This is a genomic window from Roseateles depolymerans (assembly GCF_003387155.1).
Lineage (GTDB): Bacteria > Pseudomonadota > Gammaproteobacteria > Burkholderiales > Burkholderiaceae_C > Roseateles > Roseateles depolymerans.
In genome coordinates this window covers 628,098-685,162 of record NZ_QUMT01000001.1, presented here as the reverse complement: position 1 = coordinate 685,162, position 57,065 = coordinate 628,098, and the positions used below count along the sequence as shown (strand labels likewise).

Genomic DNA, 57,065 nt, shown 5'->3' with positions numbered 1-57,065 from the left:
ATGGACAAAGGCGGTCATGGGGTCGTTGTAGCTCATGGGGAATGCTCGGAAAGAGGAGAGGCCGGCGCAGGGCCGGGGGACGGGACGGCAGCGCGCTCGCTGGCGCTTTCCGTCGGAAGGGGGGCGCTCTCGACGCTATCGGCGCTGGGGGGCGCCAGCGGGACGGATTGCAGGGCAGTGCTCAGCGCCTGCAGGTTGGCGTGGAAGTCGGCCCGCACGGTGCCGGCGGAATGCGACAGCACGCAGGCGCCGCGCGGCAGTGAGGGATCAGGGACCAGGGTCCAGGGGAGGTCGGGGCGCAGCGGTGCAATGAGCGGCAGGTCTGCCGGATGCAGCTGCACGGTGGCCTCTTCTTTCAGCGACAGGGCCGACCATTCCGCCAGCACCAGTTGCACGCTGGACTGGGCCGGCCAGGCGTCGGGCAGTTCCACCATCAGGCGCTGCAGCGCATCGCGGGCCACCTGGGCCACCAGCGTGGCGGCCGTGTCCCGCACGCCGCGGCGCTCGTCCTGCAACTGCTGGGACAGCTGGGCCGCGCGCGCCAGCACCATCGATTCGCAGGCCGCGCGCTGGCGGGCCAGCAGGTCCTGCTGACGTCGTCGGGAGCGGCGCAACTGCGCTGCACAGCGCGAACGCACGGCGCGGACCAGGTCCGACGCCTGCGTGACCACGCCGAGATCGGCCGCGGACAGCACGCCGTCCGCATCTGCCAGCAGATGCGGAGTGTGGGCAAGCGTCAGGCGGCGGGCAATCGGAAACGGCTTCATGGTCTTGGGTAGTTGCCGGCAACGCACGCGCGGTTCTGCCGGCTCGGGCCCCGACATTGACCAAGCGCAGGGTGCGTCCACGCACCCGGAACCCATTTGTCATGTGACCCCTACTGACCTGACGTTTTTTTGCAAACGCCTTGTCCCTCCCTCCCTTGTCCAGGCAGTCGCCCCTGCCCGATTCATCATGAATGCCCCCACTTCAGGCCGCGCAGCGCCGTCTGCACGGCCTCTCTCCTTGCGCCGGGTGACCGGCCTTCAGGCTCGCTTGTCCCGTCAGTTGTCGGCGGGGCTGGTGTGGCCGCTCGACGATCCGGATCTGTCGCTGCGCAGCGCCGAGCTGCTGCTGTTGCCGGCCCCCGTCTCCGACCTCCAGGCCCAGCCCTTTCTGCATCTGCAGGGTCGCCATGGCCCGCTGCAGCTGATGGACGCCAGCCTGCTGACGCTGCTCACCGGCGTGCAGTACCCGCCAGACACCCCCACGACGGTGGTGCATGAATTGCACCGCCTCTCCCTGGCTCGGATTCCCCCCGCCTTGATGGAATGCCTGGGCGGTCCATTTCACCTCCTTGAGACAGATCAAGCACACGCCGCGACCGATGCCGGTGATTCACCTTTCCTGCCTTGTCTATTGACCTTGACCGGCATCAATGACGAATGCCACACCTTTCTCCTGCACGCGCAGGCCCACACGCTCTGTGAATGGACCGCGCATGCGGGTTGGCAGAGACATGCACTTGATCTGCACGCGGCCACTGCACTTCCCGAAGCCGTTCGACGCCTGAGTTTCTCGGGGGGACTGCACCTGGGCCGACGCCCCATTTCCGCCGCACGACTCGCTGCCATCGGGGTGGGCGACGCGCTGCTGATCCCGCTGGACGGACCGGCACTCAAGCCCCCTGCCCACATGCTTTTGGGATCGGCACTAGTCAATGTTTGTCAGCTCGCCGATGACTCCTATGTATTCCAAGGATGGGTCGTCGACGCCCCTGCCCTTTCCAATCCTTCCCATGTCAAGGCAATTGAAAAGGTCCCCACCATCATGGATGCATTGAAAGTCGATCTCGATTTCATCGTCGGCCGACTGTCGATGACAGTCGCTGAACTCACCGCGCTCAACAGCGGTCGAATTCTTCCCCTCGAATTGGCCACGCCGCCGCATGTGCGCATCGTTGCGCACGGCACGGAACTGGGCAGCGGTGAATTGATCGAGCTGGACGGCCGTCTGGCGGTCGAGATCACCGACTGGGGTAGCCGGCCATGAATATCGCCGCCTACGACCCGGTCTCGCTGGTGCTGCTGCTGGCCGGCATCGCCCTGCTGCCGCTGCTGATGGTCTGCACCACCGCGTTCCTGAAGATCTCGATGGTGCTGATGATCGTGCGCAACGCCCTGGGCGTGCAGCAGGTGCCGCCCGGCATCGCCGTCAATGCGGTGGCGCTGGCCGCGACGCTGTTCGTGATGGCGCCCATCTTCAACGAGATGGCGGGCCGGCTGCAGCTGACCTCGCCTTCGCAGGACCGGTCGGGGCGGCCCTCCAGCAGCACGACGCCCGCCGGCAGCAATGCAACTGGCGATGCAGGTGCGCCGCCCAGCCGCGGCGGCCTGGGCCACATCGCCTATGCCGCCGAGCCGCTGCGCGAGTTCATGTTGGCCAACACCCTGCCCGAGCGTCGTCAGCGCTTCGTGGAACTGGCCCAGCGCCAGTGGAAGCGCAGTGCGCTGGGCACCCCCCATGAGCGCGACTACGTGGTGCTCATCCCCTGCTTCGTCGTCTCCGAGATGGAGATGGCGCTCAAGGCCGGTTTCGTTCTTTATGTCCCGTTTGTGGTCATCGACCTGCTGCTGTCCAACCTGCTGCTCGCCCTGGGCATGCAGATGGTCTCGCCGATGGTCGTGTCCCTGCCGCTGAAGCTGCTGCTCTTTGTGGTGCTGGACGGATGGACCCGCCTGTTCGAAGGCCTCGTGGCCTCTTACGCCTGAAGGAGCGCGCCATGGTCGAGACCATCGCCTTTTTCCAGAAGGGCCTGCTGGCCGTGATCTGGCTGTCCATGCCCAGCCTGATCGTGGCGGTCATCACCGGCGTGGTGGTGTCCCTGCTGCAAGCCGTGCTGTCCATGCAGGACCAGAGCATTCCCTTCGCCGTCAAGTTGCTCGCCGTGGGGGTCACGCTGGCCGCCACCGGGCGCTGGGTGGCGCTCCAGATCCTTTCACTCGGCGAGCAAGCCCTTGCGGCCCTGGCCACCTTCGGAGGCCGACCATGAGCCGCGTCCCCTGTCTGTCCCCGGCGTCTGCCGCGGGGAACATTTCCGCCCATGAAGACCTGTCCGCCGTCACCGGTCGTGAGCCAGGTCCGGGCGCTTCACCAGCCCTCAACGATATGACCGAACAAGAACATGAAGCGCGGAATCGTCAGCAGCAGGTCTTGACGCACATCGTCCGCATCGCCCGTGAATCCCGCAACGACTCCAGCAAGCTCAAGCGCTTCCTGCGCCGGTATGAGCGCTCTCCCGGCGAGCTGGACGACATCATCCAGGACGCGCTGCTGGAGGCCACCCGCTGCAGCGACCGGTTCATGGCCAAGTCGTCGGTGGAGACCTGGTTCTTCGGCATTGCCGCCAACGTCGCCCGCAACCATGTGGCCCGCAGCGCCAAGCGCAGCAGCCAGCTGGAAAGCCTGGACGCCACGCCGCACATGGTCGATGGGGAACTGGCCCAGCGCAATGGCGAAGCCGTGATGGATGTGAGCCAGTGCGTGTCCTACCGTCAACTGGCGAAGGTGGTGGACGACACGCTGGCCGGGCTCTCGCCCGACCTGCGCGGCACCTTCCACCTGGCCTGCCTGGAGGAGGAGTCCTACCGGGATGTGGCGGAGATCCAGTCGATTCCCATCGGCACGGTCCGCTCGCGGGTCAACCGGGTGCGCACCCTGCTGCGCTCGAAGCTGCAGCAAGGCTTCGCCGACTTTGCGACGCCGGGCTGAGCCGGGCTGATCGCGTTTAAAGCGGGGTCTAAAGCGGCGCTTAGATCGGCGCTTAGATCGTCGTTTAGATCGGCATCCAGCGCAGCACCACCTGGCTGACCACCAGTGCCACCATGAAGCCGGCCACGCCCCACACCAGGCCCTGCAGCAGGTGATTGGTGCGGCGCTGTTCCGCCAGCAACTGGCGGGTCAGCTCATCACGGCGGCTGTCGCCCTGCTGCTTGAGCGCCTCGTGCATCAAGCGGGGGAACTCGGGCAGCATCTGGGCGAAACGCGGCGCCTCCTTCTTCAGATGGTGCAGGAAGGAGCGCCACCCCACCTGCTCGTCCATCCAGCGTTCCAGGAAGGGCTTGGCCGTGGCCCAGAGGTCCAGCTCCGGATCCAGCTGCCGGCCCAGACCTTCAATATTGAGCAGCGTTTTTTGCAGCAAAACCAGCTGCGGTTGAATCTCGACGTTAAATCGTCGTGAAATCTGAAACAGGCGCATCAGCACCTGGCCCAGCGAAATGTCCTTCAGCGGCTTGTCGAAGTGCGGTTCGCAGACGGTGCGCACCGCCCCTTCCAGTTCATCCACCCGCGTTTGCGGGGGGACCCAGCCCGATTCGATGTGCAGTTCCGCCACACGTTTGTAGTCGCGGCGGAAAAAAGCGATGAAGTTCTGCGCCAGGTAGTCCTTGTCGACCTCGGTCAGCGTGCCGATGATGCCGAAATCCAGCGCCACATAGCGCCCAAAGGTCTGCGGCTCCAGGCTCACCTGGATGTTGCCCGGGTGCATGTCGGCATGAAAGAAGCCGTCGCGGAAGACCTGGGTGAAGAAAATCGTGACGCCGTCGCGGGCCAGCTTCGGAATATCCACCCCCGCTTCGCGCAGGCGGTCCAGCTGGGAGATGGGCACGCCCCGCATCCGCTCCATCACGATGACCTCGCTGGCGCACAGCTCCCAGATCATCTCGGGCACCAGCACCAGTTGCAGGTCCTGCATGTTGCGACGCAACTGGGCGGCATTGGCGGCTTCACGCACCAGGTCCAGCTCGTCGTGCAGGTAGGTGTTGAACTCGGCCACCACCTCGCGGGGCTTGAGCCGCCGGCCGTCCGCCGAGAAGCGTTCAATCCAGCCCGCCAGGGTGCGCATCAGGGCCAGATCGTCCTCGATGACGTCCAGCATGCCGGGCCGCAACACCTTGACCGCCACCTCGCGACCGTCCGGCAGCACCGCGAAGTGCACCTGGGCGATGGACGCACTGGCGACGGGTTCGGCGTCGAAGCTGGCGAAGATGTCCTCGATGCGGCGGCCGAAGGCCCGCTCGATCAAGGCGCGGGACTGCTCGGCCGGGAACGGCGGCACGTTGTCCTGCAGGCGGGACAGCTCGGCCACCATGTCCGCCGGCACCAGGTCCCGGCGGGTGGACAGCAGCTGACCGAATTTGACGAAGATCGGGCCCAGGCGCTCCAGCGCCATGCGCAGGCGCACGCCGCGGGGCTCGTCCCAGGCGCGGCCCACCGAGATCAGGCGGCGCAGGAAACGGAAACGACGCTGCTTGAGCGTGGAGAGCGCCAGCTCATCCAGGCCGAAGCGGTACAGGGTCCAGACAATGACCAGCAGGCGGGAGAGATATCTCATGAACACCCGCCGGTCAGGCCCGTCCCTGTCCGTCCGGCATGAAGCGGCCGGCCTGACGGGCCAGCAGCGCCATGCCCTGGGCGGCGGCACGGCCGACGCGTCCCAGTTGATGCGCCACGGCCGGGCCGGTGATGGCCGCCAGGTCGTCCTCAATATCCCATCGCAGGTTGTCGATCAACCAGTTGATGTCGCCTGCCAGTTGCGCGTCCCCCAGCACCCGCACCTCCGGACGCTCGCCGGAGAGCACGCCAAAGGCGGCTGCCGCCGGATTGGATGCTTCCAGTTGTATTTCCAGGTCCGGTTCTTGCTCTTGGGTTTCCCCGTCATTCAACCGTTCCAGAAGACCGGCGGGCGTGATGCGCAGACGCAGGTCGGGCGCGGCAGGCAACAGGCGGGGCCACCCCGCCAGATGCAGCCGCACCGTCTTGCCAGCCTGCGGCGCCAACCGTGTCGTCACGACCGGCTCGCGCGACATGACATGGTTGAGCAACAGCGTGATGCGATCCTGCACAGCAGGGGCCAGGAGCTTGGACCATTCTTGAAGCATGGGGCGGATTGTAGGCAGACCCAGCCCGAAGGTAGGGGGTCGCTGGTTACGAGTGGGGTGAAGGATTTGAGAGAGAATTTCCGGCTCCGGCCGGGACAAGGGGGTAACCCGGCCAGTCATGCCCCAGGCATGGCCGGAACGGGACAGGTGCGGAAAGCGCCGCCAGAACCGGCCAACCACAAGCCGGATGGGCAGCGCGGCTCAGCAGAGCCGGCCATCGGCCGGGCTGCGGAGCATGGCCGGAAGGCCAGTCCGTGGCATGAGGGAAGCAACCAAGGACCACAGGGTGATGTTTGAGGATCGGAACTACAAGAGAACGTTCTACAGTGCGCCGCAATCGGTCCAGTCCTTCATCGCGGCGTTTCTCGAGCCCAGCCTGATCGTCCTGGTCTATCTCGCGGTGCTGGCCTGGTTCGGGGAACCGGTCATGCGCTCCACCTACACGCTGTGCATGCTGGTGTTCGCGCTGACCTTCCCGGGACGCAATCATTTCGGGGAGCATCCGGCCAGTGCCGTGACCGACATCATCGGTTCATGGCTGATGCTGCTGCTGATTCTTGGCATGTTTGCCTATGCCACCAGCAGCCTGCACTACTTCGAGCGCGATGTGCTGATGTGGTGGGCCATCCTCACCCCGCTGAGCCAGATCGTCGCAGTGGAGATTGGCCGGCAGGTGCTGCGCTGGCGGTCGCGCCAGCCCTGGATCCGCCGCTCGGCCATCATCGTGGGCGCCGGCCCGCTGGGCGCCAAGGTGGCCCGGGCGCTGGAAGCCGGTCCGATGAAGGGGGTGGAACTGCTGGGCTTCTTCGACGACCGGCAGGACGACCGCCTGCACGGCGACACCAGCGGCCGCATCCTGGGCACCCTGCCGGAGCTCAGTGACTTCGTCCGCGCGCACGGCGTGCGGGAGGTCTACATCACCCTGCCGCTGGGCTCGCAGCCGCGCATCGTGCAGTTGCTGGAGCAGGTGCAGGGCACCACCGCGTCCATCTTCTTCGTGCCGGATGTCTTTGGCATCAGCATCATCCAGGGCCGCCTGCAGGACATGAACGGCGTGCCGGTCGTGGGCATTCTGGAAACACCATTCACGGGCGTGAATGAGGTGGTCAAGCGCATCAGCGACATCATCCTGGCCAGCCTGATCCTGCTGCTGATCTCGCCCATCCTGGTGGCGCTGGCCATCGGCGTGAAGCTGAGCTCGCCCGGGCCGATCATCTTCAAGCAGCGCCGCAACGGGCTGGATGGGGACGAGATCATCGTCTACAAGTTCCGGTCGATGCGCTCCATGGACAACGGCGCGGTGGTCAAGCAGGCCACCAAGGGCGACCCGCGCATCACCCCCTTTGGCGCCTTCATCCGCCGCACGTCGCTGGATGAGCTGCCGCAGTTCATCAACGTGCTGCAGGGCCGCATGAGCATCGTCGGCCCCCGGCCCCATGCGGTGGCCCACAACGAGGAATACCGCCAGATCATCAAGGCCTACATGGTGCGCCACAAGGTCAAGCCGGGCATCACCGGCTGGGCCCAGGTCAACGGCCTGCGCGGCGAGACCGACACCATCGACAAGATGAAGGCCCGGGTGGAATATGACCTGGAATATCTGCGCAACTGGTCCCTCGGGCTGGACCTGCAGATCATCGTACGCACCGTGCGGCTCATGGTCTTCGACCGCCACGCCTACTGACCCCCCAAGAAGAATCAGGAGCCCACTCGTGATGACCCCCCTTCATCGCCTGCCCCGCCTGCCGCGCCTGTCACGCCAGACGTCTCCCTGCGCACGCCCGGCGGCGCTGCCCTGGCTGCTGGCGGCCGGCCTGCTGGGTGCCAGCGCTGGCGCCTCGGCCCAGAGCAGTGGCGCCCCCTGGTATCTGGGGGCGGCGCTGTCGCAGCAGTATGCGAACAACGTCTTTCGCGAGAACAGCGCCGAGAACAGCGACCAGTTCACCACCCTGACCCTGCTGGGCGGCGCCGACGTGCGGCTGGGACGCCAGCGGCTCTATGCCAACACCAAGTGGATGGACAACCGCTACAACCACAACGACCAGCTCAACAACCGGGGTTTTGACATCCGCACCGGCATGGACTGGTCCACCGTGGGTGATCTCTCCGGCAACCTGACCTATCTGCGCAAGCGCTACCTGGCCGACTACAACGCCACCTCGCAGATCGCGCCCACCACCGACCGCAACATCCAGACCGACCAGAGTGCCGAGGGCACCGTCCGCCTGGGCCTGCCCTCCACCACGCCGCTGGCGCTGGAAGGCGGTTATGTCTACCGGACGCGTGACTATTCCCTGGCCAGCTATGTCAGCCAGGAATACCGGCAGGGCGCCACCTCGCTGGGCCTGACCTACAGCCCCAGCAGCCAGTGGCGCTTCGGCGTGGCCGGTCGCTACACCAAGGGCCACACGACCGACACCGACTTCAAGTACTCCCGCCGGGACCTGGACCTGACGGCCGGCTGGACGCTGACCGGGTCGTCCAACCTCAATGCCCGCATCAGCCGCAGCAATGCCGACAACTTCAATGGCGTCACCGGCTCGCTGATCTGGGACTGGCGGCCGGGCGGTCGCTGGAACCTCAGCACCCAGATCTCCCGCGACACCGGCGTGGAAACCTACTACCTGGGCGTGGCCAACGTGGTGTCGGACTACAACCGCATCACCACCTCCGCCCAGGTGCAGGGCAGCTACCGCCTGACCGGCAAGCTGAGCCTGACCGCAGGCGGCGGCTATTCGCGGGTCAGCCGTGACGACCGCAATTTCAACACCGGCAACAGCGACAGCAGCCGTTTCTACAACGCCGGCATCAGCTGGCAGGCCACCCGCGCGGTGACCGTGGGTTGCAGCTACAACCGCCAGAGCCGCAGCTCCTACAGCCTGCTCTACACCTACGATGCCTACACGGCCGGCTGCTATGTGCAGGGCGTGATCCAGTAAGACCACCAGGGACCCAGAATGAGCACCACCATCTTGTTGACCGGCGCGACCGGCTACATCGCTTCCCACACCTGGCTGGCGCTGCTGGCCGCGGGTTATCGCGTGATCGGCGTGGACAACTTCAGCAACAGCTCACCCAAGGTCCTGGACCGGCTGGCCGAGCTGAGCGGCCAGACGCCGCTGTTCGAGAAGCTGGATGTGTGTGATGCGGCGGCGCTGGACCGCGTGTTCAGCGAGTACCAGCCCGCCGCTGTGGTGCACTTTGCGGCCTTCAAGGCGGTGGGCGAATCCACCGCCAAGCCGCTGAGCTACTACCGCAACAACCTCGACGGCCTGTTGACGGTGTGCGAGGTGATGCAGCGCCACGGCTGCAAGCGCATCGTGTTTTCGTCCAGCGCCACCGTCTACGGCCAGCCGCGCTCGCTGCCGCTGCGCGAGGATGCCGAGCTGATGGCGGTCAATCCCTATGGCGCCACGAAACTGATTGGCGAGGGCATCCTGCGCGACCTGGGCGCGTCCGATCCCGCCTGGCAGACCGCCTGCCTGCGTTATTTCAATCCGGTCGGTGCCCACGAAAGCGGCCGCATCGGCGAAGACCCGCGCGGCATTCCCAACAACCTCATGCCCTACGTCACCCAGGTGGCGGTGGGTCGCCGCGCCAAGCTGAGCGTCTTTGGCAACGACTACGACACCCCGGACGGCACCGGCGTGCGCGACTACATCCACGTGGTGGACCTGGCCGAAGGCCATGTCGCGGCGCTGCGCTTCCTGCTGGACGGGAAGGAATCCATCTGGGTCAACCTCGGCACCGGCCGCGGCTACAGCGTGCTGGAGCTGGTCAACGCTTTCGCCAAGGCCAGCGGCCGCGAGATCCCTTATGAAATCGCTCCGCGCCGTCCCGGCGATGTCGCGGCCTGCTATGCCGACCCCACACTCGCCCGGGAACGCCTCGGATGGACGGCAAAATACGACCTGGCGCGGATGTGCGAGGACAGCTGGCGTTGGCAGTCCGGCAATCCCAATGGCTTTGAGGGAGCAGAAGTTTGAGCAAGATCGACGTCCTACCGGTGATCATGGCCGGTGGCAGTGGAACGCGGCTGTGGCCGCTGTCCCGCGCGGGCTACCCGAAGCAGTTCCTGATCCTGAGCGGCAACACCAGCCTGTTCCAGCAGGCGGCGGACCGCCTGGCGACGCTGGGCGCCGAGGACATCGCCGTCAGCGCCCCGCTGGTGGTGGGCAATGAAGAACACCGCTTCATGGTGCTGGACCAACTGCGCGAGCAGCACATGAGCCCCAGCGCCGTGCTGCAGGGCGGGACCGATCCGGTGCTGGTGGTCGCCCCGGCGGACCAGACCGTCACGCAGGCCGATGCCTTCACCACCGCCGTGCAGACGGCCATCCGCCAGGCGCAGGACGGCGCCATCGTCATCCTGGGCATCACGCCGGATCGTCCCGAAACGGGTTATGGCTATATCCGCGGCCAGGCGGACGGCAACGGCCTGCGGGTCGAGGCCTTCGTCGAAAAGCCGGATGCCGACACGGCCCAGCGTTATCTGGACGAAGGCAGCTACTTCTGGAACAGCGGCATGTTTGTGCTGCGCGCCTCGACCTGGATCAAGGCCCTGCAGCGCTTCCGTCCCGACATCGAAGCCGCCACCCGCGCATCCTTCGACGGCCGCAGTGCCGACGGGGCCTTTGTGCGCCCGGCCAAGGACGCGTTTGCGCAGGTCCCCAGCGAATCCATCGACTATGCGGTGATGGAGCACTGCCCCGGCAGCGAATTCCCGCTGCGCATGGTGCCGCTGGACGCCGGCTGGAACGACCTGGGCGCCTGGGAAGCGGTCTGGCAGGTGGCGCCCAAGGACGATGACGGCAATGCCAGCCGCGGCGACGCCATCATTGCCGACAGCCGCAACACGCTGGTGCATGCCACCAGCCGCCTGGTGTCGGCCGTTGGCCTGGACAACATTGTGGTGGTGGAAACGCCGGACGCGGTGCTGGTGGCCGACCGCAGCAAGAGCCAGGACGTCAAGAAGATCGTCAATTCCCTCACCGCCAGCCAGCGGGGCGAGCACAACCTGCACCGCAAGGTGCACCGCCCCTGGGGCTGGTACGACAGCATCGACATGGGTGAGCGCTTCCAGGTCAAGCGCATCATGGTCAAGCCGGGCGCCTCGCTCAGCCTGCAGATGCATCACCACCGGGCGGAGCACTGGATCGTGGTGTCCGGCACGGCCGAGGTCGTCAACGGCGACAAGACCATCCTGCTGACCGAAAACCAGTCCACCTACATCCCGCTGGGCCAGGTGCATCGCCTGTCCAATCCGGGCAAGGTGCCGCTGGAAATCATCGAGGTGCAGTCCGGGTCTTATCTGGGCGAAGACGACATCGTCCGCTACCAGGACACCTACGGCCGCAACTGAGGGATCGGCGGCGCGCTCAAAACCGGATACAAAGCCGGCTACAAAGACGTCCGTGACAGGACAAGAAGCGCACGCTTGAAGAGGAGAAGGCCGTGGCTGTGATCGCCGTTGTAGGTCTGGGATATGTGGGGCTGCCGCTGGTGGTCGAGTTCGGCAAGCTGGGCCGCACCATCGGTTTTGACATCTCGACCGACAAGGTGGCCAAGTGCCGCGCGGGCACCGACCCGTCGCGGGAGTTGACCGACGAGGAAGTGCGGGCCGCCGTCCACGCCGAATATCACAGCGATCCGGCCTGCCTGGCCGAGGCCGACGTCATCATCGTGGCGGTGCCCACGCCGGTGGACGAGGCGCATATTCCGGACTTCCGCCCGCTGGTGGGCGCGTCGGCCAGCGTCGGCCGCCACATGAAGGCCGGGGCGGTGGTGGTGTTCGAGTCCACCGTGTATCCGGGCGCGACCGAGGAAGTCTGCATCCCGGTGCTGGAGCGGGAATCCGGCAAGGTCTGGAAGCGGGACTTCTTCGTCGGCTACAGCCCCGAGCGCATCAACCCGGGCGACAAGGAGCACACGCTCACCAAGATCCTGAAGATCGTCTCCGGCGACACGCCCGAGACGCTGGACATCGTCGCCCGCACCTACGAAAGCATTATCCGTCCGGGGGTGCATCGCGCCTCCAGCATCAAGACGGCGGAAGCGGCCAAGGTCATCGAGAACACCCAGCGCGACCTGAACATCGCGCTGATGAACGAGCTGGCCATCATCTTCGACCGCATCGGCCTGGACACCTCGGAAGTGCTGGAAGCGGCGGGCACGAAGTGGAACTTCCTCAAGTTCAAGCCGGGACTGGTGGGCGGCCACTGCATCGGCGTGGACCCGTACTACCTCACCCACAAGGCGGACATGCTGGGCTACCACCCGCAGGTCATCCTGGCGGGGCGCCGCATCAACGACGGCATGGGCAAGTTCATCGCGGAGCAGACCATCAAGCAGATGATCGCCGCGGGCAGCTACATCAAGGGCGCCAAGGTCAACGTGCTGGGCCTGACCTTCAAGGAAGACTGCGGCGACCTGCGCAACTCCAAGGTCATCGACATCATCCGGGAGCTGGAGAGCTATGGGGTGGAGGTCTGGGTGACCGATCCGGCGGCCGCCGCGGATGAAGCCATGCACGAATACGGGGTTAAACTCCACCGATTCGAGGATCTGCCCCGGGCGGATGCCATCGTCGCCGCGGTCGCCCATCGGGAATACAAGGCACTGGGCGTGCAGGACCTGTGTGGCAAACTGGTGGACGGAGGCGCCTTCATCGACGTGAAGGCGGCGTTTGCAAGTGACGCGCTGCGGGCGGCCGGGCTCAAGGTCTGGCGGCTGTAAGGCCGCTCATGCCGCTCATGCCGGTGAGGCGAGCAAGGCCGACGCCAACGCTCGCCCGCTGCTGAAGCGCGAGGCTGGCTGCGCAGGGGCGGAGGCGCAGAGGCAGAGGCAGAGGGCCTGACCGGCCTGAGAGCGGTTTGCACGAACAACGGTGGATGAACCGGAGTGCGGCGCGCTGCTGACTCAGCCGCTGATTGCCTCCGCCAGAGCCGGGTCGCGACGAGGCGTTGACGGCAGATCCATTTTTGCGAGCTATAAGGGATATTCGACTCATGACGATCCTCGTCACCGGCGGTGCCGGTTTCATCGGCAGCAACTTCGTGCTGGACTGGCTTCGCTCGTCGGACGAGCCTGTGGTCAACCTGGATGCGCTGACCTATGCCGGCAATCTGGAGAATCTGGCCAGCCTGAAGGACGATGCCCGCCACGTCTTCGTGCAGGGCGACATCTGCGACCGCGCACTCGTGGACCAGTTGCTGGCCACCCATCGTCCCCGTGCCATCGTCCACTTCGCGGCGGAAAGCCATGTGGACCGGTCCATCCACGGCCCGGGCGCCTTCATGCGCACGAATGTGGAAGGCACCTTCACCCTGCTGGAAGCGGCTCGCGCCTATTGGGGCACGCTCGAAGGCGAAACCCGCGACGGCTTCCGCTTCCATCACGTCTCCACCGACGAGGTCTATGGCTCGCTCCAGCCGCAAGACCCGCCGTTCTCCGAAACCAATCCCTACGAACCCAACAGCCCCTACTCCGCGTCCAAGGCGGCGAGTGACCATCTGGTGCGGGCCTGGCATCACACGTATGGGTTGCCGGTGGTGACCACAAATTGCAGCAATAACTACGGACCCTATCACTTCCCGGAGAAGCTGATCCCGCTGATGATCGTCAATGCGCTGGCCGGCAAGCCGCTGCCGGTGTATGGCGATGGTCAGCAGATCCGCGACTGGCTGTATGTGACCGACCATTGCTCCGGCATTCGCGCGGTGCTGGCGGGGGGGCGCGTCGGCGAGACCTACAACATCGGCGGCTGGAACGAGAAGGCCAACATCGACATCGTGCGCACGGTCTGCGCGCTGCTGGATGAACTGCGTCCGGATGCGGCGGGGCCCTACAGCCGGTTGATCACCTATGTGAAGGACCGTCCGGGCCACGACCGGCGCTACGCGATCGACGCCCGCAAGATCGAGCGAGAGCTGGGCTGGCGTCCGGCCGAGACCTTCGAGACCGGCATCCGCAAGACGGTGCAGTGGTATCTGTCGAACGAGGACTGGGTGGCTCGTGTGCAGTCGGGGGCCTACCGCGACTGGGTGTCGAAGCAATACGGCGCAGGCCAGACGAACTGAGGCGCGGCCATGAAACTGCTTTTGCTGGGCAAGACCGGACAACTGGGCTGGGAGCTGCAACGCGCCCTGGCGCCGCTGGGCACCCTCGTGGCGCTGGACCGCCACGAAGGGGGCGACCTCTCCGACAACGACCGGCTGGCCGCCACGGTCCAGCGCGTGGCGCCGGACGTGATCGTGAATGCAGCGGCCTATACCGCCGTGGACAAGGCCGAGTCTGATGCGGCGGCGGCCCGTCAGATCAATGCCGCCGCGGTGGGCCTGCTGGCCGCGCAAGCGCGTGCGACCGGGGCGCTGCTGGTGCACTACAGCACCGACTATGTGTTTGACGGCAGTGGGGATCAGCCCCGCGATGAATCGGCAGCCACCGGCCCGCTGAGCGTCTACGGCCGCACCAAGCTCGAAGGCGAGCAGTTGATCGCCGAGCAGGGCGTGGACGCACTGGTGCTGCGCACCAGCTGGGTCTATGCCGCGCGCGGGGGCAACTTTGCCAAGACCATGCTGCGCCTGGCCGCTGAACGCGAGCAGTTGAAGGTGGTGGCCGACCAGGTGGGCGCGCCCACCGGGGCCGACCTGCTGGCAGACATCAGTGCGCACATGATCCGCGGCGCCCTGGCCGACCGCTCGCTGTGCGGCACCTATCACGCCGTGGCCAGTGGCGAGACCAACTGGCACCAGTATGCGCAGCATGTGCTGCGCCGTGCCGCTGCCAAGGGGGTGGCCCTGAAGGTGCAGCCGGACCAGGTGGAGGCCATTCCCACCTCGGCCTATCCGGTGCCGGCGCCACGCCCGCTCAATTCACGTCTGGACAACCGCCGCCTGCAATCCCGGTTTGGCCTGGTGCTGCCCCAGTGGCAGACGGGCGTGGACCGGATGCTGGACGAGATCCTGTGAGGCCCCGCATGTCGACCACTCCCCAGACTTCCTCCGAGACCACTTCCCGCAAGGGCATCATTTTGGCGGGGGGCTCCGGCACGCGCCTGCACCCGGCGACGCTGGCGCTGAGCAAGCAGTTGCTGCCGGTCTACGACAAGCCGATGGTGTACTACCCGCTGAGCACCCTGATGCTGGCGGGCATCAGGGACATCCTGCTGATCAGCACACCGCAGGACCTGCCGCGCTTCGAGGCGCTGCTGGGCGACGGGTCGCGCTGGGGCATCCGGCTGGAGTATTGCGTGCAGCCGTCGCCGGACGGCCTGGCCCAGGCCTTCATCCTGGGCCGCGACTTCATCAACGGCGCCCCCAGTGCCCTGGTGCTGGGCGACAACATCTTCTACGGTCACGACCTGCTGGGCCTGCTGCGCGCGGCGGACGAGCGCACGGAAGGCGCAACGGTCTTTGCCTACCATGTGCATGATCCGGAGCGTTACGGCGTGGTGGCCTTCGATGATGGCAAGCGGGCCTTGAGCATCGAAGAGAAGCCGCTCAAGCCCAAGAGCAACTATGCGGTGACGGGCCTGTATTTCTACGACCACCAGGTGTGCGACATTGCGGCGGACATCAAGCCGAGCCCCCGCGGCGAGCTGGAGATCACCGACGTCAATGCGCGGTATCTGCAGATGCAGCAGCTGAAGGTGGAGATCATGGGCCGCGGTTATGCATGGCTGGACACCGGCACGCATGACAGCCTGCTGGAAGCGGGCCAGTTCATTGCGACCCTGGAAAAGCGCCAGGGGTTGAAGGTGGCCTGTCCGGAAGAAATTGCGTACCGCCGGGGATGGATCACTGCGGAACAAGTTGAGCGTTTGGCGCAACCAATGCTGAAGAACGGGTATGGCCAATACCTGAAGCAATTGCTCAACGAGAAGGTGTTTTGATGAATGTGATTCCGACCGCGCTGCCGGAGGTGATGATTCTTGAACCCAAGGTGTTTGGAGACGCACGCGGGTTCTTCATGGAAAGCTGGACGGAGCCGAAGTTCAATGCGGCTGTCGGTGCCGACGTGCGTTTTGTGCAGGACAACCATTCGCGCTCCAGCCGCGGCGTGCTGCGGGGGCTGCATTTCCAGCTGGCGCCGCATGCGCAGGGCAAGCTGGTGCGCTGCACCGCGGGTGCGGTGTTTGATGTGGCGGTGGACATGCGTCGGTCCAGCCCGCGCTTTGGGAAGTGGGTGGGGGTGGAGCTGAGCGGGGACAACCATCGCCAGCTGTGGATTCCCCCGGGTTTTGCGCACGGCTTTCTGGTGCTGAGCGACACGGCGGACTTCCTCTACAAGACGACCGATCTGTATGCGCCGCAGGCGGAAGGCTCGGTGCGGTGGGATGACCCGGCGATCGGCATTGAATGGCCGGACACCGGGGTGGAGCCGAAGCTGGCGGAGAAGGACGCGAAGGCGCCGCTGCTGGCGGACGCAAAATTCTTCGACTGAGGCAGACCTGCCGATGGCTGCGCCGCTGCTTCATCTGATTGCCGGCGCGCGGCCGAATTTCATGAAGCTCGCGCCGCTGGTGCGGGCGTTGCGGGACGATGGTCGGCTGGCCTGGCGGCTGGTGCATACCGGTCAGCATCAGGATCACGCGATGAGTGGCGTGTTCTTTGAAGAGCTGGGTTTGCCGCCGCCGGATGTGTCGCTGGGCTGTCATGGCGGGAGTCATGCGCAGCTGACGGCCCGCATTCTCCAGGCTTACGAGCCGGTGGTGCAGGCGGACCGGCCTGCGGCCTGTGTGGTGGTGGGGGACGTGGACTCCACGCTGGCATGTGCGCTGGTGGCCCGCAAGCTGGGCGTGCGGGTGGCGCATGTGGAGGCGGGGCTGCGCAGCGGTGACATGCGGATGCCGGAGGAGATCAACCGGCGCGCGACGGATGCGATGTCGGACTGGCTGTTCACGACCGAGCCGAGTGCCACGGCGCATCTGCGGCGGGAGGGGCACGCCGAGGCGCAGATCCATGAGGTCGGGCATGTGATGGTCGACAACCTGCTGTATCAGCATGCGCTGCTGGCGGGTGTGGATCGGCAGGGATGGGAGGGGCGCGCGGAGCAGGTGTCGGCGCTGCAGGCTGCGGGACGGTATGGGGTGGTGACGCTGCATCGGCCATCGAATGTGGACGATCCCGTGCAATTGGCGGCACTGCTGAACGCCATGGCGACGCTGTCGGAGCGGTTGCCGTTGCTGTTCCCGGTGCATCCGCGGACGCTGGGGCGGATTCAGGCGCTCGGGTTGCGGCTTCCTCCCTCGCTGATGCTGCTGCCTCCCCTGCCCTATCGTCCGTTTCTGGCACTGTGGAGTGAGGCGGCGCTGGTGCTGACCGACAGCGGCGGACTCCAGGAAGAAACCACGGCGCTGGGGGTGCCGTGTCTCACCATTCGCGAGAACACGGAGCGGCCGATCACGGTGGAGATGGGGAGCAATCGGCTGGTGGGGGTCGATGCAGCGAAGGTTCTTGCCGCTGCACATTCAACCCTGGAGGCATTGGATCGCGGTGAACGGCCAGGGAGCGGGATGCGGCCACCGCTTTGGGATGGGGCGGCGGCGAAGCGGATCGTTTCGGTTCTTGCGGCGCAGATCTGAGGGGGCGTTTCTTTGACTTCGCTTGAAGCCACCAACCGGGCCCCCTTTTGCTCCATGTCCCCCGGACCCTCCGGGTCCTCCTCCTAATACTTCCGCAAAAGGGGGCCCGGTTGGCGGCTTCCGACACCGTGCACGCCCAAGGGCTTCAGGAATGAGGCGGCTCCGAAATCTGTGCGGGCTCGGTAGCTCCCATCAAGACAAAACCCCTGGTGCCGTTGCCCAGTCTCAGTGAGCAATAACACCAGAGGTTCTTACTTCTGCGTCGAGCCTGCGACTCTGAACCGAATACGAGTCGTCGCGGCAGCCCCACTGTCAAGCCATCCGTCGCGATGCGGGCGGGCGGAGATTCGGAGCGGGTTGGGGTCTTAGTTCGTGTCGAGGGCAGGCATGGCCTTGACGAGGTCGTCGATGGCTTTGACCTGCTGGAGGAAGGGCTTGAGCTGCGACAGGCGCAGGGCGCTGGGACCGTCGCAACGAGCTTCTTCGGGCTTCGGGTGGGATTCGAGGAACAGGCCTGCCAGTCCGATGGCCATGCCCGCACGGGCCAGCTCGGTCACCTGACCGCGACGGCCGCCGGAGGCTGCGGCGCCCGATTCACGCTGCTGCAGTGCGTGGGTGACGTCGAAGATGACCGGCTTGTTGCCGCTCACCTGCTTCATGACGCCAAAGCCCAGCATGTCCACGACGAGGTTGTCGTAGCCGAACTGTGCGCCACGGTCGCACAGCATGACGTTCGGGTTGCCGCCTTCTTCGAACTTCTCGACGATGTTTTTCATCTGCGGCGGGCTGACGAACTGCGGCTTCTTGATGTTGATGACCTTGCCGGTCTTCGCCAGGGCGATGACCAGGTCCGTCTGTCGGGCCAGGAAGGCGGGCAGCTGCAGCACGTCGCAGACACTGGCCACTTCAGCGGCCTGGAAGGGCTCATGGACGTCGGTCAGCACCGGCACGTTGTGGGCCTTCTTGACCGCTTCAAAGATCTTCAGGCCCTGCTCCAGGCCCGGGCCCCGGTAGGACTTGATCGACGAACGATTGGCCTTGTCGAACGACGCCTTGAAGACGTAAGGGATGCCCAGTTCCTGGGTGACGCGGACATATTCGCCGCAGACGTCCACCGCGAACTGCTCGGACTCCAGCACATTGACGCCGCCAAACAGCACGAAGGGCAGCGCGTTATCGACCTGGATGTTGTTGATCTTGACCATGGGGATGACTTCCGGGGTTAGCCCGGAAGTATCCCATTTTGCGGGGCGCCCCTGCACCCCCCACTCCCGTCACAACACCAGCAACGTGCCCCCTCCACCGCACTGCCCAAGCAACCGCCGCAGTCCTCGGTCTGAGAAGGCGCACCACGTCACCCGCAGCAGTCCTCGGTTCGGGAAGGTGCAGGGCCGGGTGCCTTTTGCGGAAGTCAAGGAAGGAATGGCCCGCGCAGCGGGACAGGAGGGACATGGAGCAAAAGGTGCCCGGCCCTGCACCTTCCAGCGCAGCCCACCCACATCAGCCACCGCAGTCCTCAGTCCGGGAAGGTGCAGGGTCGGGTGCCTTTTGCGGAAGTTAAGAAGGGAATGGCCGGCGCAGCCGGACAGGAATGACATGGAGCAAAAGGTGCCCGGCCCTGCACATTCCAGCGCGGCCCACCCACATCAGCCACCGCAGTCCTCAGTCCGGGAAGGCGCAGGGTCGGGTGCCTTTTGCGGAAGTAAAGAAGGGAATGGCCGGCGCAGCCGGACAGGAATGACATGGAGCAAAAGGTGCCCGGCCCTGCGCCTTCCAGCGCAGTAAACCGGCCCCTTCACCCAACAGACCGCGCCCGCCGCGATTAACGCGCCGGAATTAACGCGCCGCGATCTTCCCACTCCGCCCGATGGGGTGATGCTCGATCCCCATCGACTTCATCATCGCCGGCTCATACAGATTGCGGCCATCAAACACCACCGGCTGCTTCAAATCCGTCTTGAACCGATCGAAGTCCGGCGTGCGGAATTCCTTCCACTCCGTCACGATGATGAGGGCGTCGGCTTCCGCCAGCGCATGCTCGGCGCGTTCGCAGAAGCTCACGCCGGGGTTGGTCGAGAGGATGCGGGACGCTTCGCTCATGGCCACCGGATCGTAGGCCGCGATCGCTGCGCCGCGCTCGGTCAGGCCTTCGATGATGGTCAGGGCCGGCGCCTCGCGCATGTCATCGGTGTTGGGCTTGAAGGCCAGGCCCCACAGCGCAAACCGCTTGCCGGCCAGGTCTTCGCCGAAGCGCGCCACCACCTTCTCCACCAGCACCTGCTTCTGCCGGTCGTTCGCCTCTTCCACCGCGTTCAGCACCTGCAGCTCCTGACCGTATTCACGGCCAGTACGCACCAGCGCCTTCACGTCCTTCGGGAAGCACGAACCGCCATAGCCGGCACCGGCATACAGGAACTGATAGCCAATCCGCGGGTCCGAGCCGATGCCGCGACGCACCAGCTCGATGTCCGCGCCCACCTTCTCCGCCAGCAGCGCCAGCTCGTTCATGAAACTGATGCGGGTCGCCAGCATCGCATTGGCGGCGTACTTGGTGAACTCCGCGCTCTTCACGTCCATCACCATCAGGCGGTCGTGGCTGCGGGTGAACGGCGCGTACAGCGCGCGCATCATCAGCGTCGCCTGCTCGTCGTCCGAGCCCACGATGATCCGGTCCGGCTTCATGAAGTCTTCGACCGCAGCGCCTTCCTTCAGGAACTCGGGATTGGACACCACCGCGAAATTGGCGGGCACGCCGCGCTTGGTCAGCTCTTCGCGGATGGCGGCGTCCACCTTCTCGGCCGTGCCCACCGGCACCGTGCTCTTGTCCACCACCACCTTGTAGTCGGTCATGCGCTGACCGATGGAACGGGCCGCGGCCAGCACATATTGCAGGTCGGCCGAGCCATCTTCACCGGGGGGCGTGCCCACCGCGATGAACAGGATCGTGCCGTGATTCACCGCCACATCCACATCCGTCGTGAACTGCAGGCGACCGGCGGCCACATTGCGCGCCACCACGGCGTCCAAGCCCGGCTCATGAATGGGAATGCCACCTTCGTTGAGCACGCGGATCTTGTCGGGATTCACGTCGAGGCACACCACATGGTTGCCCATCTCGGCCAGACATGCGCCCGTGACCAGGCCCACATAGCCGGTGCCAATCGTCGTAACTTTCATGCGATAACTCCCAAGGGTCATTCCAAATACTGCCCAGATTCACAAATTCCCAGCCACACCGCGGCCGGGACACATTCCTGTACCGGCGCCCGGTGAGCAAGCCGGGTGCCAGCATCGCTGACAAACGTCAGCGCCTTGTCTCAGATCTTGTAATAGTCGCGATACCAGGCAACAAAGCGCTTCACGCCCTCTGTCACCGGCATGGCCGGCCGGAACCCGGTCCAGGCGGCCAGTTCTTCCACATCCGCATGCGTGGCCGGCACATCGCCGTCCTGCAGCGGCAAAAACTCCTTCTGCGCCTCACGTCCGAGCGCCTGCTCGATCGCCTGGATGAAGCCCATCAGCGGCATCGGCTGATGGTTGCCGATGTTGAACACTCGATACGGCGCGCTCGACCGTGCCGGATCCGCCTTCACCGGGTCGTAGTCCGCATCGGGCGTGGCCACGCGATCCAGCACCCGCACCACGCCTTCAGCGATGTCATCGATGTAGGTGAAATCTCGAATCATCTGCCCGTGGTTGAACACCTTGATCGGCTCACCCGCCAGGATGGCTTTCGTGAACAGGAACAGCGCCATGTCCGGCCGCCCCCAGGGCCCATACACCGTGAAAAAGCGCAGCCCGGTCGTCGGCAGATTGAACAGATGGCTGTAGGTATGGGCCATCAGCTCATTGGCCTTCTTCGTGGCGGCGTACAGGCTGACGGGATGGTCCACGCTGTGATGCTCGCTGAACGGCATCAAGGTATTGCCGCCATACACGCTCGAGCTGGACGCATACACCAGATGCTCCACGCTGTGATGCCGGCAACCTTCCAGCACATTCGTGAACCCTGAAATATTCGAGTCGATATACGCATGCGGATTCACCAGCGAATACCGCACCCCGGCCTGTGCGGCCAGATGCACCACCCGGTCAAAGCCATGCTCGGCAAACACCTGCGCCATCCCGGCCCGGTCCGCCACGTCCATCTCGATGAACGAAAACGCCAGATGCGGCGCCAGCCGCGCCAATCGCGCGTGCTTCAGGGTGGGATCGTAATAGTCGTTGAGGTTGTCCAGGCCGACCACCTGATCCCCACGCGCGAGCAGGATCTGGCTGACATGCATGCCGATGAAGCCGGCTGCGCCGGTGACGAGTACTTTCACGAGATCTCCCGATCGCTGCTCTGAGGACGACGCCTATTTTCCGCGCAATGCTGCTGCACCATCATGACCCCTCCCCCCTCAGTGGGGTGGCCCCACCCAACGACTGAAGTTGCAGCCCCCTCGCCCCACGACGCAGGTCCCGCAGGCCTGGCGCACACCGCACCGCTCGTTTCCAAATCCTCGCAGTGCACGTTCTGAGCCGCCGAAGGCCCGGGGGGCATTGGCGGAAGTCAAGGAAGGAATGGCCCGCGCAGCGGGACAGGAGGGACATGGAGCCAATGCCCCCCGGGCCTTCGGCGGCGAGCGCGGGCAAAGAATGCGTCCCACCGCCGCCCTGCCTCCGAACAAGACGCCCTGTCACAGCCACCTCAGAAGTATTTCGACGTGCCACTGGGCGCCCTGAACCACATCAACAGGAGCTGCGTCCCAATTTCCCAATGCATCCGAGCCCGATCCTTCCGCCCTCGAACGAGCGCGAGCGCGGCTCGTCCCCAGCGTGAGGCGATCTTGTCGGGCCACCGGTTCCTTGGATAGGCGAAATACGCAATCGCCACCTCTTCGTTGATGGTTTTGCGCACATTCACATGGGGGTTTTCGTATTTGACCGAAGGATCGTCCACCCGCATCACCCGCCCGTGCCGGCTCCGGAAATACCAGGCTGCCCACTCCGCGTCTTCCGCTGAAAACACGTCCACCCGAAACGGTCGTTCCTTCACCAGCCTGGTTGGCAACAACGAACAGGCGTTGGACAACCCGTTGTAGCCATCGAATTGTTCCGCCCCGATGATGTCCATCGCGACCTGCCCGGAAGGAGCATTCCGCCAGTAGACCACCTCGATGCCTTGCGCCTGCGCGGCTGACAGGGCCCGCTGCACCACCTGGGGATCGTCCAGCCGCACATGGGCACTGATCAGCAGCGCATACGGCTCCGCCACCGCGCCCATCCCCACATTGATCGCCACGGAGTAGTTGAAGACCTCCTCGGGATAGGCCACCACCTCCCCCATCCGCAGCAAACGCTCCCGCACTCCCGCATCCCGCGAAGAGTCCACGAACACGATCCGCGCCGGCGCCCAGCTCTGCGCCTTCAGTGAGGCGACCACCTGCTCCAGCAACGGCGTGCACGCATGCGTGCGAATCACTGCCGCATAGCTGCGCAACTCGGTGGCACTCACGAACGACCTCTCCAGGATGCCATCGCCGCCCCCACGCTCATGCCTGCGCCGGCGGACGCAGCCAGCGGCGCATCATTTGATACCAGCCCTCGGCCCACCACCCCTGCTTCATGAACTGCCGCATATCCGCCGCATCCGGCCGGAAGCCGTAGTACTCCGAAAACACCTGCAGCAGCATCAACTGCATCGTCCGCCCCTGCCCCTGCCCATGCTTGGCATACATCAGCTGGCAGGCCCTCAGCACCTTCTGCTTGGATTTTGACGAGATCCGATCCGGCCGCGGCGCCACGTCAAACACATAACTGGGCAGGTCCAACAAACGTCCCGGCCCATGCAGCTTCAGGATGCGATAGAAGAATTCCAGATCCTGCCAAGCCGGCATCTCTTCGTCGAACAGCCCGGCCGACACAAACCGGTCACGCGGCCCGAACAGCTGATTGCCCACATGATTGGCCTGCAGCATCATCTCCGCCGTGCAGCGACCGACCTTCGCGCTGTACCAGCGCTTGTCCCCACTGCGGAACTCATACTGCACATACAGCACCGAGGGCTGATCCCCCATCGACGTCAGCAGATGCCAGTAGGCCAGCAACGCCTCGATGTGATGCGGCTTGAACTCATCGTCATCATCCAGCCCGGTCAGGAACACCCCGGTGCTGGCCCGGATCGCCTCATTACGCGCCGCACAGGCCCCGCGCCCCTTCTCATGCCGCAGCACCTTCAGCCGCGGATCCTGCAGGGCGCGCTCCGCCAGCCAGCGCGGCGTCTCATCGGTGGAGCCGTCGTCCACCACCACCAGTTCCACATTCCGATAGGTCTGTCCCAGCACCGACTCCACCGCGGCACGCATCGATGCCAGCCGGTTCTGCGTCGGCATGTAGACCGAGACCAAGGGCGATTCACTCATGTCCATCTTTCATCTCAAAACCAGCAGTCGGGCCGGCGCCATCAGCGCCCGTCCAGCACCGCCTTGCCGCGCGGAAACCAATGCTCCGCCGCCCACAGCAGCAGCAGCGTCAACCCGGCGGCACACAGCCACAGCCCATCGCTGCGGCGCAAACCCACCGACCGGAGCATCTCGATCATCATCGGATGCAGCAGATACAGCCCCAGCGCATAACGCCGGCCCCAATCGGCCAGCCGCTCCATCATCGGCGTGGCCGGCAGCCACAGGCCCAGCGCCATCGCGCCCACGCCCATCAGCACCGCGCCCACATGCAGCTGCAGCTCGATGGCCTGGCCTCCCTTCCAGCGAACCGCCATGCCCTGCGCCACCAGCAGCAGCGCGCCGCCGACCAGCAGCACCGGCCACCACCGCGCGAGCGTGCGGACCGGCACGCTCGCAAGCTTGATGCCAAGCCACACCATCGCCGCCCCACCCAGGAAGCGGCTGGCAAACATGGTGGGCCAGCTCACCCGGCCCATGGCGCACAGCGAGTCGATCACGCTGGCCAGCAGGATCACCGCGGCAATGCCCCACCAGGCCCCCCGCGCCATGCACCAGTCCGGCCGTGCCGCCGCCAGCAGCACCCCCGCCAGCGCCGCATGCATGAACCACAGATGGCCCCAGACGCCGCGCACGATCGCATCCTGCGACAGGATGCGCTCCAGCGCTGCCTTGGGCCCCAGTTGCACGGCATGCAGCAGCGCATACAGCAGCGCGCACACCAGCGTGATCTGCAGCAGCCGCCCGGCCGAGCCCAGCGCGGACGCGGCCCAGTTCGGCCGCTGCCCGAGGAAGAAGCCCATCACCACGAAGAAGAAGGGCACCACCCAGCGGCCGGCGGCCATGGTGAGCTCCATGGCAGGCACCGGCCATTCCGGGAAACGACCGACATGCAGGCCCACCACCAGCACCGCACCAAAGATGCGCAGCGCATCAATGCCGGGCAGCCGCCGGGCCGCCCCGCCGGAGGTCGTGGCAGAAGCGGCGGGCACGCCGACGGCCGGCGCAGGCGCGGCCATCGCCACGGCCGATGCCGCCGATGCCGCGGACCCTGTCTCTGCCGATGCCGATGCCGTTCTTCCACCCATGCCGCTGCTACGCCTTCCCTTTCAAGGTGTTGAGCAGGACCTTCGGCGACTGACCGAAGACCAGACCCAGCACACTGAGATATACCGCGGCGCCAAGGGCAATCAACATGCCGAGCTGCACCTTGGCGGGTAACGCGGTGTGAGCGAGCGCGAGGTCCGCGCCCCACAGCGCCAGGCCCATGGCCAGGGATGACACGACCGGTGCTTTCATCTGGCGCCACAGCGGTCCCGGGGTCGCCTGCAGCCAGCGGCCCATGCACACGATCGTCACCAGGAAGTTCAACAGATTGGCGACGAAGTAACCTGCTGCTACACCGACCACGCCGAACTGCGCACCGGCGAAGAAGCCGACCAGCACCGTGGCCGTGTTGAAGATGCCCAGATAAAACAGCGCCGCGGTGCGCCCCTGCGAGGTCAGGGTGGAGCCGATGGTGCTCATCAGCGACTGCATGATGCCCACCGGCGCCAGCCAGCCCAGCAGCGGTGCCACGATGGCCCACTTCGGCCCCAGCACCACATCCACGAAAGGCACCCGCAGCGACCACAGCCCCACCATGATGGGCATGCTCAGCAGCGAGATGCCGCCCAGCACCTTGAAGTAGACGTCGCGCACGGCGGCCAGGTCGTCCTGGATGCCCGACAGTCGCGGCAGCAGCGCGCGGCCCACCACCCAGCTCATGTGCTGCACCGGGAACAGCATCAGCTTGTAGGCCATGCCGTACTGGCCCAGCGGGCCGGCGCCCAGCACCCGGCCGATGATCATGCTGTCGGCATTGCGGGCGAAGTAGTTGATGAAGTTGAAGGCGGTCAGGCTGCCGCTGAAGCCCCAGAGGGAGCGGAACTCCTCGCGGCTCCAGGTGCGGCCCGGCTTGAAGCCGGACTTGAACCACAACCAGGTGCTGTTCACGCCGATGGTGAACAGCGTGGGCACCACGAAGCTGTAGACCCCCCAGCCCGCCAGCGCACACGCCACCGACAGGCAAAGCCCACCTACCTGGGTGAACACATCCAGGATGGCCAGCTCACGAAAGCGGGCGTGCCGCTCCATCCAGGCCTGATGCACCGCCGTGGTGGCGCCGAGCGGAAAACCCAGCGACATCAGCAGCATCACCGGGAACAGCTCCGGCTCGCGGAAGAACACCGAGATGGGATAGGCCGCCGCCGCCAGCACCAGGCCCAGGCCGACGCCCAGGCCCACGTTCAGCCAGAACACCGTGTCCGCCAGGGTGGGGGTGAGGCTCTTGCGCTGGATGATGGCGGCCCCGGTGCCCATGTCGCGCAGCAGGCTGGCGAAGGTGAGCACCACCCCCGCCAGCGCCATCACGCCATACGCGGACGGCGGCAGCAGCCGCGACAGCACCACCACGCTGACCAGTTGCCCCAGCACCTTGCTGGCCTGCGCCACGCTGAGCCAGCGGACGCTGTGCATCATCCCGCTCAACGCACACCTCCGGCCTGGGCGGTGTAGAACGCCTCAAGGGCACGCTGGCAGATCTGGAGATCGAATTTGCGCACCGCCAGCTCGCGGGCCGCGCGGCCCATGGCGGTGCAAAGGGCCGGGTCGGCCAGCAGCCGCTCGATCTGCGAGGCCAAGGCGTCCACATCCCCTTCCGGGAAGGCCAGGCCGGTGCGCTCCGGCTCGATGCCTTCATCGCGTCCGCCCATGGCCGAGGTCACCACCGGCACCCCGCAGGCCTGCGCCTCCAGGATGGAAATCGGCAGGCCCTCCGCATCGCCGGACTGGCTCACCACGCTGGGCAGGCAGAAGATGCGGGCCGTGCCCAGCAGCTCGCGCACCCGCTGGCTGGGCTGGGCGCCGAGGAAGTCCACCGGCGCGTTCAGCTCGGCCGTCAGGGCTTCCATGCGCTCGCGCAGCGGACCGTCGCCCACCACCTTCACCCGTGCCTGCGGGAAGCGCTGATGCACCCGAGCCATGGCGCGGATCAGGAACTCCAGGCCCTTCTTCTCGACCTGTCGGCCGACAAACAGGATGTGCGGCTCACGCTCGCCGGCCGGAGCGCCGCTGGGGGCGAAGTCCCGCGTGTCCACGCCGATGAAGAGGGTGTGCAGCTTGTCGCCGGAGATGCCGTAGGCCGACATCGCCTGCGCCCGCACCGCTTCCGACACCGCAATGAACGAGACGCGCGGGTCGGCCGCCATCTCCCGCAGGCGGCGCGGGTAGTCCTTCATGTAGTCGCCGCCCTGCCCGCTTTCCCACCAGTCGGGCCGGGTGTGGATGTCGTAGCCATGCAGGGTGACGACGGTCGGCAGGTTCAGGCCCTTGAGCCAGGGCCAGGCCAGCACCGCATCGGTGGCGAAATGCACATGCACCAGCGACGGACGCACGCCCTCCGCATCCGGCCAGGTCAGCGGACGCAAGGCGGCGGGCAAGGGCCAGCCCAGACGCCGGTACAGCCGCCAGCGGATCGCATCCACGGTGCCGGTGGGCGACAGGTCCAGCAGCTGCGGGTCCAGCCCGTCCAGCGACAGGCCGTTCAGGCACAGCCGCTGTCCCACCAGCGTGGCGCGCCAGTCCCGCAGATGCAAGGCCTGCTGCCGGACAAAGGTCTCGGACAGGGGCAGCAATTCATCTCGAACGACAAGAACTCGTCTCAATCGGATTTCCCTCAACTCAATTCATCATCAGGTCGGGCCCGCCGCGCTCACGCCTTTGGGGCGCTCTCGCAGCGGGGATCCAACCCTGGCCGGCTGACCAACCTCGTTCAGGCCGGCAGGCGTCGCCGTATTCGCATCCCGCTTCCGGATCTGCATTCGGAGCCGCAGCCGCATTCGGCGCCGTATCAGCAGCCGCATCCAACTCCGCACTGGTCTCCGCCAGGGCCCTGGCCGCCCGACATCGGCCCATCGGCCTGTGTCGCCCCATGCAGCCGATGCGGCCTGTCTGTTCACGGTCCCGCTCAGCCCGCCACCGGCTCCATCTGCAGACGCGCCCGGCCGCGGATCTGCTGCTTGAGCGCATTCATCGCAGTGCGCATCTCCCAGGGGTCGGCCCGCCCGCCCAGGCCGAAGCGCAGGGCCCGCGACGCCAGCCCCAGCGGATGGCGGTCCACGAAGGTGCGGCGCCAGCGCAGCTCACGTTCGGCCGCCTCGCCGGACCAGGCCGATCCGGAACGGGCCAGCGCATGCACCATGCGGGCATAGTCGTCCGCATACTCACGGCGGCCCTTCACATCGATCAGCGCCTGGCCATGCGAGCAGAACGGCACCGGATCGAACGCAGCCTGCCCCGACCAGCGCGCCAGCAACCCGCCCAGGTGGCGCGAGATCCGACCCGACATCTGCAGTTGGTCCCAGTACTTCTGACGGCTGACGCTGCCGCTGTGGAAGCGGTAGCGCAGCACGTTCTGCGGCAGGTTGATGCCCTGGCGCTGCAGCGCCAGCTCGCTGAACAGCAGATAGTCCTCTGCCAGGTTGGGCACTTCGATGTCGGCCTGCGGATCGGTGGCGCGGAACATCGACTGGCCGTAGCGGATGCCGCGGTCACGCACCGCCTGGCTGCGCAGGCTGATGGTGGGATGGGCAAAGACGTTGCGGAACAGCGCGCAGCGCGCCAGTTCGTCCTTGTCCGTCGGATGCGTCATCGCGCCGATCTCCTGGCCCTGCGCATCGATCATCACCGACTGCCCGCCCACCAGCACCACGTCCGGGTCCCGCTCGAAGGCGGCATGGGTCAGGGCCATGCGCTCGGGCAGGCATTCGTCATCGGCATCCATGCGCATCAGGTAGGGCGCCTCGATCAGGCCCAGCCCTTCATTGAGCAGCCCCGCCAGGCCCTGGGCTTGCGGGAACGGATGCAGCTCGATGCGCGGGTCCTGCGCCGCCGCACGGGCCACGATCTCGGCCGTGCGGTCGGTGGAGCCATGGTCCAGCACCAGCAGTCGCCAGTCGCGCTCGGTCTGCGCCTGCACGCTGGTCAGCGCCTGGCTCAAAAAGGCTTCGCCGTTCTTCACCGGCATCAGCACATCAAACAAGGCCATGCATGCCCCTCGCTACGTTCATCACCACGCCCCTGTTCACGACAGACGCTTCCTGGCCCGCGAAGCCCGCCACAGCAGGCCCAGCGCAAACGGCACGCCGTCCACCAGATATCGATGGGCCAGACGGCCCGGCTCCTGCACCAGCCGGTGCAGCCATTCCAGCCCGGAGCGCTGCATCCAGCCCGGGGCGCGTTTCACATCGCCGGCCACGAAACTGAAGCTGACGCCCACGCCCAGGTACCAGGCGCTCGGGGCCAGCGGACGCAGGCGGGCAATGAGTTTTTCCTGCTTGGGCGAGCCCAGGCCAATGAAGACGATCTGCGGCTGCCAGTCGATCAGCAGCCGCTCCAGGCGGGCCATCTCCTCGGGCTTTTGCTCGAAGCCAAAAGGCGGGCAGAGGCAGCGCACCGTCGCTTCGTGCCCCTGCGGCAGCAGAGTCTTCGCCGCCGCTTCCGCCGCGCCTTCGTTGCCGCCGATGAAGGCCATGCGCAAGCCGGCCGCATGCGCGCGGGTGACCAGTTGCACGAACAGGTCGGAGCCGGTCAGGCGCGCCGGCAGCGGCGTGCCCTGCAACTGGCTGGCCCAGACGATCGGACGTCCGTCCGCCGTGAACACATTGGCATCGGCCACCAGGGCGCGGAATTCGGGCTCCTGGCGCCAGCGGCGCAGGATGTCGACATTGGGCGTCACCACCCAGCCGCCGCGCCCGGCGAGGGCTTCGGCCACGATGTGGTCGGTCAGCTGCGGGACGGTGCTGGCCACGAACGGCAGGCCGTCCACCGCAATGGTGGGCAGCACGGCCGCGGAGGCCGACGTCGCGGCGGGCGTCACGGAGGCGGAAGGGGTCATGGGAAGACGGGCACTCATCAGGCAGAACGGGCCGGGGGCGCCGTCACAGATCTCGTTTGGTTCGCACCCACTCGACCTGGCGCTTGAAGACAAAGCGCAGGTAGAGCGGGACCTTGGACAGCAGCAGCAGCGGCGCGCCGGCGAGTTCGGACAGGCTCAGGATGTCGTCGGCCCAGCGCTGCTGCGCAATGACGATGGCCCCCACCAGCATCAGCACGCTCAGCAGCGCCACCCCCATCGGCGCCCACCAGCCCAGCAGCACGGCCAGCAGCAGGGTGACCATCAGCCAGCCCACCTGCATCAGCGCCAGCAGCGTCAGCGGCGGCACCAGCATGTCCAGCACCTGCAGCAGCTGGGCCCCGCGGCCCGGCCGCATGGAGCGCCACAGCAGACGGGGGCCCTCGCCCACCAGCATGGCCAGGTGGCCGTGTTCCCAGCGGGTGCGCTGGCTGGCGGCGCCTTCCTGGCTCTTGGCAAACACGCTGGTCACCAGCGCGTCCTCGCACAGCAGCGGGGGCGCGCCGAGCTGGGCCAGGCGCACGCCCAGCTGCATGTCTTCGGCCAGATGGCCGCTGGCCAGCGGCGCCTGCACCGCCACCGCCCATGGGAAGGCCATGCCGGTGCCGTACAGGCCGCAGGGCAGTCCCAGCTGGTGCATGCCACGCGGCCGCACCAGGTTCTTCACCCGCATGGCGAATTCGGCGATGCGCGCCTTCAGTCCGTCATTGGCCGCTTCCATCAGGTAGGTGGCCTGCACCGGCCGGCCGGTGGCATGGGCCACCGAGGCGATCCGCGGCAGCAGGCGCGGGCCCAGCTCGCAGTCGGCGTCCAGGATCACCACCACATCGGGCGCATGCCCTTCCTGGATCGCCAGCGCTTCCAGGTGCCGCACGCCGAAGTCCAGCGCGAAGCCTTTGCCGCGGTCGGTCGCATGGGTGCGCTCCACCACGGTCACATCGAATTCACGCGCCTGGGCGGCGGTGTCGTCGGTGCAGTTGTCGGCCACGACCAGGATGCGGTCCTGCGGCCCCAACTGGGCCATGGCCTGCATCAGGGTCGGCCGCAGGCCCCGGCCCTCGTTGTGGGCCGGCATGACCACGGCGATGCGTTCGGGCCGAGGGTGCTCTCGCTCGGTCCGGTCCGGCAGCAAGGCCAGCACCACCTGCGCCAGCAGCAGCAAGGCCGGGACGGCCAGCAGCAGGCTCAGCATCAGCACCAGCAGCCAGGGCAGGCCCTGCAGCAGTTCAAGCATGGACATACTCCTGGAAGAGATCGGCCAGCCGCTCGGCCTCGACATCCACATCGTGGCGCATCAGCACCCGTTGGCGCGCCGACTGGCCCATGGCGGCCAGGGCACTGTCCTCGGTCCGCAGGCAGGCCAGCATGGCGGTGGCCAGCGCCGGGGCGTCACCGGCCGGCACCAGCCAGCCATTCTCGTCCGGCAGCACCAGCTCGGGTATCCCCGCAATGCCGGTGCTCACCACCGGGCGGCCCAGGGCCATGGCTTCCATCACCACCACCGGCAGGCCTTCGGCGAAGCTGGCCAAGACCAGCGCACGGGCGTCGATCAGCTCCTGGCGGACCTGGTCGCTGCTGATCCAGCCGGTGATGCGCACGTGGCGCTCCAGGCGGTGGGCGCGGATGCGCTCTTCGATGGCGCCGCGCAGCTCGCCGTCGCCGGCCAGCACCAGCTCGAAGTCCGGTTCCTGCGCCGCCACCAGGGCAGCCGCCTCGATCAGCAGCAGATGGCCCTTCTGCTCGGACAGGCGCCCGACACAGACCAGCCGCCGGCCGGTCGGCGGGGCGGCATGAACCTGATGGAAGGCCGGCTCCAGCCCGCAATGCACCACCCGCACCTTGTTCCAGTGCTGACGGTCCACCCAGCGGTACAGCTGGCTGCGGCAGAAGGAGGTGATGGCCACCACGAAGCGTGCGCGGCGGATCTTCTCGCCCAGGTGCAGGAACTCGGGCTTGTCGAATTCCTCGGGGCCATGCACGGTGAAGCTGTAGCCGGGGCCGCCCAGGGCCTCGACCAGCATGGCCACTTCCGCCGAATTGGTGCCGAAGTGCGCATGTACATGGGTGGCGCCGGCCTCTCGCAGCATCCGCAGGGCCACGCAGGCTTCGGCCAGGTAGACGAGGTGCAGCGGCCAGGGCCGGTCGGCCCGCAGGCCAATGCGCAGGGCCAGGCGCAGGGCCTGGAGAAAGCGTCCCGGGGCGCGCACGGCTTCGGACACGAAGGCCTTGGCCAGTGCCACGCCGCCGCCTTGCAGCAGGTATTGGGTGCGGGCCTTCTCGGCCTGGTCCTGCGCATCCGGCGCCGGGTCGTCCCAGCCGCGAATCGCCAGCCGCTGCACCGGCACGCCATGCTTCTCCAGCGCCAGGATCTCGCGACGGATGAAGGTGTGGCTCACCTTGGGATAGTGGTTGACGAGATACGCGACCTTCACGGAATTCCTCGGGACAACGGGGGGCTGAGGGTGGGACTGACGGTGGGATGGAGGGGCCGACGAGGGGCTGCCACCCACCGGCCCCCCGGCGACGGCCGCGCCGGGGCGCGATGATGCAGGCGCCGCTGCCGGCGCCTCAATGACCTTGGTCATGCCCGTCGGCCCGGACAACGGGGACATCGGCGCTTGCGGCGACGCGGGCGCGCTCATGCGCCGGCCACCACGCGCAGGTCGGCGCTGGCACTGCCGCTGCCCGAGGCCTTGACCGACGTGCGCACCGAGGCCACGCCGTCCGGCCAGTCAAACTTGGCGCTCTTGCCGTTGTCCAGCTCGCCGCTGTCGGCCAGCGTGCGGCCGCCGCGATCCTTCAGCTCCACCCGCAGGCGGGCGTCGCCGGTGCAGCGTGCGGTGAGGCGGCAGGCCTGGCCCGCCTGGGGACGCGCCCAGGTCACGCCGCTGAGCTGCCGGTTGCCTTCCACGGCCAGCACCGCCTCGCGGGCGTCCTCGAAGACCACCGCCTGGCGCCAGGTGTCGTAGCGCGCGCGGGCCGTGCCTTTGACGGCACGCCAGTCGCCGCGCATGGACAGCACGTTCATCGGCGCGTCCAGGTCCACCGGCCGGTCGTTGCCGTCCAGCCAGCCCTTGGCCGACTTGACTTGGCGCAGGGCGCCGCGCAGCCGCTCCAGGTCGTTGCCGACCTGGCTGTTCCAGCCGTTCTTCAGCACGATGGGGAAGCGGGCGCCGATTTCGGCATAGATGCAGAAGGGCGTGCCGTGGTTGCGGTCCACCACGTAGCCGCCGTAGCGCTTGAGCGTCTCGCCGATCTTGCGCATGCTCAGGTCGCCCAGCGAGCGGATCTCGAAGTCCGGCGGCAGCATCAGCAGCGCGCCTTCGGGAATCTGGCCCTTGTTCTGCTCGAAGCCCCGGTCGGCCGAGGTGGCGGGGAAGATGTAGCCGGGTGAAGGGCTCAGGCCGGAGAAGGTCAGCGACATCGCCAGCGCATGGCGGTAGAGCGGCTCGCCGTCCTCGATTTCATGGCTGCGGATCAGCCCGCCCATGGTGGGCACGCCGGCGGCGCGGGCGCCCTGGAAGTAATGCGCCGGGTCTCCCCAGCCGCGGCCGTCCAGGCGGGTCCAGGCATATTGCTGGGCGCGCCAGTCGTCGCCCACCTTCTTGAGCTGGAAGAAGGAATGGATGATGCCGGCCTGCGGGTCCACCAGATCGGCATGGCCGTCCGAGCCGCTGGCCGGCAGCACGCTGGCGGGCCAGCGCGGGATCAACACTTCCGGGACCATTGCTTCGGCATCCGGATCCCAGACGCCCTTCTGGTTCACCGGGCCCAGCACGCGCTGGGGTTGGTCGTCCGGGCTGCAGAGGAAGACGCCGACCGAATACTTGCCGCTTTCGATGGCCGGGAAATACGCGTCCTTGGGAATGCTCCAGCTGTCCAGCACGGGATCGATCGGGCGGCAGTTCCAGGGCGACTGGGCGGAGAACGGGCGCTCGGCGGTGCCGAAACGGGTGGAGCCGCGGCCTTCACCGCGCTCAGCGCCACCACGGCGCTTGTCCTGGCCCTTCTCGGACCCTTTCTCGGCCCCCTTCTCGGCCGACTTCTCCTGCGGGTCCTGCCGCTGCTGGGCCCCGGCCAGGCCCGGCGCCAGGGCGGCAGCGGCCAGCCCCAGGCTGGCGCCGCACCAGTGGCGTCGATCCCATTGCATCGTCATGTTGGCTACCCTTCCGTACTTCCCTCGATCACGCCGACCCACGACCAGTCAGGCCGCGAGTCACCACAAGCCATGCGGGTGGCCACCCCTGTCTCGATTCAACCGCCGATCGATGTCGGCGATGTTTTTATAGGTTCATCCGCCCCCGGTGTCCGGGACATGGGGGACACAGCGGCAGCTGGAGGCACCGCATCGGTGCCGGTGGACGCCGCCGGTGCACTGGTCGTCGGCAAGGGCAGGATTCGTGCCGGGTTCCCAACGGCGGTCGCCCCCGGGGGCACGTCCTGTAACACCACCGCCATGGCGCCGATGCGGCAGCCGGCGCCCAGCCGCACACCGCCGATCACCTGCGCATAGGCCCCCAGCTCCACGCCGTCTTCCAGCACCGGGCAGGGGCCGTCCGGCACGCGGTTACCCAGCGTCACACCTTGTCGCAAGGTGCATTGGGCGCCGATCACGGTGCCGGGATTCACGAAGATGCCGCCGAAGTGCCAGATGCGCAAACCGGGACCAATCCGGCAATCCTTGGGCAGGCTGATGCCGGTCACGGTTTCCACCACCCGGAACATCAGCCAGTAGGCCTTGGTGCGCCAGCGCCGGCCCATGCCAGGCGGCATGGCGTCCACGCGCCGGCCAAACCGGTAGACCCACAGGGCCCAGAGGGATTGCTCGCGCCGCCAGGCGCGTGCGTCGCCGCAACGCGCCAGGTCGGCTTGCCAGTCCCGATCCGCATCCGCCTGGCTCATTTCATCAAGATCTTTCCGGACAAGGCATTGAGCGGCGCGTCCGAGACGAGCGTGCCGCCGACGGTGGAGACGGTGCCGGCATTGCCGCTGTAGGCATACACCGCCACGCGCGCATAGTTGGCCGGCCAGTTGAAGGTGGCCACGGCGCCGTTGGCCAGCTCACCGCTGTCATACAGCTTGGTGCCGCTGTTGTCATACAGGGCCAGCCGCAGCCGACCGCCGCCGCTGCAGCGGGCGGTGAGCTTGTAGGGCGTGCCGGCCACCGGCTTGGCCCAGGCCACATTGCTGATGGTGCGGGTGCTGTAGTTCACCTGCACCACATCCACCGCGTTGTAGGGGAAGACAACCGCCTGCTTCCAGGTGTCGTAGGTCCCCAGCGGCGAGCTGCGCTGCAGCGACCACTGTCCCCGCATCGACAGGATGTTCAGCCGCTGCTCGGGCACGATGGGCGCGCCGTTGCCGTCGATCCAGCCCGACACGCTCACCACCTGCCGCAGCGCCGACCGCACCGCCTGCAGCTCATTGGCTGTGGTGTTGTCCCAGCCATTGGGCATCAGGTTGAAGTTGCTGCCGTTTTCGGCGTAGATGACAAACGGGGTGCCGTAGTTGCGGTCCACCACATAGCCGCCGTAGCGCTTGAGCGTTTCCGCCACCTTGCGCAGCTTGAGATTGGTCAGGCTGCTGGTGTCGAAGGTCGGTGGCAGCATGAGCAGCGCGCCTTGAGGGATGCTGCCGGTGTTGGTCGTGGCGGCATTGCTGTCGGCGGAAGTGGCCGGATAGATGTAGGTGGTGGCCGCGCTCAGCGCGTTGTAGGTGAGCGAGATCGCCAGCGCATGCCGGTACCAGCCCAGCCCGTCGTCCACCTCCGCCTTGCGGATCACGCCGCCAATGGCCGGCACGCCCACGGCGCGGGCGCCCTGGTAGTAGTGGCCGCCCTCCCCGAAGCCGCGGCCCGCCAGCGGCGCCCAGGCGTACTGGCCGGCGCGCCAGGTGCCGTTGTCCAGCCGCAGCTGGAAGAACGAATGCACGATGCCCATGGCCTCGTCGATGATGTCGGCATGCCCGTCCGAGCCCGACGCCGGCACGACATTGGCCGGCCAGCGCGGGATCACCACGGTGGACCGGTAGCTCTCCGCATCCGGATCCCAGATGCCGCTGGTATTGCCCACCGGCGGATAGACGGTGACCGACGGGTCCGACGCCAGCGCCTTGAACACGCCGGTGGACCAGGTGCCCTCGGCGACCGTGGGGTAATAGTTGGACGTGGGGATGGTGAAGTCGCTCAGCACCGGCGCCACCGGCTGCATGTACCAGGGCGAGAACGCCGCGAACGGCGTGTCGTAGGTGCCGAACACCCGGGCCGGCGCGGTCTGCGCCGACGCCTCGGGCGCCAGCATCAGGTCGGTGCCGCACAGCATCACCGCCAGCGCACCGGCCGCGAGTGCGCGTGCCGGACGATGGGCCGCTTGGGACCGATCGGGCGGATCGTCTCCCAGCCACGCACGCGCGGACCCGGCGAGCCGCCCCCTATCGCGGCGAGCGCGGTGAGCGGGATCAGCGCGATCAGCGCGATCAACGGGTTGGGGCGGCCCTTGCAACGGAGTGCGGGGCGAAGAGAACAGCGATGACAGCGAGGGTGACGTCATTTTCAGACCTCCTTCAACCGCCGGCCGCGCCCTGCCCCGACACGCTTGGCCAGCTCGTTGAAACGCCGCTCCACCTGGAAAGTGGAAACGTGCGCAATACCGAAGACCACCAACAACAGCAACGGTCGCTTCAGATATTTGACCCAGAGATCACCGCTGCCCAGCCAGGTGGCCGCCAGGGGCAAGTGCCACACATAGAGTGCATAGGAAATGGAAGCGATATAGGCAAATACCGGTCCTCCCAGCCAGATCGAGAGTCGATGCCTGGGCTGCGCCATCAGCGCACCGACGAAGGCTGCAGCCGCATAAGGCCGCAGGTAGGTCAACGGGTTATACACCTCATGGCTGAGGAAACTGCCCGCCATCAGTAACAGCAGGAAAGCGGGCACCATGCTCGGGCGAGACAAGACCTGGCGCACCGCCGGCCAGAAACGCGAATGCATCACCAGGGCCAGGCAGGCCCCGGCCAGCAGGTCGTCGGCGCGGAACCAGGTCACGCTGGAGGCGGTGATGTCGTGCGAGATGCGCATGCCGGTGAAGGTCATCAGCAGCGCCGGGAACAGCCACCAGATGGCCCGCACGCGCAGCCACAGCATCAGCGCGGCCAGCATGTAGAACTGCACCTCGACACAAAGACTCCAGAAGTGGTCGATCGGGGGCACCAGCCGCTGGGGCGGCAGGTTGGCGTAGAAGAAGAGATAGCTCAGCGCCGTCTCCAGGTCCACCGGTCGGAACCACCACACCACCGACAGCGCAATCCAGGCCGCCGGCACCACCCGCAGCAGCCGGCGGGCCAGAAAGCTCGACACCGGGGGCCGCTTGAGCAACTGCCCGGTGATCAGGTAGCCGGAGAGGATGAAGAACAGGGCCATGCCGAACATGCCCAGCGATTCATTGAGCGGAATGCCCCCCAGGGTGAAGGGCATCAGGTGGGTCCACAGCACCGCCAGGATGCTGATGGCCCGCACGCCATCCAGCACCGGGTAATGCTCGGCGGTGGGGCTCGGTTCGGAGATCGGGCGCGGCGGTTCAGCCGCCGGAGTCAGGTTCGCGCTCACCGGGGACGGCCCTCCGGGCCCACACCGGGTCGGCGGTCGGGGCGGCCGTCAGAGCCGCGGCCGTTGGTCGCGTCACGGCCCGTATGGCCCCGGCCCGGGCCACTGCGGCCCGAGGCACCGCGGTTCCCGCTGGTGCCCTGGAGCGCACCGGCCTGCGCCGGCACCTGCCGCGTCAGCCCCATGGGCACGGTGTTCAGCCAGGCCGTGGCGCTCACCGACCGCTCGGCGGCCGCGCCCGCTTCCCCACGCGCACGCGCCTGGGCACTGGGACGGATGCCCCAGGTCCGGCGGTAGCGGCCTTCCCGCAGGCCGTCCGGCACCAGCCGCATGGCCAGCGCGCACAGGCAGCCCATGCAGAACCAGAAGTACCAGTTGTAGATCAGGTAGGCGAACATGTTGTCCGAGCTGGACACCAGGAAGTTCGCCACCAGCAGGCACATGCCGATCAGCGCCAGCAGCGGCTTGACGCCGAACAGCCGCCGGATCATGCGGGCGGTGCTGAAGTAGAGCCACAGATAGGCGGCCAGGCCCAGTGCGCCCAGCTCGAAGAAGGTCTGCACCACGGCGCTGTGAGCGCCCCACTTCATCACGCCGGCCATCGAGAAAAATTCCTGCGACAGGGCGAAGAAGGACTCGGCGCCATACCCGGCCAGATAGCGGGTGGGCGACATCCAGGTGAGCGCATCGGTCCACAGCAGCTTGCGCCAGGCAAAGGAATTGAGCTTGGCGTACTGCACCACCTCATTGCCTTCGGTCAGGCCCATCACCCGCTCCCGCAATTCCGGCAAGGCCATGAAGCCGGCCGCGCCGATGAGGACCAGGTAGACGAGATAACGCCGCTCCCGCACCAGGCCGTAGACCGAGAAGATCAGCAGCACCGAGATCCACGCGCTGCGTGTCTTGGTGGTGTAGAGCAGGCCCAGCAGCAGCAGCATGTAGCCCACCACCACGGCGGTGGTGAAAAAGGTCTTGCCGATCTGCTGGCTCTTCCATCGATAGAACAGCACACCCAGCGACAGCACCAGGTAGAAGGCCAGGATGTTGGCGTGGGGGAACGGACCGCCGTACCGCAGGCCGGACTCTTCCAGCGCATCACCGCCGCCGGCGGTGCGGCCCATGGCGATGTAGGCCAGCGAGACCAGCGCCACCGGCACCGACGACCAGGTGACGATCTTCAGCATCTTGTTGAAGTCATCCTCGTCCTGCACCAGGAAGAAGGCCACCAGGAACAGAGCCACCACCGACAAATACCCGAGGAACAGACGGATGGCCGCCATTTTCTCCGGCGAATACACCAGGCCCAGGGCCTGCATCAGCAGCAGCGGCCCCCAGACCCACCAGGCCTGCTTGGGCAATCGCTTGGGATCGCGGGAGATGATCAGCGCCGCCAGCAGAATGACCAGGGCATTGAGCAAGCCGCCCAGGCCACCGACCGCGGCCATGCGGGCCTGCTCGAAGATGGGATTGGCGCCCGCCCGGATCAGCAGCACCACGATCAGGAAGGCTTCGCGGCTGTAGATGAAGAGGAAGGCGGTCAGCATCACCAGCGGCATGACGGCCAGCATCACCGGCTTGTCCTCGGCCACGCCGCCGATCAACACGCTGGCCCAGCCGATCACCACCGCACCGACCGCCAGGCCGATCAGCCCGAGGAAGCCGGCACCGTCCATGCCGTAGGCCACGCTCCGCCACAGCCGCAGTCCTGTCCCCCACCAACGCAAAGATAAGTCCTTCACTGCAAGTCGCTTCCTGTCGCTGCCCGTCTGTCCGTCCGCCCTGCGTGCTCAGCGCACCAGCAGGCCGCGGCTGGTCGCCGGCACGGCCGCGACCATGTCCTGCAGGAAGGACTCCATCAGCGCCTGCGAGGCCGGCGCGTCATCGGCCTTGGCCAGGCGCTGCGACACACGCACCAGCACGCCGTCCGGAATGCGGCCCTTGAAGCCCTCCTGCAGGATGTACCAGCGGGCCTGCAGGCCATCGCCACCATACATGTTGCCGATGCGGATCCAGTAACGAACTGCCTCAAAGCCGCCGCCGCGGGCTTCGGTGAGGATCTGGGTGGTGGGGATCGGCGTGGCGCGCGCCTCGGTGCTGATGGCGTGGCCGCTGCCGATCTGACGCACGGCAAAGCCCTGTGCCGGATAGCAGACTTCCGGCCGGTGTACTTTCACATCCTGCCGCTGGCGTTCGCCCCAGGCCAGGGCCAGCATGATCATGTCGCCGCGGCTGTTGGCGTAGGTGCGCATGACCGTCTGGTCGTAGGGCTGTTCCTGCACCGTCTCCACGCCCTGGGCCACGTCCACCTGCGTGGTGGAGTCGGCCACCACGCGCCAGTCGCCAAAGGTCTTGGGCACGACCGCATCCAGGCTGGGGGCATTGCTCATGGCCTGCAGCCGCGGCGTGGCCAGCCAGGCGCAGGCCGCAGCGGCCATCATCACCAGCAGGCCCATGATGGCGGTGTAGATCGAGAACCGCGGGATGCGGGCCGCCGCCGGCACCGGGCGTGCGGCAGCGTCGGGAGGAATGGCGCTCATGCGGCCTCCTTGTTGCCATGACGGCGTTCCACCCGCAGCGACAGGGCGCGCAGCAGGCTGTCGGTCAGCACGATCAGCATCAGCGCGGTCAGGAACAGCGCCATGCCGGAGAACTCGTGCATGAAGCCCTGCCCCACGTCGTCGCCGAGATGGTAGGTGAGCAGGGCCAGGATCAGGATGCGGATCACGTTGGAGCAGTAGGAGATCGGCACGATCAGCAGCGCCAGCGTGAAATTGCGGAACACCGATTCATGGCGCACCACATTCATGTAGAGCAGGCCAAGCGCTTCCAGCGTGAACAGCGAATTCAGGCCGGCGCAGGCATCGGCCACCATCAGCTGGTAGGAGCCGATCTGCAGGATCACGCCGGAGCGCGCCACCGGATAACCCAGGTGGTACATCAGCTGCTCGGCGCCCCAGGAAGCGGCCAGCTTCATCGGCTGGGTGATCACGTCCACGATGGACGCCGGCAGCGGCACGGCAAACAGCAGCAGGAAGAAGGCGAACCAGTAGCGACGAGCGATGCCCGGCCCCAGCAGCAGCAGCGCAATGCCCAGCAGCACCGGCAGCAGCGAGCCCAGCTCCAGCAGCGCAATCGACTGCGAGCGGCCCAGCACATAGGCCGCAGTCCCCAGCAGCAGCACGATCCAGCCCAGCACTGGCGCCGGACGCGCCTCGAAGCGCTCGCCCTGCCCGGCGAGCCGGCGGGTCTGGAAATAAAAGTACCAGGCCGACAGCGCCAGCACGATCGGACCATGGCTGTTGCGGTCTCCGCGCCACGGCCCGTGCATGAAGTCGATGAGGGTGGGCACGTACATGACCGCCAGGCCCAGGGCCAGCATCACCAGCACCAGACGGTTGGCAGCCCAGAACGGCCCGAACCGGGGTGCCACCCGGCCCGGGTCGCCGGGGAGGACATTGCGCGACATGACTTTCACTGGATTCCCTGCGAAGGCGACAAGACCGGGCCACCGCATGCAGCGGCGACCCTCGGCAAGCGATGCGGCTCTGCGGCCCTTGATCAGTATTGGTTCATGACCGTGCCCAGCAGCGTCGTATTGATGCCGTCCAGGCTGTCGGTCAATTCCTGCAAGGCCAGCACGCGCGAGCGGTCCTGGCGGGCGAGCACCAGGGCGGCGCCGCAACGGGAGGCCACGATGGAGGCATCCGCGCCGTACAGGGCGGCGGAGGTGTCCACCACGACGTGGTCGAACTTGCCGGCCAGCTCCCGCATCAGCATGCCGAAGGCGGGCCGCTCCAGCAGTTCCACCGGGTTGGGCGGCACCGCGCCGACCGGCAGCACGAACAGGCTGTTCATGCCTTCCACCTGCTGGATCACCCGCGGCTCGCTGCGGCCCGACAGGATGGACGACAGACCGGCCTGGTTGTTGACGTCGAAGATCTCGTGCTGACGCGGGCGGCGCAGGTCCGCATCCACCAGCAGCGTACGGCCCCCCAGTTGCGCCAGCGTGACGGCCAGGTTGGCGGTGAAGTAGCTCTTGCCATCCATGGTGTCGGGGCTGATGACGGCCAGCGCCCGGCGCGGTTCGCCCTCACGGTACAGCCGCATCATGATCTGGCTGCGGATGCCGCGGAAGACTTCCGCCTGCGACGAGAACGGTTGGTTCAGCGCAATCAGTTCCGGGCTGCGGCTCTTGCGCTCGCTGGCCGCATACGGGTAGTGGAACTGCTTGGACAGCGCTTCCAGCACGTCTTCCGCATTCGCATAGCCCAGGGCCACGGCCGCTTCGCCGAAGCGGATGCCGCGCTCGCGCTGGTACTGCAGCACGCGCTCGACCTGGTCGGCGCTGAGGTTGCGGGTCTCGGCGATGATGGCGCCGATGGACCGGTCATGCAGACCGGCGGTAGGTTTGGAAGTCTGGGCGTCCACGGGTTTGCTGGAGGCGTAGTGGAGGGGTTCCTTCAGATCGGACATCAAGCCGCTCCTCGCGTGGCGTGGCCCAGCAGGCGGCGTTCAGCCGCCGGCAGAGCCTTGTTGGGACGCTTGTTGGGGGCGGGCAGCACCCCCAGCATCGGAATCTGCAGGAGCGCCATGACGTCGTCGGCATCACGGATCTTGCGGTCGCGCATCTCGAGCAGCAGCGCCATGCCGATGGCCAGCACCAGGCCCGCCACGAAGGCCAGCGCGGTGTTCAGGCCCACCCGCGGCGAAGCCGGACGCAGCGGCGTGGTGGCTTCGGTCAGGATGGAGATGTTGCTCTGGGTGCTCTGGCTTTCCAGGTTGGTCTGCGTCAGGCGGGTGGCGATGCTGTCGTAGCCGCGCTGGGCGCTGTCGACCTCGCGGATCAGGCCGGCGGCCTCGTCACGCGCTTCCTTGAGCTTCATCACCTTGGCGCGCTGCGCCTCCAGGGCCGCGCGGATCTCGGATTCGCGCTGGCGGTTGATGGTGTTGGTTACGCCCACCGCGCCGGTGACGCGGCGGATTTCCGCGGCCATCTTGGCGCGCAGGTCGGCCACCGAGGCCTTGGCCTCGATCACCTGCGGATGGGCGTCGCCGTAGCGGGTGCTCAGTTCCTGCAGCCGGGCTTCCGAACGGCTCAGCTCGCCCTTGAGCGAGGACACCACCGGATTGGCCAGCACATCGGGCAGCGTGTCGCTGCCGCGAGCGGCGGCGCCCTGGCGGCTGTTGGATTCGGCGGTCACCGACTGCACGGCCACCAGTTGCGAGGACAGCTCGGACAGGCGCGAGCTCTCGATGTCCATGCGCTCATCGGTGGCCAGGATGCCGTGCTCCCGCTCATAAGCGGACAGCTTGGACTTGGCGGCTTCCAGCTTCTCGAGCGCGGCCTTGGACTGCTGCTCGAAGTAACCGGCGTACTGGCGGGCCGGATCGACCCGCAGCTCCAGCGTGGTGCCCACATAGGCCCGCACGAAGGCATTGGCAAAGGCCGCGGCGGCCTCGGGTTCCGGCGACTTGTAGGTCACCATCAGCACATTGCTTTCCTTGGACGGCTTGACCTCCATGTTGCCGCGCAGGCCGGAGGCGAGCCACTGCTCCATGCTGCCCTGGCCACCGGTGGCCGCCATCCACTGCTGGCGGACGTCGGGGTTGTCCGTCAGCTTCAGGTCCTTGACCACCCGCAGGGCCACACGATCGCTGGCGATCACGTCGACCTGCGTGTTCATGTAGGAGGGTGAAGCCAGGCCGGGGTAGATCAGGGCGGATATGGGATCGGGCTTGGCATCGATGAGTACCGACGCGGCGGCCACATACTTCGGCTTCATCGACAGGCTGACGCCGAGTGCGGTCAGGGTGGTCAACACCACCACCAGCAGCACCAGCGACCAACGAGCCAAGATGATGGAAATCAACTTGCTGGGCGTCACGACTCACTCCTTCGCCGGGCCCTGTCGGCCCGGCTGCTTGCACCGGCTGCAGAGGCCAGCCGGTCTTCTCGAAATCAGAACAGGCTTTCGCGCACGTAGATGACGTCGCCATCCTTGAGCGATTCATCCATGGCCGGCTTGAGCTCCTGCACCTTGCCGTCCGCGCCCTTGCGGTGCACGCGGATGCCGCGGTCGGTGCCGCGCAGCGTCAGGCCGCCACCCGCGGCCAGGCCCTGCAGCAGCGTCATGCCGCGCTCCAGGCGGATCTGGCCGGGCTTTTGCACTTCACCATAGATGTAGACCATGGGGAAGCGGTCCACCCACAGCACGTCGCCGTTCTGGATGATGAGGTCCTGCTCGCGGCCGTTCGGTCCGAACAGCGTGGGCAGGTCCACTTCCATGCGGAAAGGTTTGCCGCCGCGTTGACCGGACACGACCAGCAGGTCGCCGCCGGACGGGGCCACGCCGCGGGCATTGGCCAGCAGGTCGGTCAGGCGGGTGTCGGCCAGCTCCAGCGGATAACGGCCGGGCTGGTTGACCGCGCCCAGCACGCTGGCCTGGTTGCCGGTGACCTTCATCACCAGGATGCTCACCTGCGGCTGCTTGACGAAGTTGCCCTTGCGCAGGCCTTCGGCAATGCGGTTTTCGGCTTCGCTCACCGACAGGCCGCCCACCCGCACCGGGCCCAGCAGCGGGTAGGAAATGGTGCCGGCTTCAGAGACCCGGGTCTCCAGCGTCAGGTCCGCATTCTGGAACACGGTAATGCGGATGGCATCGCCGGAGCCCAGGCGGTATTCGGCGGTCGCGCCGGAGGCGAGGCCCACCGGAGCGGGCTGCGAACCCGTGGGGGCCGTGGTGCGCGGGGCGCCGGTCTGCGCCAGGGCGCTCACCGACATCATCAGCGCCAGGGCGCCGGTGGCCAGCGGCTTCAGGAGGTTCCGCGTCTGAATCTTCATCATTTGATGCCCAAGCCCTTCGAAATAGTGCTGTTGTCCAAGCCCGTGGCGCTGGAGGCCGGCTCGGTGACGGGGTCCGGCGTCAGGGCCGGCGTGGGGGTCGGCGAGGAGGCGGCTGCCTCGGCGAACTTGCCGACGTATTCAATCTTGGCGTTGTCACGCAGGGTCTTCACATCCTGCGTAATCAGCTGCATGCGGCGTTGGCCCAGCAGGAAGCCTTCAATGGCAGGACGGGCCTGCTCCAGCGTCACCGGTTGCAGACGCGACCCAGCCAGATAAATCACCATCAGGCCGTTGGGCGACGGGGCCGCCGCATGCTGGCCGTCCTTCATCTGCGACAGCACCTTCAGGCTGCCGGCCGCGACCTGCTCGGCCGCACGCACCGACTGCGTGCCGACGAACTTGATGTCGTTGCTCTTGAGGTACTCCACGAAATCCGTCAGCGTCTTCGCATCGTTCAGGCGAGCACGAATCTCGTCCAGCTGTTCCGGACGGGCCTCGATGTTCAGTTCCTGGACGTTGTAGATGCGGCGTTCGGTAAAGAGTGCCGGGTTGTCGTTGAAGTACTTGCTGATCTCCTCATTGGAAGGCTTGGTGGCCTTCTCGCCGAGGCGTTCCGCATAGGCGCGGGCAATGATCTCGCGCTTGGCGGTCTCGATCTGCTGCACCACCCGCGGGTCGCGGTCGAGCTTCAGGTCCTGCGCCTTTTGCACCAGCAGTTCCTGGTCGATCAGACGCTCCAGAATCTGGCGCGAGGCCGGCTCCACCTGCTCCTTCTTGAGGTTGGGCTGACGCTGCAGGACGTAGTTGATCTGGTGAACGGTGATCTCTTCCTTGTTCACCTTCGCAGCGGTCTGCGACGCCTTGGCTCCACTGCCCCCTCCGCAGGCGGCGAGCGCGATCGCCACCATGGCTGCGGCCGTCAGGCCCGCCAAGCGAAATCCGTTGCAGTTGAACCGCTTTCTCTTCAAGTTCATGGCTTCGACTCTCGTTGTTATGCAAGTCCCGGCGACCCTCACGGGGCGACCCACGCTCTCACGTGAGCGGCGAGTGTAGCCGTGCGCCATGACGGTAAACCCTGATTCCATGCGGACCGGACCCCCTCACTCCCGAGACTGAGTGGGTGCATAGCAAGAATGACTCCTGCCCTCGCCAAGCGGTGTGGAAACGCCCCCTTGATCGAGGGGGGACAGAGGGAAGAGAACGGTCGAAGAGCGCCCGAACGCGGGTCCGGGGCCGTCTTCAGGGGGATGGCGCCGATCGCGGATCGGCGCTGGCTGGCGCTCCCGCGCCAGATGCAGTCGTCACGTTTGTTGACGACTGCGACAGGTCATCAGCATTTGATACCGACATGCAAGGCGACCACGCCGCCGGTCAGGTTGTGCACATCGACGTGACCGAAACCGGCGGTCTTCATCATCGCCTTGAGCTCGGCCTGCGCCGGATGCATGCGGATGGATTCGGCCAGATAGCGGTAGCTGTCGGCATCCCCGGCGATCATCTGGCCCAGGCGCGGCAGCACCTTGAAGGAGTACCAGTCGTAGGGCTTGCGCAGCGGCTCGGCGATGCGGGAGAACTCCAGCACCAGCAGGCGGCCACCGGGACGCAGCACCCGGCACATCTCGGCCAGGGCCAGGTCCTTGTGGGTCATGTTGCGCAGGCCGAAGGCGACCGAGACCAGGTCGAAGCTGTTGTCCTTGTAGGGCAGCGCTTCGGCATCACACAGGTTGGTGGGCAGCACCAGGCCTTCGTCCAGCAGGCGCTCGCGACCGGTGCGCAGCATGGCTTCGTTGATGTCGGTATGCACCACCATGCCGCGCTCGCCCACTTTGCGGGCGAAGGCGCGGGCCAGGTCGCCGGTGCCGCCGGCGATGTCCAGCACCTTGTCGCCGGCCTTGAGGTTGGCCACCGCCACGGTGTAGGCCTTCCAGGCACGGTGCAGGCCCATGGACATCAGGTCGTTCATGATGTCGTAGCGCGAGGCGACGGAGTCGAAGACGCCGCGCACGCGGTTGGCCTTCTGGGTTTCGTCAACGGTCTCGAAGCCGAAGTGGGTGGAGCTCATGGCGGATCCTGCGGGAATGTTCTTGTTCATCAGTGGCTGCTGCAGCCGTGGCCACTGCCCTTCTCGGGCATGGGGGCGTCGCGATCCAGGCCGGCGGCGGCCAGGCGCGCCTCGTAGTCCCGCATCAGCTGGTCCTGGTCGCGGCCCAGCTGGTAGAGATAGGCCCAGGTGAAGAGGCCGCTTTCATGGCCGTCGGAGAACAGCGGCTGCAGCGCATAGTGGCCCACCTGCTGCACGGCCACGATCTGCACGTCCCGCTTGCCGGTCTGCAGCACTTCCTGGCCGGGGCCGTGGCCCTGGACTTCGGCGGACGGGCTGCACACCCGCATCAGCTCGAAGGGAATGCGGAACCGGGCGCCATCGGAAAACGCCAGCTCCAGCACCTTGGACTGCTGGTGGACGACGATGTCGGTCGGGAGCGGAGAGGAAGAATCGAGGCCGGCCATGCTTGTGGAATCCAGTAAGAACCCAAGTGTACCGGCAGGCAAAAAAAACCCGCCGACTCGCGCCGGCGGGAATCAACAGGTGCCCCGTTCGGGCCCAGGGCACCCGGCTTACCAAGCGAGGTGATTGGCAAGAAGGGCCATCACCACCCAAGCGTCAGCGAATAGCTGCCGGCGCCGCCGCTGTAGTAGGTCACCCGCACATAGACGGTGACCGCGGCCGAGGTGGTGTTGGTGTAGGTGAAGCTGTCGGTCTGACCGGCACTCAGAGTGCTGGATTTCAGGGTCGAACCGGAGCTGTTGTAGAGGTAGAGGTCGTAATCGACCCCCGCGGCATTGGGCAGGGACGCCGTCAGCGTCTTGCCGGCGCCCAGGGACACGGCGTAGTAGTCGGTGTCGGTGGTGCTGGACAGTCCGCCGCTGATGGTGCCGCCCGGCGCTGCGATGAGCTGCGCGGTGGCCCGGGTGTTGTTGGACGCGGTGGTCTCCGGGATGGTCGTGCCGCCGCCGCCCCCGCCACCGCCGCTGAGGATGGCGGTGATGGCCGCATTGGCGTCCAGGATGCCGGTGCCGCACTGGCTGCAGGTGGCCGGGAAGGCCCGGGCGCTGCTCTTGAGGGCCGCGGTGATCTCGTCCGGCGTGGCAGTGGGCTTGACCGCATACATCAGCGCGGCCACGGCGGCCACGTGCGGCGTGGCCATCGAGGTGCCGGAGTAGTAGGCATAGCTGTCCGCGCCCGGCGTGGTGGTGCCGGCGTTGAGCGTGGAATAGATGCCGTTGCCCGAGCCCGAATCGCCGCCCGGCGCCGCCAGGGCGACGATGGAGCCGTAGTTGGAGTACGAGGCCCGTCCGCCGCTGCGGTTGGTGGCCGCCACGGTCACCACGCCGGCGCAGCTGGCCGGGCTGAAGTTGGCCGCATTGGCCGCCGAGTTGCCCGCCGCGACGATGACGCTGGCACCGCGGGAGCGGGCGCCGTTGATCGCCGTCTGGGTGGTGGTGTCGCAGGCACCGCTGCCGCCCAGCGACAGATTCAGCACCTTGGCCGGATTGGCGTTGGCGGGAATGCCGGAGACGGTGCCGCCCGAGGACCAGGTGATGCCGTCGGCAATGTCGGAGGTGTAGCCGCCGCATTTGCCCAGCGCCCGCACCGGCAGGATCTTGGCGTTGTAGGCAATGCCGGTGATGCCGATGCCGTTGCTGGACTTGGCGGCAATGGTGCCGGCCACGTGGGTGCCGTGCCAGCTGGAGTTGGAGCCCGGCACGCCGGAGCCGCATTCATTCGTGGCGTAGTAGTCGCCCGGGTCCAGCGCGTCGCTGTCGCGGCCATTGCCGTCCACGGCCACGGCGGTGTCGGCAATAAAGTCGTAGCCGGCGACGGTGGAGGTGCCGCTGTTGACGGCGAACTGGCCGCTCAGGTCCGCATGCGGGCGGTAGCCGGTGTCAATCACCGCCACCACCACGCCGGCGCCGGTGGACTGGTCCCAGGCTGCCGGCGCGCGGATGCCGCCGGTGGTCTCGAACAGGTCCCACTGGTTGGCATAGCTGGGGTCGGTGGGCGTGGCCATCGCATACATCTTGCGATCGGGCTCGACGTAATCGACGTTGGCGTCGCTGGCCTTGATCTGGGTGGCCAGGTCACGCAGTTGCGACAGACTCAGCGCGCGGTCCAGTTTGAAGACGTGGGCGCCGGTGCCGGTCTGGCGCAGCAGGCTCACCCGGGCGCCCCACGGCGCGGCCAGTTGCTGCAGCGTCTGGGTGCGGGCACCGAGGGCGTCGCTGGCCACCGGGTGGGCCTGCACGGCCACGCCCAGTCGCTGCTGGACGGCCACGCTGCCGTCCTTGTATTTGACGATCAGACGATCGGTCTGCTCGGGCAGCGGCTGGCGTGCCGCCTGGATGTCAACAGTGGGCACACCGGCGAATGCCGACGATCCGACGGCAAAGAGTCCGAGGGCAAGCGCACGGGTGAGCTTTGTCAAACGCATCATGCTGTGGATCTCCAAGGTTACTGTGGCCCGTCCGATCCCACTGTTCATCGAGTGAAAGCGGTCTCAACGTGGAACGGAGTGTAGGAATGACTCACCCGGGCCGGTGCGTCCCCCTGCAAGACCTGACAGGAAAGGAAATCCCTTAGAAATCAATTGTTCACAAATGTGATGCGCAGCCATGCCGCCCTGGGCCGTGAGGCGCGCAGCGCGCTACAGGGCCGATGAACACGGGGGCGTGGGCCCAATAGGCTGACTATTCAGTCGGCATGCCAGGGTCTGCAAAAGGGCGGCGCATCAGCGGCGAATGCGCACTCGTGTCACACCGGGCTGTGGCAATGAATGCACAGCCCTTCATTTGCGCAAATGAATGAATGGCATGAGCAATGGCGCAAAGCGAATCAACGCAGCGGCAACCGCATCACCTTGCGCGCACTCCACTGCGCGCCGATGAGAATGGACGCCATCAGCCACAGCGGCGCAAACGGCACGCTCGCAGTGGCGAGCATGCCAAAGCCCATGGGCATGGCCACGGTGGCACCGTTGCTCGCCAGCCCCCGCAGACCCAGGGCCTGCCCGTGCCGGTCCGGGGGCGTCACCTGATGCAGCTTGGCCAGCACCATGGGCTGCACCGAGCCCAGCGCCGTCCCGAGAATGGCCGAACCCACCATCAGGCCGGCGGTCCCGGGCAGCCAGGCATAGATCACCAGGATGCCCATGGCCATGGTGATGGCCGAGCGCAGCGCCTTCATCTCGTCGAGATGATGGGCCCAGCGGACGATGGCCAGCCGCACCAGCGTGGCGGCGGCGGCGAAGCTGCCCAGCACCAGGCCGATGCCCGACGCGGACAGGCCCTTGGCATGGCCGATGACCGGCACCACAAAACTGTGGGCGTCCCAGCAGGCCGACATGGCCACATTGATGATCAGCAGATGCCGCAAGGCGGGGTCGCGCAACAGGTCCCAGGCCGGCCGCGGCTTGCCCGAGGCCGTGCGCGCCGGGGCCGGCGTGTGGCGCGGTACCCGCAGGGCCAGATGCCAGGCCAGCAGCGGCAGCAGCACCGCCAGCGCGAACGACCAGCCGTATCCGGCGTGGTCCATCAGCAGGCCGGCCACCACGGGCGCGACCGCATTCGACACCGCCGGCCCCAGCGCCACCCAGCTGAACACGCGTTTGAGCTGGGACGGGTCCGCCGCCATCAGGCCAGCCTCGCGCTGGATGGCCACGGCTGCCACCGCCACCGCGCCGCCACACAGCAGGCAGCTCAGCGCGATCAGCGGGAGGGCATGCAAGCGTTGGCCCAGCAAGGCCAGCAAGGCGCCAATGAAGCCCATGAGCACGCCCACGCCCACCGGCCGGTGGAATCCGTGGCGGTCCGCCAGCCGGCCGGCCCACAGGGACAGGCCCACCGGTGCCACCGCGAAGAGGCTCTGCAGCACGCCGACGATCCATTCACCGTAGCCGCCATCCAGCACCCAGAGGCTGGCGGTGACCCGCGTCACCGCCATGCAGGCATGTACCGCCATCAGCGTGGCGATCACCGCGGGAAAGGCCCGGCTGACGCCCGAGGCGGTGGGACCATCCGGCGCGGTGGGATCGGTCATCCCGCCGGGTCCTCGTCCACCTGGCCCAGTTGCAGCACGCGGGACATCTGATCGTCCGGCAAGGCTTCCACCGTCTTGAGGCGGCGCGTCATGGCGCGGGTGCGGACCTCGGCGGCGTCAATCGTGTTGCTGGCTTCTTCCAGCTTCTTCTTGGTCTTGGCCAGCACTTCGCCGAACTTGCCGAATTCCGTCTTCACCGCGGACAGCACTTCCCAGACTTCGGCCGAGCGTTTTTCCAGGGCCAGGGTGCGGAAGCCCATCTGCAGGCTGGAGAGCGTCGCCAGCAGCGTGGTGGGGCCGACCAGCATCACCTTGTATTCCCGCTGCAGGGATTCGGTCAGGCCGGGGCGACGAAGGGCCTCGGCATACAGGCCTTCGGTGGGCAGGAACAGCAAGGCGAAGTCGGTGGTGTGCGGCGGGCCCAGGTATTTTTCGCGGATGGTCTTGGCTTCCAGGCGCAACCGGGTCTCGATGGCGCGTCCGGCCTGGTCGGCGGCCGGCGCATCGGCCCGCTCCTGGGCGTCGAGCAGGCGCTCGTAGTCTTCACGCGGAAACTTGGCGTCGATCGGCAGCCACAGCGGCTGGCCGTCGTCCCGCTGGCCCGGCAGCTTGAGTGCAAACTCCACCCGCGCCCCGGTGCCCGGCACCGTCTCGACGTTGGAAGCGTACTGCTCCGGGGTGAAGACCTGCTCCAGCAGGCCCGCCAGTTGCACTTCGCCGAAGATGCCGCGCGTCTTGACATTGGTCAGCACGCGGTTGAGCGAGCCCACGTCCCGCGCCAGGGTCTGCATCTCGCCCAGGCCGCGGTAGACCTGCTCCAGGCGCTCGGCCACCTGCTTGAAGCTCTCGCCCAGGCGTTGTTCCAGGGTGGCGTGCAGTTTTTCATCCACCGTCGCCCGCATCTGCTCCAGCTTCTTTTCGTTGTCCTGCTGGATGCTCTGCAGCCGGGCCTCCACCGTGCGGCGGGTTTCGGCCAGGCCGGCTTCGTTGCGCTGCGCCAGGGCCTGCAGCTGTTCGGTCAGCAGGCTGCCCAGGCGGGCGGCGGCGGCGTCCTGGGCTTCACGGGCGGTGGCCGCCTGCTGCGCCAGCGACTGCTGCAGATGACCAAGCTGGACGCGGAAGCTGTCGATCTGCTCATTCTGCGTGCGGGCCACGTCGCCGCCCTGGGCCAGCAGCGACTGCTGGAACTGCGACAGGGTGGCCAGCGTGTCCTGGCGCAGCGCGCTGTTCACGCGGTTGAGCTCGTCGCGCAGGGAACGGTCCAGGCGCTCGCTGGACTGCTGGATCAGCGGCGCCACCGGCTCGGCCTCCTGCGCGGGGGCGGCGGTGCGGCGCAGCAGCAGCACCAGCAGGGTCAGGGTGATCAGGGACAGGGCCACCAGGCCCAGCATCAAGGCATCAACAAACGTCATGTGCGGATTGTCTCAGCCTCCGCAAGCTCAGCGCTTGAGCACTTCCGGGTTGAGTGCGGTGGGTGGCGTGCCGCCGGTCAGCGCGGCAATCAGGTTGTCCACCGCCAGATTGCTCATCGCCCGTCGCGTGGCCACGGTGGCGCTGGCGATGTGGGGCGTCAGCACCACGTTGCTGCAGGTCAGCAGTTCGGGATGCACCGACGGCTCGCCCTCGAACACGTCCAGGCCCGCGGCCGCCAGCGTGCCGGCCTTCAGGGCCCGGGCCAGGGCGGCATCGTCCACCACGCCGCCACGGGCGATGTTGGTCAGCGTGGCCGTCGGTTTCATCAGCGCCAGGTCTCGTTCCGCCACCAGATGGTGGGACGACGGGCTGTAGGGCACGACGATGACCAGGTGGTCAGCCCGGCGCATCAGCTCGTCTTTCTCCACCCAGGTCGCCCCCAGCGGCGCTTCCTGATCCGCCGGCAGCGGGCTGCGGTTGTGATAGAGCACCGGCATGCCGAAGCCCAGGTGCCCCCGGCGTGCAATCGCCGCACCGATGCGGCCCATGCCCAGCACGCCCAGGGTGGCGCCATGCACATCCGCGCCGGCGAACATCGTCACCGACCAGTGCTTCCAGGCGCCGCTGCGCAGGAAATGCTCGCTTTCGGTGATGCGGCGGGCCGTGGCCATCATCAGCGCGAAGCCGAAGTCGGCGGTGGTCTCCGTCAGCACGTCCGGCGCATTGCTCACCAGCACGCCACGGGCGGTGCAGGCGGGCACGTCGATGTTGTTGTAGCCCACGGCCATGGTGCAGACCGCCCGAAGGTCGGGGCAGGCCTGCAGGAGCGCGTCGTCGATGCGGTTGCTGCCGCTCACATAGACACCGGCCTTGCCCTGGAGGCGGCGGATCAGCTCGTCATAGGGCAGCGGCTGGTCCGTCTCGTTGGTCTCGACATCGAAATGGGGACGCAGCCGGTCAACGATGTCGCTGAACGTGTTGACGGCCACCAGCACCTTGGGTTTGCTCATCTCGGATCTCCACGGGTCGCAGGGCGTTCGGTCCATTCTCAACCAAAGCCCTGTGCCGTGGCGCGGGGCCAGGGCCGCTCAATCGAGGAAGCGCACAAACCCGCTGACCGGCTCCCGCTCGGTGACCAGCGTGTTCTCCACCGCCTGCGGGTCGGCATACCCCAGGGCCATGCCGCAGACCAGCATCTGTTCCGGCCCGAGGTTGAGTTCCTCGGCAATCAGTCGGTGGAACTGGGTGAACGCGGCCTGGGGGCAGGTATGCAGGCCATGCGCCCGCGCCGCCACCATGACGTTCTGCAGGAACATGCCGTAGTCCAGCCAGCTGCCCTGCTGCATGACGCGGTCGATGGTGAACATCAGGCCGACCGGGGCGTCGAAGAAGCGGTAGTTGCGGCCATGCTGGGCATGCATCCGCGCCTTGTCGCCCTTGGTGATGCCCAGCAGGCCGTACAGGTCCCAGCCCACCTTGCGGCGGCGGTCGATGTAGGGGGAGACCCACTCGCTGGGGTAGTAGGCGTATTCCTCGGCGTGCTGCGCCAGTTCCTCGGGGTTGTTGTAGGCCGCCTGCAGGCGCTGCACCAGGCGTTCACGCGACGCGCCGGTCAGCACATGCACCTGCCAGGGCTGGGTGTTGGTGCCGGACGGCGCGCGGGCGGCCACCTGCAGGATGCGCTCCAGCGTCTCGCGGGGGACGGGGGTGGGCAGGAAGGCCCGCATGGAATGGCGAGTCTGGATGGCGGCTTCCACGGCCGCGGTCTGCTCGGGCGTGGGAGGGGTGAATGGGGAAGGGGAAGAAGGCGACGGCAGACTCATGAACGCTCCAGGGGCCGGAGGGCCAGTTGATAGGCGGGTGGCAATTCCGCCACCGGGCGGCGGGTGCCGCGGTCCACATACACATGCACGAAGTGACCGGCCGCCGCGCTCATCGCCTCGCCCTCGGCGAACAGGGCGATGTCATACCGGACGCTGGACCGGCCCCGCCGCGCCACGCGCAAGCCGGCTTCCACCTGCTGCGGGAAGGCCAGCGACGCAAAGAAGTTGCAGTGGGTTTCCACCACGAGACCGATGACCGCTCCGTGGTGGATGTCCAGCGCGCCCTGGTCGATCAGGTAGCGGTTCACCGCCGTATCGAACAGGCTGTAGTAGACGACGTTGTTGAGATGGCCGTAGAGGTCGTTGTCCATCCATCGGGTGGGGACCGGCACGAAGCAGGCGTAGGCGCTGCGGGGCTCAGGGCTGGGGCGGTCGGTGCTCATGGGCGCTGATTCTTCCACTGCCAGGCCCTGGCGCGCTGTCGCCTAGGGAACCTCCGCAGCGGCTGCGATGGGGCGCTACATGGCTGCGGCGTCCAGCCTGCTTCGCTCAGGGCGCTGAAGTCCGCACGACGGTATTGGTGTGGACACCTCTGGGAACATAGTCAAACACCAGCAGCGACACCTCGCCCTGCCCCAGGTTGATGCCGCGGTGGACGACCTGCCGCTGCTCGACCAGCGTTTGGCCCGGCGCGTAGACCTGGCTGTTGCCGCGCTCGTCTTCCACCCTGATCGACCCGCTTTCGACATAGGCGTAACGCTGTTCGGGATGAAGGTGCCACGGCAGGTTGGCCCCCTCGCGAATCACATAGCGATTGACCAGCAGCCGCAAGGGACCGTCGGGCATGGTGATGGGCTCACCGACATAGTCGCTGGTGAATAGACCTTCGGCGGGCCTGGGGGGTGTCTGCGCGGACGCGGCGAGAACGGGAGGCCCTCCAGGAGCACTGGCGCGAGAATCTCTGACCGGGGGGCCACCCGGTGCAACGCTCGCCTGGGCGCCGGGGGCGAGCGCGCTCCGGTCCGGCCGTCTCAGGTGCTGCACCACCAACACCTGGGCCCCGACCCCATCCGCCGCAGACCATGTCTGGCGTCCGTCATCCAGCGCCCACTGGCCGGCCTCCAACCGTTGTGGACGCCCCCCGCCGCGGGGCTCGATCATCAGTTGCCCCTGCTGCACCAGCGCCTGCCGCAAAAGCAGCCGCTCCGGGGCAACGACTCGCTCGCCTGGCGCCAGACGGAGGGTCGATACCTGGACCATTGGATGCGCGGGCAGCCTGACTCGAGATCCGTCTGACAACGCATCGACGTTGGCGAGCGGGGTGATGGCGGCCGCAGCACCCATCTGACCGGGCGCGGCTTGAATGAGGGCGGGCGGCTGCAGCAGGGCCGCCTGGGCGAGGTGCATTGGGCACGGATCGGGGGGCAGAGCAGGTATCAACGGGCATCTCCAGCAGTGACTGCGCTTGAGTGCCCGCCAATGCCCATTCGGTTGACCCCATCTGGAGGTAGCTCCTTTTAACGTCCCCTCGGCGCGATCCGAAGGGCCCGTCGACAGGGGTTGCCGCTGTGGCGACTGCTGTGGTGGCGGCCGTGCTTGCGCCTAGGCCTGCGCTTAGGCCTGCGCCCTTGCTTGGCCCCACCGTTTCCAGTACTGCGCCGCCGTCCGCAGCGTCTGCTGCTGAACATCCACCGTCACCGATAGATCCTCTCCGTACCCCCCGGCCATGCTCAGCGCCACCGGAATCCCGCGCCGGTACAGTGCCTCCAGCACCATGTCATCGCGCTGATGCAGCCCCTGCGCGCTCAGCTTGAGCCGCCCCAGCCGGTCCCCCTCATGAGGGTCGGCCCCCGCCAGGTAGAAGGCCAGGCCCGGCGGATGGGCCGCCGTTCTCATCCAGACCTGCTGCAGCGCATCTTCCAGCGCTTCCAGGTAAACCGTGTCCCCGCAATGGTCGGGCAAGCCGACATCCAGATCGCTGGCCTCCTTGCGGAAGGGGAAGTTCTTCTCCCCGTGCAGCGACAGCGTGAACACACTGGGATCGTCCGAGAAGATGCTGGCCGTGCCATTGCCCTGATGCACATCCAGATCAATGACCAGCACCTGCAGTCCAGGTTGGGCGGGATGCGCACGGTGGTGCTCACCCTGCAGGAGCCGCGCGGCCACGGCCACATCGTTGAACACACAAAAGCCGCTGCCCTTGTCCGCATAGGCATGGTGCGTCCCGCCCGCGAGGCTGGCAGCCACGCCCTCTTTCAGTGCGGCACGTGCGGCGTGGACCGTGGCCCCCACCGAAAAGAGGGAGCGCCTCGGCAGGCTCTCCCCCCAGGGAAATCCGATCTCGCGCTGGGCGGCTGCACTCAAGGTGCCATGCAGCACCGCATCCACATAGTCGGGGGTATGGACCAGCAGCAGTTCCTCCCGCGTGGCGGGCGTGGCCACCTGGAGCCGCAGCTCACCCGGATCCCGTTCCAGCCGCTCCCGCAGCATCTGGTATTTGCTTTGCGGAAACCGGTGCCCTTGCGGCAGCGCCAGGGTGAGATGGTCATAGTGAAAAGCGAGCATGAGCAGCACCATAGCGCCGAGCGCATCCGGCCGCATCCGCAGGGGAATGCTGCTGCGCAGCAAGGGTGGACCGGCTATTCGACTGGGGACGCTGGATCTTCATTCCCCATGGGTACGCAAAGGCCCGGCCCGTGGACCTTACGAGCCCATTCCAGAAGCCATCAAACAGTCTTGTGCAGTGCAACAAAAAGAGCTTGCAATCTGTTTTGAGGCCCCTATACTTCATTCCATGTTGCAGCGCACCATGCAGTGAATGGGGCTCGCAACCGGCCTTCAGCCAGCCGTATTTCACGTGGCTGATCGTGCACCCAAACCCTGCATTCCCTCGCATCATTAGGAGATTTCGCATGCTGACCGCTGAACAACTGCTGGCCGCCCACCGTAGCAACCTCAACGCTGTGTTCGGGCTCACCGGCAAGGTCTTTGAAAGCTGGGAAAAGCTGGCGGAACTGAACATCCAGACCGCCAAGACGGCCCTGAGCGAAGCGGCTGAAACCACTCAAGCCGCCCTGTCCGTGAAGGACGCGCAAGAACTGATGGCCCTGCACGCCTCGCTGCTGCAGCCGACCGCCGAAAAGGCCGTGGCCTACAGCCGCCATGTGTACGACATCGCCACCTCCACCAGCGCTGAATTCAGCAAGCTGGCCGAAGCCCAGGTGGCCGATGCGCAAGACAAATTCGGCAGCGCCGTCGAGAACGTGACCAAGAACGCGCCGGCTGGCACGGAAAATGCTGTTGCATTGGTGAAGTCTGCTGTGGCGGCCGCCAACAACGCTTATGAAAGCGTTCAGAAAGCCGTCAAGCAAGCCAGCGAGATCGTCG

General features: G+C 66.8%; 53 protein-coding genes (2 of these 53 cut by a window edge). 16 read left to right on the top strand and 37 right to left on the bottom strand.

Going from position 1 to position 57,065, the window contains the following annotated elements; genetic code table 11:
* Both DES44_RS02960 and DES44_RS02955 read right to left on the bottom strand, forming a co-directional pair.
* Positions 1–36, bottom strand: the 5' portion of a protein-coding gene (locus DES44_RS02960) for a hypothetical protein (protein ID WP_058936287.1). It extends 180 nt beyond the left edge of the window; the window shows 36 of its 216 coding nt (coding positions 1–36); it begins with the start codon at positions 34–36; its stop codon lies off the left edge, out of view.
* Entirely contained in the window at positions 33–767 is a 735-nt protein-coding gene (locus tag DES44_RS02955) for a FliH/SctL family protein (RefSeq protein ID WP_058936288.1), read from the bottom strand. The genes DES44_RS02960 and DES44_RS02955 overlap by 4 nt, the downstream gene beginning before the upstream one ends.
* 187 nt (positions 768–954) lie before the next feature.
* Between DES44_RS02955 and DES44_RS02950 the strand changes: the two genes are divergently transcribed.
* From DES44_RS02950 to DES44_RS02935, 4 genes are all read left to right on the top strand, one after another.
* Positions 955–2,031, top strand: coding sequence for a FliM/FliN family flagellar motor switch protein (locus tag DES44_RS02950; RefSeq protein ID WP_170156583.1), 1,077 nt, complete (start codon positions 955–957; stop codon positions 2,029–2,031).
* Positions 2,028–2,750 carry an EscR/YscR/HrcR family type III secretion system export apparatus protein gene (locus DES44_RS02945; RefSeq protein WP_058936290.1) on the top strand — a complete coding sequence of 241 codons (723 nt, stop codon included), beginning with the start codon at positions 2,028–2,030 and terminating at the stop codon, positions 2,748–2,750. Before DES44_RS02950 ends, DES44_RS02945 begins: the two co-directional genes overlap by 4 nt.
* An 11-nt stretch (positions 2,751–2,761) precedes the next feature.
* Positions 2,762–3,031, top strand: coding sequence for a type III secretion system export apparatus subunit SctS (sctS, locus tag DES44_RS02940; RefSeq protein ID WP_058936291.1), 270 nt, complete (start codon positions 2,762–2,764; stop codon positions 3,029–3,031).
* 161 nt (positions 3,032–3,192) lie between these two features.
* Positions 3,193–3,750: a sigma-70 family RNA polymerase sigma factor gene (locus DES44_RS02935; protein WP_211326920.1), complete on the top strand. Its 558-nt coding sequence runs from the start codon at positions 3,193–3,195 to the stop codon at positions 3,748–3,750.
* A gap of 64 nt (positions 3,751–3,814) precedes the next feature.
* Here the strand turns inward: DES44_RS02935 and ubiB are convergent, their stop codons facing one another.
* Positions 3,815–5,371, bottom strand: a complete 1,557-nt coding sequence (gene ubiB / locus DES44_RS02930) for a ubiquinone biosynthesis regulatory protein kinase UbiB (protein ID WP_058937555.1) — start codon at positions 5,369–5,371, stop codon at positions 3,815–3,817.
* A 13-nt stretch (positions 5,372–5,384) separates the two neighbouring features.
* Positions 5,385–5,918 carry a hypothetical protein gene (locus DES44_RS02925; protein WP_198164811.1) on the bottom strand — a complete coding sequence of 178 codons (534 nt, stop codon included), beginning with the start codon at positions 5,916–5,918 and terminating at the stop codon, positions 5,385–5,387.
* Between the two features lie 289 nt (positions 5,919–6,207).
* On the opposite strand from DES44_RS02925, the gene DES44_RS02920 reads away from it, so the two are divergent.
* The 10 genes from DES44_RS02920 (at position 6,208) to wecB (ending at position 17,502) form a co-directional block, all read left to right on the top strand.
* The gene (locus DES44_RS02920) at positions 6,208–7,602 is read left to right on the top strand and encodes an undecaprenyl-phosphate glucose phosphotransferase (protein WP_083525796.1); all 1,395 of its coding nucleotides are present in this window, start codon (positions 6,208–6,210) and stop codon (positions 7,600–7,602) included.
* 31 nt (positions 7,603–7,633) lie between these two features.
* Positions 7,634–8,857 carry a TonB-dependent receptor domain-containing protein gene (locus tag DES44_RS02915; protein ID WP_058936293.1) on the top strand — a complete coding sequence of 408 codons (1,224 nt, stop codon included), beginning with the start codon at positions 7,634–7,636 and terminating at the stop codon, positions 8,855–8,857.
* Positions 8,858–8,875: 18 nt separating this feature from the next.
* Positions 8,876–9,904: a UDP-glucose 4-epimerase GalE gene (galE, locus tag DES44_RS02910; RefSeq protein WP_058936294.1), complete on the top strand. Its 1,029-nt coding sequence runs from the start codon at positions 8,876–8,878 to the stop codon at positions 9,902–9,904.
* A 26-nt stretch (positions 9,905–9,930) separates the two neighbouring features.
* Positions 9,931–11,280 carry a mannose-1-phosphate guanylyltransferase/mannose-6-phosphate isomerase gene (locus DES44_RS02905; protein WP_058937557.1) on the top strand — a complete coding sequence of 450 codons (1,350 nt, stop codon included), beginning with the start codon at positions 9,931–9,933 and terminating at the stop codon, positions 11,278–11,280.
* Between the two features lie 92 nt (positions 11,281–11,372).
* Positions 11,373–12,653, top strand: coding sequence for a nucleotide sugar dehydrogenase (locus DES44_RS02900; protein WP_058936295.1), 1,281 nt, complete (start codon positions 11,373–11,375; stop codon positions 12,651–12,653).
* Positions 12,654–12,925: 272 nt separating this feature from the next.
* Complete coding sequence (rfbB, locus tag DES44_RS02895) at positions 12,926–13,996, top strand: dTDP-glucose 4,6-dehydratase (RefSeq protein WP_058936296.1); 1,071 nt, start codon at positions 12,926–12,928, stop codon at positions 13,994–13,996.
* 9 nt (positions 13,997–14,005) lie between these two features.
* Positions 14,006–14,887, top strand: a complete 882-nt coding sequence (rfbD, locus tag DES44_RS02890) for a dTDP-4-dehydrorhamnose reductase (RefSeq protein ID WP_058936297.1) — start codon at positions 14,006–14,008, stop codon at positions 14,885–14,887.
* Between the two features lie 8 nt (positions 14,888–14,895).
* Positions 14,896–15,810: a glucose-1-phosphate thymidylyltransferase RfbA gene (gene rfbA, locus DES44_RS02885; RefSeq protein ID WP_058936298.1), complete on the top strand. Its 915-nt coding sequence runs from the start codon at positions 14,896–14,898 to the stop codon at positions 15,808–15,810.
* Positions 15,810–16,361, top strand: coding sequence for a dTDP-4-dehydrorhamnose 3,5-epimerase (rfbC, locus tag DES44_RS02880; protein ID WP_058936299.1), 552 nt, complete (start codon positions 15,810–15,812; stop codon positions 16,359–16,361). Before rfbA ends, rfbC begins: the two co-directional genes overlap by 1 nt.
* Before the next feature lie 13 nt (positions 16,362–16,374).
* Positions 16,375–17,502 (top strand): non-hydrolyzing UDP-N-acetylglucosamine 2-epimerase, encoded by a 1,128-nt coding sequence (gene wecB / locus DES44_RS02875; RefSeq protein ID WP_058936300.1) that lies wholly within the window; start codon positions 16,375–16,377, stop codon positions 17,500–17,502.
* A gap of 365 nt (positions 17,503–17,867) precedes the next feature.
* Here the strand turns inward: wecB and kdsA are convergent, their stop codons facing one another.
* The 33 genes from kdsA to DES44_RS02710 all read right to left on the bottom strand — a co-directional run bounded on the left by kdsA (position 17,868) and on the right by DES44_RS02710 (position 56,243).
* Positions 17,868–18,707 (bottom strand): 3-deoxy-8-phosphooctulonate synthase, encoded by an 840-nt coding sequence (kdsA, locus tag DES44_RS02870; RefSeq protein WP_058936301.1) that lies wholly within the window; start codon positions 18,705–18,707, stop codon positions 17,868–17,870.
* A gap of 631 nt (positions 18,708–19,338) precedes the next feature.
* Positions 19,339–20,679 carry a UDP-glucose dehydrogenase family protein gene (locus DES44_RS02865; protein ID WP_058936302.1) on the bottom strand — a complete coding sequence of 447 codons (1,341 nt, stop codon included), beginning with the start codon at positions 20,677–20,679 and terminating at the stop codon, positions 19,339–19,341.
* Positions 20,680–20,819: 140 nt separating this feature from the next.
* Positions 20,820–21,827 carry an NAD-dependent epimerase gene (locus DES44_RS02860; RefSeq protein WP_058936303.1) on the bottom strand — a complete coding sequence of 336 codons (1,008 nt, stop codon included), beginning with the start codon at positions 21,825–21,827 and terminating at the stop codon, positions 20,820–20,822.
* A 368-nt stretch (positions 21,828–22,195) separates the two neighbouring features.
* Positions 22,196–23,002, bottom strand: a complete 807-nt coding sequence (locus tag DES44_RS02855) for a glycosyltransferase family protein (RefSeq protein ID WP_058936304.1) — start codon at positions 23,000–23,002, stop codon at positions 22,196–22,198.
* 37 nt (positions 23,003–23,039) lie between these two features.
* A complete protein-coding gene (locus DES44_RS02850; protein WP_170156582.1) occupies positions 23,040–23,909 on the bottom strand; it encodes a glycosyltransferase family 2 protein in 870 nt (289 codons plus the stop codon).
* Between the two features lie 41 nt (positions 23,910–23,950).
* Positions 23,951–25,036 (bottom strand): acyltransferase family protein, encoded by a 1,086-nt coding sequence (locus DES44_RS02845; RefSeq protein ID WP_083525797.1) that lies wholly within the window; start codon positions 25,034–25,036, stop codon positions 23,951–23,953.
* 7 nt (positions 25,037–25,043) lie between these two features.
* Entirely contained in the window at positions 25,044–26,465 is a 1,422-nt protein-coding gene (locus DES44_RS02840) for a lipopolysaccharide biosynthesis protein (RefSeq protein ID WP_211326919.1), read from the bottom strand.
* An 8-nt stretch (positions 26,466–26,473) separates the two neighbouring features.
* Positions 26,474–27,622, bottom strand: a complete 1,149-nt coding sequence (locus DES44_RS02835; RefSeq protein ID WP_058936308.1) for a glycosyltransferase — start codon at positions 27,620–27,622, stop codon at positions 26,474–26,476.
* A gap of 332 nt (positions 27,623–27,954) precedes the next feature.
* Positions 27,955–29,034, bottom strand: a complete 1,080-nt coding sequence (locus DES44_RS02830; protein WP_058936309.1) for a glycosyltransferase family A protein — start codon at positions 29,032–29,034, stop codon at positions 27,955–27,957.
* A gap of 36 nt (positions 29,035–29,070) precedes the next feature.
* Entirely contained in the window at positions 29,071–29,883 is an 813-nt protein-coding gene (locus DES44_RS02825; RefSeq protein ID WP_058936310.1) for a WecB/TagA/CpsF family glycosyltransferase, read from the bottom strand.
* Between the two features lie 43 nt (positions 29,884–29,926).
* Positions 29,927–31,135 carry a glycosyltransferase family 2 protein gene (locus DES44_RS02820; protein ID WP_058936311.1) on the bottom strand — a complete coding sequence of 403 codons (1,209 nt, stop codon included), beginning with the start codon at positions 31,133–31,135 and terminating at the stop codon, positions 29,927–29,929.
* On the bottom strand, positions 31,128–32,333 hold the full coding sequence (locus DES44_RS02815; RefSeq protein ID WP_058936312.1) for a glycosyltransferase family 4 protein: 1,206 nt from the start codon (positions 32,331–32,333) through the stop codon (positions 31,128–31,130). Before DES44_RS02815 ends, DES44_RS02820 begins: the two co-directional genes overlap by 8 nt.
* A 206-nt stretch (positions 32,334–32,539) precedes the next feature.
* Positions 32,540–34,057: a hypothetical protein gene (locus DES44_RS02810; RefSeq protein WP_058936313.1), complete on the bottom strand. Its 1,518-nt coding sequence runs from the start codon at positions 34,055–34,057 to the stop codon at positions 32,540–32,542.
* 98 nt (positions 34,058–34,155) lie between these two features.
* Entirely contained in the window at positions 34,156–34,803 is a 648-nt protein-coding gene (locus DES44_RS02805; RefSeq protein ID WP_083525799.1) for a serine acetyltransferase, read from the bottom strand.
* Positions 34,800–36,221, bottom strand: coding sequence for a hypothetical protein (locus DES44_RS02800; RefSeq protein WP_058936314.1), 1,422 nt, complete (start codon positions 36,219–36,221; stop codon positions 34,800–34,802). Before DES44_RS02800 ends, DES44_RS02805 begins: the two co-directional genes overlap by 4 nt.
* Positions 36,222–36,451: 230 nt before the next feature.
* Positions 36,452–37,507, bottom strand: a complete 1,056-nt coding sequence (locus DES44_RS02795) for an acyltransferase family protein (protein ID WP_058936315.1) — start codon at positions 37,505–37,507, stop codon at positions 36,452–36,454.
* Positions 37,504–39,243, bottom strand: coding sequence for an O-antigen ligase family protein (locus DES44_RS02790; protein WP_147306925.1), 1,740 nt, complete (start codon positions 39,241–39,243; stop codon positions 37,504–37,506). Before DES44_RS02790 ends, DES44_RS02795 begins: the two co-directional genes overlap by 4 nt.
* A gap of 48 nt (positions 39,244–39,291) precedes the next feature.
* Positions 39,292–40,041 (bottom strand): exosortase C-terminal domain/associated protein EpsI, encoded by a 750-nt coding sequence (locus DES44_RS02785; RefSeq protein ID WP_058936317.1) that lies wholly within the window; start codon positions 40,039–40,041, stop codon positions 39,292–39,294.
* A complete protein-coding gene (gene xrtB / locus DES44_RS02780; RefSeq protein WP_083525800.1) occupies positions 40,038–40,970 on the bottom strand; it encodes an exosortase B in 933 nt (310 codons plus the stop codon). The genes DES44_RS02785 and xrtB overlap by 4 nt, the downstream gene beginning before the upstream one ends.
* Positions 40,971–41,062: 92 nt before the next feature.
* Positions 41,063–41,977 carry a polysaccharide biosynthesis tyrosine autokinase gene (locus DES44_RS02775; protein WP_058936318.1) on the bottom strand — a complete coding sequence of 305 codons (915 nt, stop codon included), beginning with the start codon at positions 41,975–41,977 and terminating at the stop codon, positions 41,063–41,065.
* Positions 41,977–43,389, bottom strand: a complete 1,413-nt coding sequence (gene epsF / locus DES44_RS02770) for a chain length determinant protein EpsF (protein WP_058936319.1) — start codon at positions 43,387–43,389, stop codon at positions 41,977–41,979. Before epsF ends, DES44_RS02775 begins: the two co-directional genes overlap by 1 nt.
* A 74-nt stretch (positions 43,390–43,463) precedes the next feature.
* Positions 43,464–44,348: a polysaccharide export protein EpsE gene (gene epsE, locus DES44_RS02765; protein WP_232309827.1), complete on the bottom strand. Its 885-nt coding sequence runs from the start codon at positions 44,346–44,348 to the stop codon at positions 43,464–43,466.
* Positions 44,345–45,322, bottom strand: a complete 978-nt coding sequence (locus DES44_RS02760) for an EpsD family peptidyl-prolyl cis-trans isomerase (RefSeq protein WP_058936320.1) — start codon at positions 45,320–45,322, stop codon at positions 44,345–44,347. The genes epsE and DES44_RS02760 overlap by 4 nt, the downstream gene beginning before the upstream one ends.
* A 356-nt stretch (positions 45,323–45,678) precedes the next feature.
* On the bottom strand, positions 45,679–46,410 hold the full coding sequence (gene ubiE / locus DES44_RS02755; RefSeq protein WP_058937560.1) for a bifunctional demethylmenaquinone methyltransferase/2-methoxy-6-polyprenyl-1,4-benzoquinol methylase UbiE: 732 nt from the start codon (positions 46,408–46,410) through the stop codon (positions 45,679–45,681).
* 29 nt (positions 46,411–46,439) lie between these two features.
* The gene (locus tag DES44_RS02750; RefSeq protein WP_058936321.1) at positions 46,440–46,856 is read right to left on the bottom strand and encodes a gamma-butyrobetaine hydroxylase family protein; all 417 of its coding nucleotides are present in this window, start codon (positions 46,854–46,856) and stop codon (positions 46,440–46,442) included.
* Between the two features lie 140 nt (positions 46,857–46,996).
* Positions 46,997–48,841, bottom strand: a complete 1,845-nt coding sequence (locus DES44_RS02745) for a S8 family peptidase (RefSeq protein ID WP_083526102.1) — start codon at positions 48,839–48,841, stop codon at positions 46,997–46,999.
* A 398-nt stretch (positions 48,842–49,239) separates the two neighbouring features.
* Positions 49,240–50,442, bottom strand: coding sequence for an MFS transporter (locus tag DES44_RS02740; RefSeq protein ID WP_058936322.1), 1,203 nt, complete (start codon positions 50,440–50,442; stop codon positions 49,240–49,242).
* Entirely contained in the window at positions 50,439–51,854 is a 1,416-nt protein-coding gene (locus DES44_RS02735; RefSeq protein WP_058936323.1) for a DNA recombination protein RmuC, read from the bottom strand. The genes DES44_RS02740 and DES44_RS02735 overlap by 4 nt, the downstream gene beginning before the upstream one ends.
* Before the next feature lie 27 nt (positions 51,855–51,881).
* Positions 51,882–52,865, bottom strand: a complete 984-nt coding sequence (locus tag DES44_RS02730; protein WP_058936324.1) for a 2-hydroxyacid dehydrogenase — start codon at positions 52,863–52,865, stop codon at positions 51,882–51,884.
* Positions 52,866–52,943: 78 nt separating this feature from the next.
* Positions 52,944–53,678: a nitroreductase gene (locus tag DES44_RS02725; protein WP_058936325.1), complete on the bottom strand. Its 735-nt coding sequence runs from the start codon at positions 53,676–53,678 to the stop codon at positions 52,944–52,946.
* Positions 53,675–54,121 carry an acyl-CoA thioesterase gene (locus DES44_RS02720; RefSeq protein WP_058936326.1) on the bottom strand — a complete coding sequence of 149 codons (447 nt, stop codon included), beginning with the start codon at positions 54,119–54,121 and terminating at the stop codon, positions 53,675–53,677. The genes DES44_RS02725 and DES44_RS02720 overlap by 4 nt, the downstream gene beginning before the upstream one ends.
* 106 nt (positions 54,122–54,227) lie before the next feature.
* A complete protein-coding gene (locus DES44_RS02715; RefSeq protein ID WP_058936327.1) occupies positions 54,228–55,085 on the bottom strand; it encodes a cupin domain-containing protein in 858 nt (285 codons plus the stop codon).
* Between the two features lie 207 nt (positions 55,086–55,292).
* The gene (locus DES44_RS02710; protein ID WP_058937562.1) at positions 55,293–56,243 is read right to left on the bottom strand and encodes a histone deacetylase family protein; all 951 of its coding nucleotides are present in this window, start codon (positions 56,241–56,243) and stop codon (positions 55,293–55,295) included.
* Between DES44_RS02710 and DES44_RS24440 the strand changes: the two genes are divergently transcribed.
* Positions 56,242–56,496, top strand: a complete 255-nt coding sequence (locus tag DES44_RS24440; protein WP_147306924.1) for a hypothetical protein — start codon at positions 56,242–56,244, stop codon at positions 56,494–56,496. The two genes, DES44_RS02710 and DES44_RS24440, sit on opposite strands and share 2 nt — an antisense overlap.
* Positions 56,497–56,590: 94 nt before the next feature.
* Positions 56,591–57,065 carry the 5' portion of a phasin family protein gene (locus tag DES44_RS02705; protein ID WP_058936328.1) on the top strand. The gene runs 83 nt beyond the window's last position, so the window shows 475 of its 558 coding nt (coding positions 1–475); the start codon lies at positions 56,591–56,593; its stop codon lies beyond the right edge, outside the window.

What these genes read in the sequence shown, in the direction of transcription:
- DES44_RS02955 (WP_058936288.1), bottom strand. Translation starts at nt 767, where the DNA reads ATGAAGCCGTTTCCGATTGCCCGCCGCCTGACGCTTGCCCACACTCCG.
- DES44_RS02950 (WP_170156583.1), top strand. Translation starts at nt 955, where the DNA reads ATGAATGCCCCCACTTCAGGCCGCGCAGCGCCGTCTGCACGGCCTCTC.
- DES44_RS02945 (WP_058936290.1), top strand. Translation starts at nt 2,028, where the DNA reads ATGAATATCGCCGCCTACGACCCGGTCTCGCTGGTGCTGCTGCTGGCC.
- sctS (WP_058936291.1), top strand. Translation starts at nt 2,762, where the DNA reads ATGGTCGAGACCATCGCCTTTTTCCAGAAGGGCCTGCTGGCCGTGATC.
- ubiB (WP_058937555.1), bottom strand. Translation starts at nt 5,371, where the DNA reads ATGAGATATCTCTCCCGCCTGCTGGTCATTGTCTGGACCCTGTACCGC.
- DES44_RS02925 (WP_198164811.1), bottom strand. Translation starts at nt 5,918, where the DNA reads ATGCTTCAAGAATGGTCCAAGCTCCTGGCCCCTGCTGTGCAGGATCGC.
- DES44_RS02920 (WP_083525796.1), top strand. Translation starts at nt 6,208, where the DNA reads ATGTTTGAGGATCGGAACTACAAGAGAACGTTCTACAGTGCGCCGCAA.
- DES44_RS02915 (WP_058936293.1), top strand. Translation starts at nt 7,634, where the DNA reads ATGACCCCCCTTCATCGCCTGCCCCGCCTGCCGCGCCTGTCACGCCAG.
- galE (WP_058936294.1), top strand. Translation starts at nt 8,876, where the DNA reads ATGAGCACCACCATCTTGTTGACCGGCGCGACCGGCTACATCGCTTCC.
- DES44_RS02905 (WP_058937557.1), top strand. Translation starts at nt 9,931, where the DNA reads ATGGCCGGTGGCAGTGGAACGCGGCTGTGGCCGCTGTCCCGCGCGGGC.
- rfbB (WP_058936296.1), top strand. Translation starts at nt 12,926, where the DNA reads ATGACGATCCTCGTCACCGGCGGTGCCGGTTTCATCGGCAGCAACTTC.
- rfbD (WP_058936297.1), top strand. Translation starts at nt 14,006, where the DNA reads ATGAAACTGCTTTTGCTGGGCAAGACCGGACAACTGGGCTGGGAGCTG.
- rfbA (WP_058936298.1), top strand. Translation starts at nt 14,896, where the DNA reads ATGTCGACCACTCCCCAGACTTCCTCCGAGACCACTTCCCGCAAGGGC.
- rfbC (WP_058936299.1), top strand. Translation starts at nt 15,810, where the DNA reads ATGAATGTGATTCCGACCGCGCTGCCGGAGGTGATGATTCTTGAACCC.
- wecB (WP_058936300.1), top strand. Translation starts at nt 16,375, where the DNA reads ATGGCTGCGCCGCTGCTTCATCTGATTGCCGGCGCGCGGCCGAATTTC.
- kdsA (WP_058936301.1), bottom strand. Translation starts at nt 18,707, where the DNA reads ATGGTCAAGATCAACAACATCCAGGTCGATAACGCGCTGCCCTTCGTG.
- DES44_RS02865 (WP_058936302.1), bottom strand. Translation starts at nt 20,679, where the DNA reads ATGAAAGTTACGACGATTGGCACCGGCTATGTGGGCCTGGTCACGGGC.
- DES44_RS02850 (WP_170156582.1), bottom strand. Translation starts at nt 23,909, where the DNA reads ATGAGTGAATCGCCCTTGGTCTCGGTCTACATGCCGACGCAGAACCGG.
- DES44_RS02845 (WP_083525797.1), bottom strand. Translation starts at nt 25,036, where the DNA reads ATGGGTGGAAGAACGGCATCGGCATCGGCAGAGACAGGGTCCGCGGCA.
- DES44_RS02840 (WP_211326919.1), bottom strand. Translation starts at nt 26,465, where the DNA reads ATGCACAGCGTCCGCTGGCTCAGCGTGGCGCAGGCCAGCAAGGTGCTG.
- DES44_RS02830 (WP_058936309.1), bottom strand. Translation starts at nt 29,034, where the DNA reads ATGGCCTTGTTTGATGTGCTGATGCCGGTGAAGAACGGCGAAGCCTTT.
- DES44_RS02825 (WP_058936310.1), bottom strand. Translation starts at nt 29,883, where the DNA reads ATGACCCCTTCCGCCTCCGTGACGCCCGCCGCGACGTCGGCCTCCGCG.
- DES44_RS02820 (WP_058936311.1), bottom strand. Translation starts at nt 31,135, where the DNA reads ATGCTTGAACTGCTGCAGGGCCTGCCCTGGCTGCTGGTGCTGATGCTG.
- DES44_RS02810 (WP_058936313.1), bottom strand. Translation starts at nt 34,057, where the DNA reads ATGACGATGCAATGGGATCGACGCCACTGGTGCGGCGCCAGCCTGGGG.
- DES44_RS02805 (WP_083525799.1), bottom strand. Translation starts at nt 34,803, where the DNA reads ATGAGCCAGGCGGATGCGGATCGGGACTGGCAAGCCGACCTGGCGCGT.
- DES44_RS02800 (WP_058936314.1), bottom strand. Translation starts at nt 36,221, where the DNA reads ATGCTGTGCGGCACCGACCTGATGCTGGCGCCCGAGGCGTCGGCGCAG.
- DES44_RS02785 (WP_058936317.1), bottom strand. Translation starts at nt 40,041, where the DNA reads ATGAGCGCCATTCCTCCCGACGCTGCCGCACGCCCGGTGCCGGCGGCG.
- xrtB (WP_083525800.1), bottom strand. Translation starts at nt 40,970, where the DNA reads ATGTCGCGCAATGTCCTCCCCGGCGACCCGGGCCGGGTGGCACCCCGG.
- DES44_RS02775 (WP_058936318.1), bottom strand. Translation starts at nt 41,977, where the DNA reads ATGTCCGATCTGAAGGAACCCCTCCACTACGCCTCCAGCAAACCCGTG.
- epsE (WP_232309827.1), bottom strand. Translation starts at nt 44,348, where the DNA reads ATGATGAAGATTCAGACGCGGAACCTCCTGAAGCCGCTGGCCACCGGC.
- DES44_RS02760 (WP_058936320.1), bottom strand. Translation starts at nt 45,322, where the DNA reads ATGAACTTGAAGAGAAAGCGGTTCAACTGCAACGGATTTCGCTTGGCG.
- ubiE (WP_058937560.1), bottom strand. Translation starts at nt 46,410, where the DNA reads ATGAGCTCCACCCACTTCGGCTTCGAGACCGTTGACGAAACCCAGAAG.
- DES44_RS02750 (WP_058936321.1), bottom strand. Translation starts at nt 46,856, where the DNA reads ATGGCCGGCCTCGATTCTTCCTCTCCGCTCCCGACCGACATCGTCGTC.
- DES44_RS02745 (WP_083526102.1), bottom strand. Translation starts at nt 48,841, where the DNA reads ATGATGCGTTTGACAAAGCTCACCCGTGCGCTTGCCCTCGGACTCTTT.
- DES44_RS02740 (WP_058936322.1), bottom strand. Translation starts at nt 50,442, where the DNA reads ATGACCGATCCCACCGCGCCGGATGGTCCCACCGCCTCGGGCGTCAGC.
- DES44_RS02735 (WP_058936323.1), bottom strand. Translation starts at nt 51,854, where the DNA reads ATGACGTTTGTTGATGCCTTGATGCTGGGCCTGGTGGCCCTGTCCCTG.
- DES44_RS02730 (WP_058936324.1), bottom strand. Translation starts at nt 52,865, where the DNA reads ATGAGCAAACCCAAGGTGCTGGTGGCCGTCAACACGTTCAGCGACATC.
- DES44_RS02725 (WP_058936325.1), bottom strand. Translation starts at nt 53,678, where the DNA reads ATGAGTCTGCCGTCGCCTTCTTCCCCTTCCCCATTCACCCCTCCCACG.
- DES44_RS02720 (WP_058936326.1), bottom strand. Translation starts at nt 54,121, where the DNA reads ATGAGCACCGACCGCCCCAGCCCTGAGCCCCGCAGCGCCTACGCCTGC.
- DES44_RS02715 (WP_058936327.1), bottom strand. Translation starts at nt 55,085, where the DNA reads ATGCACCTCGCCCAGGCGGCCCTGCTGCAGCCGCCCGCCCTCATTCAA.
- DES44_RS24440 (WP_147306924.1), top strand. Translation starts at nt 56,242, where the DNA reads ATGAGCAGCACCATAGCGCCGAGCGCATCCGGCCGCATCCGCAGGGGA.
- DES44_RS02710 (WP_058937562.1), bottom strand. Translation starts at nt 56,243, where the DNA reads ATGCTCGCTTTTCACTATGACCATCTCACCCTGGCGCTGCCGCAAGGG.